General features: G+C 61.7%; 51 protein-coding genes and 3 pseudogenes (1 of these 54 running past the window's edge). 34 read left to right on the forward strand and 20 right to left on the reverse strand.

Going from position 1 to position 57,335, the window contains the following annotated elements; genetic code table 11:
• Nucleotides 1-596: 596 nt before the first annotated feature.
• Nucleotides 597-3,149 (forward strand): tetratricopeptide repeat protein, encoded by a 2,553-nt coding sequence (locus tag P3T16_RS14960; RefSeq protein WP_429342861.1) that lies wholly within the window; start codon nt 597-599, stop codon nt 3,147-3,149.
• Nucleotides 3,150-3,939: 790 nt separating this feature from the next.
• Here P3T16_RS14960 and P3T16_RS14965 read toward each other — a convergent pair.
• Both P3T16_RS14965 and P3T16_RS14970 read right to left on the reverse strand, forming a co-directional pair.
• Nucleotides 3,940-4,587 carry a DUF4760 domain-containing protein gene (locus P3T16_RS14965; protein WP_429342862.1) on the reverse strand — a complete coding sequence of 216 codons (648 nt, stop codon included), beginning with the start codon at nt 4,585-4,587 and terminating at the stop codon, nt 3,940-3,942.
• A gap of 251 nt (nt 4,588-4,838) precedes the next feature.
• Entirely contained in the window at nt 4,839-5,468 is a 630-nt protein-coding gene (locus tag P3T16_RS14970; RefSeq protein ID WP_429342863.1) for a hypothetical protein, read from the reverse strand.
• 516 nt (nt 5,469-5,984) lie between these two features.
• Between P3T16_RS14970 and P3T16_RS14975 the strand changes: the two genes are divergently transcribed.
• From P3T16_RS14975 to P3T16_RS14985, 3 genes are read left to right on the forward strand one after another with little or no spacing between them, the layout of a single operon-like run.
• Nucleotides 5,985-7,457, forward strand: coding sequence for a GNAT family N-acetyltransferase (locus P3T16_RS14975; protein ID WP_429342864.1), 1,473 nt, complete (start codon nt 5,985-5,987; stop codon nt 7,455-7,457).
• Nucleotides 7,420-7,878: an ASCH domain-containing protein gene (locus P3T16_RS14980; protein WP_429342865.1), complete on the forward strand. Its 459-nt coding sequence runs from the start codon at nt 7,420-7,422 to the stop codon at nt 7,876-7,878. Before P3T16_RS14975 ends, P3T16_RS14980 begins: the two co-directional genes overlap by 38 nt.
• The gene (locus P3T16_RS14985; RefSeq protein WP_429342866.1) at nt 7,875-8,414 is read left to right on the forward strand and encodes an ATP-binding protein; all 540 of its coding nucleotides are present in this window, start codon (nt 7,875-7,877) and stop codon (nt 8,412-8,414) included. Before P3T16_RS14980 ends, P3T16_RS14985 begins: the two co-directional genes overlap by 4 nt.
• Before the next feature lie 576 nt (nt 8,415-8,990).
• Here the strand turns inward: P3T16_RS14985 and P3T16_RS14990 are convergent.
• The 7 genes and pseudogenes from P3T16_RS14990 to P3T16_RS15020 all read right to left on the reverse strand — a co-directional run bounded on the left by P3T16_RS14990 (nt 8,991) and on the right by P3T16_RS15020 (nt 13,026).
• On the reverse strand, nt 8,991-9,788 hold the full coding sequence (locus tag P3T16_RS14990) for an HAD domain-containing protein (protein WP_429342867.1): 798 nt from the start codon (nt 9,786-9,788) through the stop codon (nt 8,991-8,993).
• A 39-nt stretch (nt 9,789-9,827) separates the two neighbouring features.
• Nucleotides 9,828-10,208 (reverse strand): annotated as a pseudogene (locus P3T16_RS14995) (DUF2130 domain-containing protein); the annotation flags it as partial.
• Nucleotides 10,209-10,210: 2 nt separating this feature from the next.
• Nucleotides 10,211-10,411 (reverse strand): annotated as a pseudogene (locus P3T16_RS15000) (ATP-dependent endonuclease); the annotation flags it as partial.
• 270 nt (nt 10,412-10,681) lie between these two features.
• On the reverse strand, nt 10,682-11,161 hold the full coding sequence (locus tag P3T16_RS15005; protein ID WP_429342868.1) for a hypothetical protein: 480 nt from the start codon (nt 11,159-11,161) through the stop codon (nt 10,682-10,684).
• Between the two features lie 65 nt (nt 11,162-11,226).
• Entirely contained in the window at nt 11,227-11,748 is a 522-nt protein-coding gene (locus P3T16_RS15010) for a hypothetical protein (protein WP_429342869.1), read from the reverse strand.
• 87 nt (nt 11,749-11,835) lie between these two features.
• Nucleotides 11,836-12,621: a metallophosphoesterase gene (locus P3T16_RS15015; protein WP_429342870.1), complete on the reverse strand. Its 786-nt coding sequence runs from the start codon at nt 12,619-12,621 to the stop codon at nt 11,836-11,838.
• Between the two features lie 57 nt (nt 12,622-12,678).
• Nucleotides 12,679-13,026 carry a hypothetical protein gene (locus tag P3T16_RS15020; RefSeq protein WP_429342871.1) on the reverse strand — a complete coding sequence of 116 codons (348 nt, stop codon included), beginning with the start codon at nt 13,024-13,026 and terminating at the stop codon, nt 12,679-12,681.
• Nucleotides 13,027-13,273: 247 nt separating this feature from the next.
• On the opposite strand from P3T16_RS15020, the gene P3T16_RS15025 reads away from it, so the two are divergent.
• From P3T16_RS15025 to P3T16_RS15055, 7 genes are all read left to right on the forward strand, one after another.
• Entirely contained in the window at nt 13,274-13,654 is a 381-nt protein-coding gene (locus P3T16_RS15025) for a helix-turn-helix domain-containing protein (protein WP_429342872.1), read from the forward strand.
• Nucleotides 13,655-14,091: 437 nt separating this feature from the next.
• Nucleotides 14,092-15,069, forward strand: a complete 978-nt coding sequence (locus P3T16_RS15030; protein WP_429342873.1) for a DNA-binding protein — start codon at nt 14,092-14,094, stop codon at nt 15,067-15,069.
• On the forward strand, nt 15,066-16,643 hold the full coding sequence (locus P3T16_RS15035) for a tyrosine-type recombinase/integrase (protein WP_429342874.1): 1,578 nt from the start codon (nt 15,066-15,068) through the stop codon (nt 16,641-16,643). Before P3T16_RS15030 ends, P3T16_RS15035 begins: the two co-directional genes overlap by 4 nt.
• Nucleotides 16,644-16,874: 231 nt before the next feature.
• Entirely contained in the window at nt 16,875-17,051 is a 177-nt protein-coding gene (locus tag P3T16_RS15040; protein WP_429343017.1) for a DUF6538 domain-containing protein, read from the forward strand.
• Between the two features lie 819 nt (nt 17,052-17,870).
• Nucleotides 17,871-18,587, forward strand: coding sequence for a PadR family transcriptional regulator (locus tag P3T16_RS15045; protein WP_429255760.1), 717 nt, complete (start codon nt 17,871-17,873; stop codon nt 18,585-18,587).
• 27 nt (nt 18,588-18,614) lie between these two features.
• Complete coding sequence (locus tag P3T16_RS15050) at nt 18,615-19,451, forward strand: siderophore-interacting protein (protein WP_429342875.1); 837 nt, start codon at nt 18,615-18,617, stop codon at nt 19,449-19,451.
• A 75-nt stretch (nt 19,452-19,526) separates the two neighbouring features.
• Nucleotides 19,527-20,783, forward strand: a complete 1,257-nt coding sequence (locus tag P3T16_RS15055; protein WP_429342876.1) for an MFS transporter — start codon at nt 19,527-19,529, stop codon at nt 20,781-20,783.
• 79 nt (nt 20,784-20,862) lie between these two features.
• Here the strand turns inward: P3T16_RS15055 and mmsB are convergent, their stop codons facing one another.
• The 4 genes from mmsB to P3T16_RS15075 form a co-directional block, all read right to left on the reverse strand.
• Nucleotides 20,863-21,756 carry a 3-hydroxyisobutyrate dehydrogenase gene (mmsB, locus tag P3T16_RS15060; protein ID WP_429342877.1) on the reverse strand — a complete coding sequence of 298 codons (894 nt, stop codon included), beginning with the start codon at nt 21,754-21,756 and terminating at the stop codon, nt 20,863-20,865.
• Between the two features lie 26 nt (nt 21,757-21,782).
• Nucleotides 21,783-23,318: a CoA-acylating methylmalonate-semialdehyde dehydrogenase gene (locus P3T16_RS15065; RefSeq protein WP_429342878.1), complete on the reverse strand. Its 1,536-nt coding sequence runs from the start codon at nt 23,316-23,318 to the stop codon at nt 21,783-21,785.
• A 107-nt stretch (nt 23,319-23,425) separates the two neighbouring features.
• Nucleotides 23,426-25,117, reverse strand: a complete 1,692-nt coding sequence (locus tag P3T16_RS15070; RefSeq protein ID WP_429342879.1) for an AMP-binding protein — start codon at nt 25,115-25,117, stop codon at nt 23,426-23,428.
• A 50-nt stretch (nt 25,118-25,167) separates the two neighbouring features.
• Nucleotides 25,168-26,301 carry an acyl-CoA dehydrogenase family protein gene (locus P3T16_RS15075; protein ID WP_429342880.1) on the reverse strand — a complete coding sequence of 378 codons (1,134 nt, stop codon included), beginning with the start codon at nt 26,299-26,301 and terminating at the stop codon, nt 25,168-25,170.
• A 241-nt stretch (nt 26,302-26,542) separates the two neighbouring features.
• Here P3T16_RS15075 and P3T16_RS15080 point away from each other — a divergent pair, with 241 nt between their 5' ends.
• The 6 genes from P3T16_RS15080 to P3T16_RS15105 all read left to right on the forward strand — a co-directional run bounded on the left by P3T16_RS15080 (nt 26,543) and on the right by P3T16_RS15105 (nt 32,450).
• The gene (locus tag P3T16_RS15080) at nt 26,543-27,574 is read left to right on the forward strand and encodes an AraC family transcriptional regulator (protein WP_429342881.1); all 1,032 of its coding nucleotides are present in this window, start codon (nt 26,543-26,545) and stop codon (nt 27,572-27,574) included.
• Nucleotides 27,575-27,639: 65 nt separating this feature from the next.
• Nucleotides 27,640-29,181: an NfeD family protein gene (locus P3T16_RS15085; protein ID WP_429342882.1), complete on the forward strand. Its 1,542-nt coding sequence runs from the start codon at nt 27,640-27,642 to the stop codon at nt 29,179-29,181.
• Nucleotides 29,178-29,951 carry a slipin family protein gene (locus P3T16_RS15090; RefSeq protein ID WP_429255769.1) on the forward strand — a complete coding sequence of 258 codons (774 nt, stop codon included), beginning with the start codon at nt 29,178-29,180 and terminating at the stop codon, nt 29,949-29,951. The genes P3T16_RS15085 and P3T16_RS15090 overlap by 4 nt, the downstream gene beginning before the upstream one ends.
• Before the next feature lie 138 nt (nt 29,952-30,089).
• On the forward strand, nt 30,090-30,350 hold the full coding sequence (locus P3T16_RS15095) for a DUF4148 domain-containing protein (protein WP_429342883.1): 261 nt from the start codon (nt 30,090-30,092) through the stop codon (nt 30,348-30,350).
• 76 nt (nt 30,351-30,426) lie between these two features.
• Nucleotides 30,427-30,948, forward strand: a complete 522-nt coding sequence (locus P3T16_RS15100) for a YaiI/YqxD family protein (RefSeq protein ID WP_429342884.1) — start codon at nt 30,427-30,429, stop codon at nt 30,946-30,948.
• Between the two features lie 200 nt (nt 30,949-31,148).
• Nucleotides 31,149-32,450 carry an NCS2 family permease gene (locus P3T16_RS15105; RefSeq protein WP_429342885.1) on the forward strand — a complete coding sequence of 434 codons (1,302 nt, stop codon included), beginning with the start codon at nt 31,149-31,151 and terminating at the stop codon, nt 32,448-32,450.
• Between the two features lie 44 nt (nt 32,451-32,494).
• Here the strand turns inward: P3T16_RS15105 and P3T16_RS15110 are convergent, their stop codons facing one another.
• The gene (locus P3T16_RS15110) at nt 32,495-32,785 is read right to left on the reverse strand and encodes a DUF1488 domain-containing protein (protein WP_429255773.1); all 291 of its coding nucleotides are present in this window, start codon (nt 32,783-32,785) and stop codon (nt 32,495-32,497) included.
• Between the two features lie 393 nt (nt 32,786-33,178).
• On the opposite strand from P3T16_RS15110, the gene P3T16_RS15115 reads away from it, so the two are divergent.
• A complete protein-coding gene (locus P3T16_RS15115) occupies nt 33,179-35,146 on the forward strand; it encodes a sigma-54-dependent Fis family transcriptional regulator (protein WP_429342886.1) in 1,968 nt (655 codons plus the stop codon).
• A gap of 214 nt (nt 35,147-35,360) precedes the next feature.
• Nucleotides 35,361-35,669, forward strand: a complete 309-nt coding sequence (locus P3T16_RS15120; RefSeq protein WP_429342887.1) for a 2Fe-2S iron-sulfur cluster-binding protein — start codon at nt 35,361-35,363, stop codon at nt 35,667-35,669.
• A gap of 8 nt (nt 35,670-35,677) precedes the next feature.
• Here the strand turns inward: P3T16_RS15120 and P3T16_RS15125 are convergent, their stop codons facing one another.
• Genes P3T16_RS15125 through P3T16_RS15140 form a run of 4 tightly spaced genes read right to left on the reverse strand, consistent with a single transcriptional unit; the run spans nt 35,678 to nt 37,880 of the window.
• Nucleotides 35,678-35,872, reverse strand: coding sequence for a YqaE/Pmp3 family membrane protein (locus P3T16_RS15125; protein WP_429255776.1), 195 nt, complete (start codon nt 35,870-35,872; stop codon nt 35,678-35,680).
• A 47-nt stretch (nt 35,873-35,919) separates the two neighbouring features.
• A complete protein-coding gene (locus P3T16_RS15130) occupies nt 35,920-36,111 on the reverse strand; it encodes a DUF1653 domain-containing protein (RefSeq protein WP_429255777.1) in 192 nt (63 codons plus the stop codon).
• A gap of 50 nt (nt 36,112-36,161) precedes the next feature.
• Complete coding sequence (locus P3T16_RS15135; protein ID WP_429255778.1) at nt 36,162-36,848, reverse strand: helix-turn-helix transcriptional regulator; 687 nt, start codon at nt 36,846-36,848, stop codon at nt 36,162-36,164.
• A gap of 54 nt (nt 36,849-36,902) precedes the next feature.
• On the reverse strand, nt 36,903-37,880 hold the full coding sequence (locus P3T16_RS15140) for an ornithine cyclodeaminase family protein (RefSeq protein ID WP_429342888.1): 978 nt from the start codon (nt 37,878-37,880) through the stop codon (nt 36,903-36,905).
• A 203-nt stretch (nt 37,881-38,083) separates the two neighbouring features.
• Between P3T16_RS15140 and P3T16_RS15145 the strand changes: the two genes are divergently transcribed.
• The 5 genes from P3T16_RS15145 (at nt 38,084) to infA (ending at nt 41,848) form a co-directional block, all read left to right on the forward strand.
• Complete coding sequence (locus tag P3T16_RS15145; RefSeq protein ID WP_429342889.1) at nt 38,084-38,860, forward strand: ABC transporter substrate-binding protein; 777 nt, start codon at nt 38,084-38,086, stop codon at nt 38,858-38,860.
• 143 nt (nt 38,861-39,003) lie between these two features.
• Nucleotides 39,004-40,245, forward strand: coding sequence for an NAD(P)/FAD-dependent oxidoreductase (locus P3T16_RS15150; protein WP_429342890.1), 1,242 nt, complete (start codon nt 39,004-39,006; stop codon nt 40,243-40,245).
• Between the two features lie 170 nt (nt 40,246-40,415).
• A complete protein-coding gene (locus P3T16_RS15155; protein WP_429255782.1) occupies nt 40,416-40,634 on the forward strand; it encodes a hypothetical protein in 219 nt (72 codons plus the stop codon).
• Nucleotides 40,635-41,161: 527 nt separating this feature from the next.
• Nucleotides 41,162-41,443: a hypothetical protein gene (locus P3T16_RS15160; RefSeq protein WP_429255783.1), complete on the forward strand. Its 282-nt coding sequence runs from the start codon at nt 41,162-41,164 to the stop codon at nt 41,441-41,443.
• Between the two features lie 129 nt (nt 41,444-41,572).
• Nucleotides 41,573-41,848: a translation initiation factor IF-1 gene (infA, locus tag P3T16_RS15165; protein ID WP_228883456.1), complete on the forward strand. Its 276-nt coding sequence runs from the start codon at nt 41,573-41,575 to the stop codon at nt 41,846-41,848.
• Nucleotides 41,849-41,915: 67 nt separating this feature from the next.
• Here the strand turns inward: infA and P3T16_RS15170 are convergent, their stop codons facing one another.
• Nucleotides 41,916-42,656: a GntR family transcriptional regulator gene (locus P3T16_RS15170; protein ID WP_429342891.1), complete on the reverse strand. Its 741-nt coding sequence runs from the start codon at nt 42,654-42,656 to the stop codon at nt 41,916-41,918.
• Between the two features lie 306 nt (nt 42,657-42,962).
• Between P3T16_RS15170 and P3T16_RS15175 the strand changes: the two genes are divergently transcribed.
• From P3T16_RS15175 to P3T16_RS15210, 8 genes are all read left to right on the forward strand, one after another.
• Nucleotides 42,963-44,171, forward strand: a complete 1,209-nt coding sequence (locus tag P3T16_RS15175; RefSeq protein ID WP_429342892.1) for a cyanate transporter — start codon at nt 42,963-42,965, stop codon at nt 44,169-44,171.
• Nucleotides 44,172-44,292: 121 nt separating this feature from the next.
• Nucleotides 44,293-45,522: a Fic family protein gene (locus P3T16_RS15180; protein WP_429342893.1), complete on the forward strand. Its 1,230-nt coding sequence runs from the start codon at nt 44,293-44,295 to the stop codon at nt 45,520-45,522.
• Nucleotides 45,523-45,877: 355 nt separating this feature from the next.
• The gene (locus P3T16_RS15185; RefSeq protein WP_429255787.1) at nt 45,878-47,080 is read left to right on the forward strand and encodes a nitrate/nitrite transporter; all 1,203 of its coding nucleotides are present in this window, start codon (nt 45,878-45,880) and stop codon (nt 47,078-47,080) included.
• A gap of 16 nt (nt 47,081-47,096) precedes the next feature.
• Nucleotides 47,097-49,529, forward strand: a complete 2,433-nt coding sequence (gene nirB / locus P3T16_RS15190) for a nitrite reductase large subunit NirB (RefSeq protein ID WP_429255788.1) — start codon at nt 47,097-47,099, stop codon at nt 49,527-49,529.
• Nucleotides 49,530-49,545: 16 nt separating this feature from the next.
• The gene (gene nirD, locus P3T16_RS15195) at nt 49,546-49,869 is read left to right on the forward strand and encodes a nitrite reductase small subunit NirD (RefSeq protein WP_429255789.1); all 324 of its coding nucleotides are present in this window, start codon (nt 49,546-49,548) and stop codon (nt 49,867-49,869) included.
• Between the two features lie 17 nt (nt 49,870-49,886).
• Nucleotides 49,887-52,571: a molybdopterin-dependent oxidoreductase gene (locus tag P3T16_RS15200; RefSeq protein ID WP_429342894.1), complete on the forward strand. Its 2,685-nt coding sequence runs from the start codon at nt 49,887-49,889 to the stop codon at nt 52,569-52,571.
• Nucleotides 52,572-52,605: 34 nt separating this feature from the next.
• A complete protein-coding gene (locus P3T16_RS15205) occupies nt 52,606-53,181 on the forward strand; it encodes an ANTAR domain-containing response regulator (RefSeq protein ID WP_429255932.1) in 576 nt (191 codons plus the stop codon).
• 10 nt (nt 53,182-53,191) lie between these two features.
• Nucleotides 53,192-54,334 carry a CmpA/NrtA family ABC transporter substrate-binding protein gene (locus tag P3T16_RS15210; RefSeq protein WP_429342895.1) on the forward strand — a complete coding sequence of 381 codons (1,143 nt, stop codon included), beginning with the start codon at nt 53,192-53,194 and terminating at the stop codon, nt 54,332-54,334.
• Nucleotides 54,335-54,390: 56 nt separating this feature from the next.
• Here P3T16_RS15210 and P3T16_RS15215 read toward each other — a convergent pair.
• Nucleotides 54,391-54,576: pseudogene (locus tag P3T16_RS15215) on the reverse strand (ATP-binding protein); the annotation flags it as partial.
• A gap of 121 nt (nt 54,577-54,697) precedes the next feature.
• Here P3T16_RS15215 and P3T16_RS15220 point away from each other — a divergent pair.
• Both P3T16_RS15220 and P3T16_RS15225 read left to right on the forward strand, forming a co-directional pair.
• Nucleotides 54,698-56,410 carry an IlvD/Edd family dehydratase gene (locus P3T16_RS15220; RefSeq protein ID WP_429342896.1) on the forward strand — a complete coding sequence of 571 codons (1,713 nt, stop codon included), beginning with the start codon at nt 54,698-54,700 and terminating at the stop codon, nt 56,408-56,410.
• A gap of 25 nt (nt 56,411-56,435) precedes the next feature.
• Nucleotides 56,436-57,335, forward strand: the 5' portion of a protein-coding gene (locus P3T16_RS15225) for a dihydrodipicolinate synthase family protein (protein WP_429342897.1). 9 nt of this gene lie beyond the right edge of the window; the window shows 900 of its 909 coding nt (coding positions 1-900); its start codon is at nt 56,436-56,438; its stop codon lies beyond the right edge, outside the window.

The following is a 57,335-nucleotide window of genomic DNA, read 5'->3' on the forward strand; positions in this document are numbered from 1 at the left end:
TACGTCAAGAATGTATTGTCGAACACGGTTTACTACGCGGCGCTGTTTGATGGCCACCCGCAATCGCTGACGGAGCGGCTTGGCCAAATCGAGCCTCGATGATATCGTCCGCAACGCTGATCCGCGGATCGCTCGGGTGCAGTAAGTGCGGCTGCATACGCGACACTGTATAACGATCCTTCTATCTCTGGATGACCTCTCAACACGGAACCGAGAAGGTGAAGCTGAATTTCGCCAGCCGCGATTTAGCGACACGATACACATACTGAAGTCATGCATGTATGTCATGTCAACGTTCGCCAACGGTTTTTATATCAAACGGGCCACACCCGACTCGCCCTCCTGCCCCGCCCGTGATGCCCGCTGATCGGCCATAGCTGCCGTTGGCGCACCCATCGACCAACGGCGGCTATGGTCAGCGTTGCTGACGCCAGTCCCGCGGGTAGTTTGAACGGCAGAGTTGCCAAAACGCGAAAGGCCGTGCCTACATGAAATTCAGGCGCCGAGTATTTCCCAAGTTATGTCGGAGCGATAGGTAAACTACTCGGCGTCAGATAGCGGTTATGCTATATCGAGTGAAACTCTGTAAGTAAAAAATGGACTGGGAAAAGTGGCGAACGCTGAATCCACGGCGATTTGTGGAAAAACTTGACAAGAAGCTTCGACAAGGCCTGACGAATAACGACCTCATCGGACTATACAACGCGCTCATGGTCAGCGTGCCCGACGATCCGAAATACTACGCAACACTATCCGACCACATCCGCCTATTCTTCCGGCGAAAGAAACTTCCGACACAAGCGGTCCTTTTTGACGAGCTTAGTGCCAGGGCATACTTTTCAGCTGGCGACCCGGAGAAGCTATTTGCCTGCCTGCACGCAATGCTGGACATTAGCGACAGCGCCGAAAGCATCACTGAGGTGCTTGAGATAACAAAAGGCGCGTTAGACGACATAGACGGCATGGGTGCCAGCATTGACCATCGTCCAAAGGTGATGGCTGCCGCCACGTCAATTTATGAACGACTAGATCGAAAGCGCGATATCGCACTCGTTCATATTAAGGCAGCGATGCACTACTCGACGTACGGCGCCGGGGCAGCTGCGTACCGGAGCATCACGGAAGCGGGAGAAATAGCAGAGGAACTGCAAGATATCGACCTTCTCTGCTCGGTTCTCGAAACCATGCAATCTACGGCCGCGGACTTATATGCACACGAGGAAGCAATCAAGATTGCCGATCGAGCGTTTGAACTCTTTGAGTCGAGAGACGAAGCTCCTCCTCCGTCATTTTTGAGCAATTCCGCCGTTGTCCGGATGCGGATCGGCGACTATGAAGGCGCATCTAGGGACCTGCGTATGGCGCTCCAAACATGCCCAGCCGACTCGCCGGCTCGCTACCACTTGACGCTTAATCTTGGAACTTGCCTGCGCAACCTGAACGACCTGCCTAGGGCGGCAGAGATGTTGACCGCGGCGCGAGAATTGATTGGGGACGATACAGGACCAGAAGCTCTGGTCGAGCTCGGCCTCAGCAGCTCGAGGCTGGCCAACTTAATGCCCGAATTTGGTAGCAGCGCTGCGTTTCTCGCCGACGCAGCAAAGGGGCTTGATTCGGCATTAAGACCTGTGCTCCGCTTACACCATCGACGCGGGCTACGTGAACGCTACATTCCCCGATTTGAGACAGCTATGCGAGAACTTCCTTCGGAAGGCGACTCTGATGCGCTCATAGATGTCGTGGCTGCTTTAAGGGGAAACGGGCTGGGGGATTGGCTTTCGGTTCTTGCCTGGAAAGCCTTGCTCAATGAGCGGGAGGACATTCCGCAGGCCCTAAAAGCCGAGATATCAAGAATTGTTGAAGTATTGCGCAACTTCGGCGTTCCGCATCTACATGGATATCGTGAGAAGTACGACGATGCATGGTCGGTCATAAACAAAGGTGCGACGTGGGACGATCTTTCTAGGGTAGTAGCGCAGTTGGCGACATATGAGTCGCCACCGCCACACTTCGCAGCCAGCTTGGCATCCACTTCCGCCTTACTTCGAAAACGCCTCGCGCATGGCGATGTCTTAGTAACCTTGACCTACTCGGGCCCGAACCCGCTGCTTTGGACCTTTTTTGGCAATCGCTATTCCCGCGTAGAGCTGTCATCGACCAACTACATGGAGTGGAAAGTCGCGGAGTTTTCTTATGGATTGAAGGAACTGACGCGGAGCGAATTCGCTCGCAAACTTCAGGATCTTGTGGCTGCATGTAAATTTCATTTGGAGCCAGTGCTTGAGGAGGTGGCGCGTATCAATCCAGGCTCCATACTCTTCCTGCTTGACTTTGGCGGTGCATTCCCCATAACGCCTGTCGTTCAAACTCATCCCCTCCTGCTGACGCGGATGCAATCGGGCGCGCTCGAAGTACGCCTCGTTCCCGCGCTGCATGCAGCCAACGATACAGTTGCCGGACCTTTGCACGGCGTGGCGGCGCTTAGCGACTCTGACGAAGACCTTCTCCTTCCGCCGTTCGAAGGACGCGCATTGGCGGATGCTTCCGGACTTGAGTTGGTGACATCGGATATCTCTGATGAAGACATTGAACTCGCAGAATTCGCAGCCAAGGCGGACGTATTGCTGGTATCTACGCATGGGCTTCCTGTCAGCCTTTACAAAGACCCGATCGTAGCTGCCATGAATGATGGCCACCCAATCAGCGTTGACGGCATGCAGCGGTTTGCGGCAGATCTTCCGCTGAAGCTAGTCCTCCTCAACACATGTCATTCCGCGGTGGGTGGGGCATCAAACTTCTTCAAACAATTTCGGACCAGTGACGCAGTGTCGTACCCCGCACTTTTTCTGCTCAACGGTCAGGCGGTGGCGACCGCCGCTCAGTGGCCTATTACCGATACTGTAAGCTTTGTGTTCACATGCCTAGTCGGCGATGCTCTACGCGAAGGGCTTGCTCCGCCTTATGCGGTCTCCAAAGCGAATGCAACTCTCCGTCGGCTATCAAAGGAACAAGTGCTGAAGTTGCTCGAGCGCATTCCAGACCCCGGAGCGCGAGAAAGGGCAGCGTTGCGCATGACAAATGCCCCTGAGGAAGGAATGTACTCTCACCCATACTTGTCGGCACCGATAGCGCTATTCGGGTTGCTTTGAACCGGTGATAATTGGAGCTTACTCGCGATGCATTTTTCACATGCTAATCCGAATAACTGTAGATGACTCCGTCCAATCGTGTCCCTGATCCGATTTCCGACCCAAACTGCAGACAACCATCCGAGAATGATGAACAGCATGGGGACGGCTTGCGGTTCATAAAGTTTTTGCCACTCGCTCGCATCCAGCCTGGACTGAGACGAGTTCGACTCTGGATGAGCATGCCAGTCTCCTAAATAATCGACGATTCCAGAGCCTTCCTCCCAGCGTGCGAGGGCAATATCCTGATGCGGCCGTTTCGCACGCGTGAAACGGAATCGCGAACGACGATCTCCGGCTTGTGGAAGCGTCGCGTCGATAACGTGCAAATACTCGCCACGTCTGTAACCGAGAAGGATTCCCCAGCTTCGGGAGCCGCCATGTCTCTTTGTCGATGTGGCATGATCATTTGCCGCACCTGTCGTTCAATCAGGATCTTTCCCTCGCCGATTAAACGATTGCTGCCTAAAAACTCTGGCAAGCCGGACATTTCTTTAACGGGAAGAGATCTTGATTTGGAAACTGCGTGAGGTCCGCATTCTCAATGCGGCGCGTCCGGAAGCGAGGTGTCGGACGTCCTCTTAGCCAGTCGATTACGACGTCGGTTGCCAGAGCAGCAGCGGAAAGCGGGCTTGATACAGCGTAGGGGGCAAACGATGCGCATCGCAACATCAGCCCGGCGGGTTTGATAGCGCGTTCGCTCGCATAGACGAGTTGTCGCAGTCGGCCGGCATTTTGTCAGGGCAAGCGCTCACTCGTTACAGTGAGCCTCGGAATCAACGAACGTTCGCAATTCCGCCGGCGTTGGCGCACGAGCGGAACCGCGAGCTGCGCGTTCTTGTGCATTCGTGACCTGCGAGTATAGGTATTCAACGTCAGCCCAAATCGTGCTGTCATTCTCAGCAACGGCAGCGCGGTACTTTGCGGTAAGGTGGTAGTAGTGAAAAAAACACTCGTAAAACTCGTGCCACGCGAACTCTGCATCGACAACCCCTCGACGGACCAATAATCCGAGCTGTTCGAAGTAGTCAATGACGGCATCAATCGAAGGGTGCGATTTACTTTGGTCTTGCTTCAGACTCTCAGCTGCAGTGGCCCTCGCCTTGCGCATCTGTTGACTGTCGAAGTACTCGCTGAGTTTGAGAAGAACGTCGACGCCAAGCGCGATACTGTTTTGCCGGACCTGTGCGCGAAAGCTAAACGCGGCGACAAAGAGGCCAGACACGGCGATCAGCGAACCAACGCACGTACCGAGCGAACCCACCATTGTCCAAAATTGAGTCGGGTCGGACAACATCAATGCCTTAACCGAAAGGTACGAGGCGAGGATGAAGCCGCCTAGCGCGAGGCCAGCGACGAACGACAGAGCGCACGGCAAAAGTGTCTTTTTCGTTTGCATTGATTTCCCCGTGTTTGCACCATACCGCGGCGGCGCGGCTGGAACTGCGTTTCGAACGACTATTGACCTGCTGTCTGCACCGACGCAGGAAGACACATTCGCGGAACTACGTGTCACGAGTGAACGAATTGACGCCAAGTGGCCGGGAAACTAAGCGTCGGTGAAACGATAGAGTTTGGACAGCTCGATTGTTTCACTTCCGTTGAATGTTTCATGGAGCGAGCGACGGGACGTCCCGTTAGGATAGGTCGTCATTCTTGCATGACGTTGTCGTCCCTGTCCTCAAGTAGCGCATCCAGAACCTGATCGAGCCAATCGCGCATGTAGTGCGCCATTGCCCGCGGCGGCACATTCGGGTCGAGCCTTACTGGCTCGGCGGATGCGAGCGGAACGGGATATCGTCCCCGCCATAACACCACTTCGGCCAAATCCCGGCAGATGTTTCGCATCGCGCTCTTGTCGTCTTCGGTGCGGAGAACCGATTGAAACTCCGCTCCAAAGAGTTCTGCTGCCTCGGCTAGGGCTAGCAGGTTGTGACCGTTCGAAATGGAAACGCCTACCGCTCTTAGCTCGGCGTGGGTGGCCTGCCCCGTTCCGTCCATCGCAACCCGAACTTCGATCTTGGATGGGTAGCGTTCGACGACCCGTGCTTTAAGCGCAGTCTCGAGCGCGAGACCATACAGGAGCTTTGTCGTTTCCAAAGCCTCAAGCGCTGCCTCCAAATCCGGCTCTGCGTTATTGTTCCGGGCTTCCGCGACGGCTTCGACGAGTAGCTTGGAGAACTCGTCCCAAAGTAAGTTGGCTGATCGTCGCAATGCGCGGGCGTGCTTTCTCCACGCGCCGGGGTTTCTCGATTTATCGAGGAAAGCGGATGCAAGCAAGACGAACCTCCTGTTGGTTGACAGTGAAGCACGGGAGTACGCCGGCGACATTGTAGAACGCACAGTCAAGCGAAGGGAGCCTGGAAGGGGCGGGTACTCGCCCAATGAATGACTCAAATGCGTTTTGCATGCAAATAGCATAATTTGTAGAGATCGGCGATGAACCGCTATTCGACGAACGCGCGCCAAGGTGCTCGTTCGAGAGTGGCCGTGCCGCTGGATTTCGTCACCCATGCCACCTGATCCAGCGCTTGTCCACTACCGAGGCTTGGCTGGAGGGCGAGCGAGCGCGCTGATTTACGGCGCGTCTACCGCGGCGAGAGTTTCGGTGACGGAGTCGCCCATGCTAGCGAGCCGCACAACTGTGCTAGGGTACCGCCTGTTGATGCCCCGCTCACATCGATCGAGAGCGGCTCTCATGCCTTTCATCGCATCGGGGAGCCATCGCCGGCAGAGGGCACGAAAGGATCGAATTTAATCCGGTTACTCGTTCTAACAAGAAGAAGCTGAGAACTGATGCGCTTCCTGCTCGACACCAACGTACTGATTCCACTTGAGGACTCTGCGTTGCCTCTGCAATCCAATCTGGCGAACTTCGTCAGGCTGGCAAACGCGCACGGCCATTCGCTGGTCTACCACCCGGCATCCGAAGAGGACATTGACGAGGACAGAAATGAAGTGCGCCGTGGACAAACGCTCCAGAGATTGAAGCAGTACTCTCGGCTCGAGCATCGCCCACAGTGTCCGTGGAACGATGCTAGCACTCGGCGAAACGATGCCGTCGATAACGAAATCCTATATGCCCTGTCACTACACGCCGCGGCAGCATTAGTCACCGAGGACCGTGGAATCCACGACAAGGCGAAGGCGCGTGGGCTTGTTGATCGCGTATATACGATCCAAACTGCAGAGGATCTTCTGCTGCGCTTGCACGAGAGCGTCAGCGTCCGCCTGCCAAACATCGATGATGTACCCCTCTACGGTCTCACACCGATCTTGGGAAGTCCGTTTTTCGACAGCTTAAGGGAGGGCTATGCTCCATTCAACCAATGGTTCCAGGATAAGGCCGAGGAAGGGCGGAAAGCTTGGGTTCACTGGCATCGTCCGGGTGAACTCGGTGGCATTTGCATATACGCACGACAGGATAATGAAAGGATTGCCGAGCGGTTCACAATTGAAGGGACGGGCCTCAAACTAGCAACGTTCAAGGTGGGAGAGACCAGCCGAGGCCGTAAGGTAGGTGAACTCTTTCTCAAGGCCGCGTTCCAATACGCGTCGACGAATCGGCTTCAGAACATTTTCATCCACGGAGACGAGGACCGACACTACTTTCTGTTTGAACTGCTCGTCGACTTTGGCTTCGAACATGTCGGCTTCCATCCCGGGAGCAATGGTCGCGACGCCGTCTATCTTAAAAGGCATCCATCAGTCGCGCCAGATGAAGCGCGGCCGCCTTTCGACTATCTGCGCTCTTACTTTCCACACTTCCGCTCGGATGTGACTATCGGCAAATATGTCGTGCCAATCCAACCGCAGTACCACGAGATTTTGTTCCCAGACTTTCAGGGTACATCGAACACTCAGGCGAATTTGTTTGGGCAAGACAATCAGGCCGGAAACGCCATCAAGATGGCATATCTATGTCGCGCACAGACGAAGTCGATCAAGCCCGGTGACATTTTGTTGTTCTATCGCTCCGTGGATGAGCGCGGGCTGACGAGTATCGGAGTCGTGGAGAGTTATGAAACGCTTCACGACCCTGTGTCGATAGTCGCACGCGTAAAGCGCCGGACCGTCTACACGCTTGGCGAAATCGAGGAAATGGCGACAAAGCCAACCAAGGTCATTCTGTTCAGGTTCGTGAGACACCTCCCCCGGACGTTAGGGCTAGACGCACTCTTGAAGAACCACGTGCTCAATGGGCAACCACAGAGCATTACAAAGATCGAACATGAAAAGTTTGAAACCATCATTTCGCTTTGCGGATGACATAGCCCTTATCTCAATTCATCCTGAATATGTCGAGAAAATCATCGCGGGAGAGAAGAACGTCGAGTTCCGTCGGCGCTGGCCAAATCGAGTCATCAGCACTTTGGTCATCTATGCCACTTCGCCGGTGAAGCGCCTTGCCGCTGTTGTCGAGATCACCGAGGTCATAAGGGCTAGCAAGTCTTCCCTATGGCGAATTTCATCGGACGAGGGCGGCGGTATTACTAGACAGCGCCTCTTTGACTACTTGGATGGCAAGACGCTGGGGATAGCATTGAAGCTCGGCAAGCGGTTACCGCTCGACGACGGCCTCTTGCCGCACGAAGTCTTCGGCGCCCCGTTCCATGCTCCCCAATCGTACCGGTATCTGACCGAGGACGAAAAGAACGCATTGCGTCGATGCATGGAGGCAACGAGATGAACGTAGTGTTTGTCGGGGGTGTTCACGGTGTCGGTAAGAGCACGACTTGCGAATGTGTGGCGAGAACACATGGGTATGCACACATTTCCGCAAGCGACCTCATTCGTCGCGAGCGTGCTGACGCGGTCACGGCGAACGGAAAGCTTGTCACCGACGTCGAGGGAAACCAAGATCTATTGATACGTGGCTTTCGACGCTTCTGCGACTCAGGAAGCCGCAGCCGGTGTATCCTTCTAGACGGGCACTTCGTGCTGCGAGATGGTGAGGGCGATATTCAGCGCTTGCCTTTGAGTGTGTTTCGAGCCTTGGCACCCAGCCGCCTAGTTTGCTTAGAGGATGATCCTGTGGCGATCGCCTTACGACTGCAGCAACGTGACCTAAATGAGATGGGGCTCAATCAAGTTTCATCGCTCCAAGATCAAGAGCTCTCACATGCGCGTGATGTCGCGTTAGACCTTCGAGTTCCACTGACGGTGCTGCGCGCATTCGATATTGCTGGTCTCCAGAAACTTCTATCAATGCCGTCGCAGTTGTAACTGCGTTCCTCTGCTTACCCATGCATCCCTCGGTCTGCTCCGTGTGGGTGGAAGACGGCATTCGCCAAAGAGGTTTCGTTGCCGTCAGCGCATCCTTGTGCCGTGCCGATGGCGCAGCGTCGTGTTCGGTCGAGTGTCAACTTTCGGTCCGCGGTGTGAGTTCGCGCTGCAGGAAACCTGCCGACCGGTGGCTCGACGCCTCCACCGTCGGGAATCCGTCACATTGCTGACGTAGAACCCGGCCCGCGTCAATGTCGGCAATGGCCGAAAAGCCCACGGGTCGCTGGCTGGCAGACGACGATGACAGGCAAAGAGCGTCAAGACGTTACGCCGGGAGGATCATGAGCCGATCTGCCCTGCTCTCCACCGTGTTCGACGCCCGTTTGCCGCGATAACGGTTGCATCACCGTGCCGACAATCATGGCGAAGGTTACGAAAGAGCTGCTGGCGAACGGGATTCTCCGGACGATTGATATGTCCATGAGGCGCCTTTGCTGAACCATGTTTGAAGCCCCGTGCCGGTCGACGCTGACAGCCGACACCATGCGGCCTGTGTGACCGTGCTGCATTGCTGCCTCATGACGGGGCGTGGCCCGAGCAAATATCGGCGAGCTTGCCCGCCAGTTGGGACGCGACGGCCTCGTCGCCGAGCCCCATACCAGGCCGGCATTTCACGAGATGCTCTTCGGCGCCATCAAAGCCGTCGTCCCTGTCGTCGAGCGCGACCCAGCGCTGCAAACGGTGACGGGCAACGTAACGCCGCACCTGAATACCTCGCGCCGTTTGTTCCCACACGTGAGCAACCATATGCCTGGAGTGATACGTGGCGCCAACGACCCGGTCACGCAATGACTTTATCGGCAGTCTGTCGCGCGCCCGGTCGAAGCCAAGGACTTCGACCCAGGAGGTGGACAGCACGATCCGAAGCTCCGGGAACGGCGAAAGCAGGTCTTCCAGCAGCGGCGCGAACTGGAACAGGCTCGCATCAGGATCAGATGGCCGGATTCCTCGCCGCGTACGAAACGCGTCGCAGGGATGCAAGACGTTGTCATAGTCCAGGAACAGCACGGGCACCTTTCCCTCCGGGACGGCTGCAATGCCCGCATCAACAGCTGTTGTCGCGGACGCGTCAGGTCTGGCCAGCGCGTTCATCTGATGGCCCAAACCGCACGCTGCGCGAGACCAGACAATGCACTCATTCGCGAAATCATCGGCATATTCTGTGGCGCGCGCCGCAACGGTGCTCCCGCAATGGGCGGCAAGCGCATTGATTCGAGCGTCCAGTGACGGCGCCACCGGGTTATCGCCCAGGACGCTGCGGTGGTGCATTCCGGGTGAGCGATCTGAATCAGCCTGAAGGCGCACGCGGGGCATGCTTCATCGACAGGCCGCATGGTCGGCGTCTACCCACACGAGCCTCACCTCGGCTAGCTTAGAAGCGGCCTGCTTGTCATTCTTCTCTTGCTCCAGTTTGTTCGCGAGCACGTCACGCTCCTTTTACACGGCGCTTAGGGCCTCGGTCACGGCGAGCTTCCGCGCGACCTCACCGGCATCGAGCTTGGACTTCAGTTCCTGGATCTCGGCTTCCTTAGCTGCGGCAGCCTTCTGCAATTCGCTGGTGACCTTAGTCTGGGCGAGTTCGACGGCGTTCCGCTTGTCCTGCTCGGCCAGTTCAAGCCGCTCGTGCAACTGCTTCTCAAACTCCTTGTCGCGAACCTGCTTCAGGATGTCCGCGTACCCGGCCTCGTCGATCTTAAATGCCTTCCCACAGTGCGGGCAGATGATTTCATGCACGACTACTTACCCTCCACCTTGGCCAGGATCTGCATGAGCATCTCTGGCACCGCGCCCTCGGCCTTAAGTGTTGCCGTCCGATATGCGAGTTGATTTTTTGCGAGACTGATACCTGCCGCTGCCTCGACGTTTTTGCAGGCCGCGATCCATTCGGTCCAGTTCGCCGACAGGAACGATTCAAGGTGATCCTGAAAGATCGCTACCTCATCAGCAACGATCCAGGAGCGTTCCTTCGCTCCGAATTCACGGTCGTGCCCGTCCTGGTTTTGGCAGTCCACTGGCAATTGCCTGTCCAATAATTCCGTGCGTCCACGGCGCGCGGACGCCTGGAAAAATTGGACACTGAGCGCCTCGGATAAAAAATCGAAAAGTAGTCTCTTCGTGACAGATCGCCGCACCGTGCACGTCAACGGTGTCTTGCCGCGCTACCCCCATCCAGCGCCCCGCAGCGGGCGATCGCCGGCCCGGACGACTCAGGTACCAACGAACAATGCTGAAAAGGTTGGCGTCGACGTCAACTGCTCAACCTCTTTACTGTCTGGGAATCCGGCCGCGTTCGCGAAATGCAGAAATCCGATCTGCTGGGTATTGCGAAGGCCATCAAACACGATTGAGGGGTTCTGAAAACCGAGCTGGTAGGTGCCGCGCATATTCATGTTTCGCGCAGCGGGCGCGCCCAGGATCGGGGTGTTATTGACGGCGCCGGTCAATTGAACGGGTCGGAGTTCGTTAATGCCGTAGTGGACATCGAACAGTCGGAAATGCTCTGCAGCGAGTTTGTCTACGGGTGCGCCCGTCATATCCGTGACGACAACGGAGATGGCTCCGCCAAAGGTGCCATCGGGAGAAACCGAATACGTCAATACGGCCGCGCTCATCATGTACGGGACAGACCTGCTCTTCACCGGTATCGCAACAGGGTCCAGTGTTCCAGTTCCAACTTTCGTCGCCATGGTTGTATCTCCTCGTCGCGTCCTGGCGGCGCCCCGTGTCGCCAGGTGCGCTCACGAGCAACCGGTCATGAAGGACCCTGTCCGGCGTTGAGCTCGCGCATGGCCAGTTCGATCACCGGCCGCACGCTGAGGTTCGTGTCGACGACAACTTCCGCCGGCGACCTGCCATCCAGTACGTCACGTTCGCGGATCATGAAGGCGTGCAGCACCCACACATTTGTCCCGGCGCTGATGAACAGCCGCAGCACGGCGCCCAAGCGACTGGGCTCAGCGTCAAATTGCCACTTCGGATACCGGCGCTCCTGCGCCTTTTCAGGGTCGGGGAGCGCGTACAGGCCGCCCTCCTCGTGCCGTCGCAATATTGCCGCCGCGTCCAGCCTGGCGTAGTCGCTGGCGCGGACAAGCGTCAGGGTATCGGCGTGCGCGTAAGCATCCTGTGCGAAACGCCTTCCGCGCATACGTGCGCGCGTCAGTGGATCATCCACCAATCCATCCGTGCGGTCTTCGAGCACGCGCAACGAGGCGTCTTTCAGCCGACGCGCGATGCGACCTGATGTGCGCCGTCGTATCGCGAAAACGTTGCCCATCCCGACTCCATTCAATCCAACGTTCGGCGGCCGGCCCGGCCAGAGCCGCGTCCGAAGACGTTGCGCATTGCTGCCAGCTTCGCAGACCTATACCTCGATGACCAGCGCCGGATCAAACGCGGGGTTTTCCCACTTCAGGGCGGCGGGCGTGCCGGCCACGTTCAGGTTGCGCGCGTAGCCTCGCGGGTTCGCGATCACGCGGGCGGCGCCCACACAATAATCGAACGAGTCATGCACATGTCCGTGAATCCACACATCGGCCAGGTCGAGGATATGACGAAGATCGCTCACGAAGCCGGCGTTCACAAGTTCACCCCGGTAGCGCGGGTGCACAGACGCGGGCGCCACACCATGATGGGTCACCACGATGGTCGTCCCGTCAAACGGCGTGACGAGCTGTTCCTGAAGCCAGGCGAACGACATCCGATGTTCGGCGAGGGCATGCTCCGGCAGGAAGAAGCCGCCATCGGCCGCACGGATCACCGTGTGATCGTGCATGAAACGGCGGGCACTCTCCATGCTGCGCGCCTTCGTGCGGTCCAGTTCGTAGTCGGTCCAGAGACAGCAGCCGAGAAAGCGCACATCGCCGATCACCAGCGCGTCACGCTCGAGATACTGGACCTGGGTACCCGCCGCCCGGGCGCGGATCGCGCCCGCCAGTTCGTCGTAGCGCTCGCCGTACGCCTCGTGATTGCCATGCACATAGATGACCGGCACCGGCCAGTCGGCAAACAGTGGCACTGCGTCCTCGCGCGATCCGATGTCGCCCGCCAGCACCAGCACATCGGCGTCCGCCTGGTGCACGGGCAAATAGTCGGGAAACCGCTCTCGCAGCATTTCAAGGTGGAGGTCGGAGGCGATCTGGATCCGCACGACGTATCTCTCCGCAAGTCGGTGGCCACAGCCGCACTGCGCCCGTTGGGGGGCGCGTCAACCGGCGTCACCCGGCCCGTCGAACGTCAGCGCGCACTCGAGCTCAGCCTCGCTCCCGGCGGTGAACTGGAAGCGGGAACAGGGTCTGAATTCGCCCTCGCGGGTCCGGTACCAGAACCACGCCGGACGGCCTGCGGGGCCGCGCTCGCGCCAGATCCCGGTGACCTGGCAAAGACCCGCCGGGCGGCCGTCCGCCGCACTGTCCAGCACGTACACCGAAAAGGCCAGCGGGGCGAGCTTGGGCGCAATCTCGAGCAGCGCTTCCGGGCCGCCCACCAGCCATCCGTCCGGCAGATGTTTGCCGGCCTGCTGCCCGCGCGCGGCGACCACCCAGAAATTCAGCATCTCACTGGTCCATCCGACACACCGCCACGCCTGATAGGGCTCAACAAGGCATCGTCTCACCGGATGGGACTCGGCCCAGGTGGTATCGGTCACTAGCATCGGAGGTTCCTCGCGATCGTGGTTCAACGCCTCGATGACTGCACCCTTACTCAACATGGCGTGTTGACTATCAACATATCATGATGTTACGCGAACCACCAGGTCCGGCCACGATTCATGTTGATAAACAACATGAGGTGTTGACCCGGTGGCGTTACCCCCAGAACAGAAGATCGCGTTGCAACTCGGCCGGGCGCTCGCCCGGGAGCGCACCGGTACCGGGCAGACCCAGGAACAGGTCGCGGAAATCCTCGGCGTCAACACGGAGACGATCAGCCGGATTGAGCGCGGCGCCACGCTGCCGACGCTGCCCCGCCTGCTCGCGCTGGCGGACCTGTACGACGTGCCCGTGGAACAGCTGTTTCGCCGCAGCTCGTCGCGCGTGCCCGACGTCGGGGCGGAGCTGGCCGATCTGCTTGGCCGCCTGAGCGACGCAGACCGGATCTGGGTCGGGCAGTGGCTGACGGAGCTGTGCCAGCGCCTCGCCGACCGCGCGCCGGAGCGTGCGGCTCGCCGGCGTGCCCGCTGAGCGGTCCGCAGCGCCGTATCGGCCCGGTATCTCTGCCAGCACGCGCCCCACGGCCCACCCACGGTCGGCCGCCCCGACCCGGGCGCATCGCCCTGATTGCCCTGCCTAAGCTGCTTGCCCCGGTTACACGCCGTATCGTTCGCTGGGCGGGACGGTTCGATCGCCGGGCCGGTGGCGGGCACGTCAGTCGCCCCCGCACCGTCAGAATGGCCGCCGCGCCGACGCACTGGATGCCGGATTTCACAGGAAGGCAGCCCGGCGCCGGTTGGCCGCGATAAGGCGGTTTATCGCGGCCAGCCCCTGCATTCCCGGCGCAAAAACGGTTTTCTGGCGTCAGGCCTGTGCGTAATCTAGACTGGAAATTCCCGCCTGCGCCCGCCCTGAACCCGCCTGTCCTATCTCGGGTGCGCTGGCGTTGCCGCCGCTGGAGTCCTGCCATGGCCCGCCCCGCCGCCGTCTCCCCCGACCAGATCCGCACCACCGTGCTCGCGATGCTCGCCGAGGCGGAGGTCAATTCCGACCACCCGCCGCCCACGCCTGAGCGCTTCCGCAAGGTGGTCTCAGTCCGCAAACTGCGCGCGCGACTCGGCGCCGGCGACCCGACGATGCTGTCGCGCGTGCTGAACACAATCGAAGCCGAGGTGGTACACGCCGGTCTCGCGCAGGTCGCGATTCCCGGGCTGCCCGATCCGATCGCCGAACAGATGCGCGCGCTGTGGCAGGCGGCCGTGGCCGTCCAGCTCGATGATGTGGCGCGCCTCAGGGATGAAGCGACGAAGGCCGCGGAAGCCTCGGACGCCTCGCGGCGGGACGCCGATCTGCGGACCGAGATGCTGAGGGTCGAACTCGCTGAACTGCGGGCGCAGCTGAGCGCACGCGACGGCGATCTGGCCAACCTGCGCGCGGACTGCCGCAGCCTGACCGAGCGGGCGGAGACGCTCAGGGCTTCTGCAGCAGGCCTGCAGGCGGAACTGGACACTGTCACCTCAACGCTCGCCCAGACCAGACAAATGCATGCAGACGAGTTCGCCGCGGTTCACGCCCGCTACGAAGGCCTGTCCCGGCAGTTGCTGCAGGAAACGGAACACCAGCGGCATGCGCTGCAGGCCGAGCGCGAGCGCCTGTCCGGCCAGATCGCGCAGGCCCAGGAGCGGGTGGCCGCACTTGAGGGGTTACGTGACCGGTTGCTGACCGAACTCGCCGGCGAGCGCGACGCCCACCAGCGCGCCGCCGCCGAAGCGGCCGCCCTGACGACGGTCGTCGCCGAACAACGCGCGCTGCTGCAGACGATGCAGGAAGGGGCGCGCCGGCTGGTCAGCGCCACTCCGGGTCGACACCGGAGGACCCCGGCCGCTTCGACCCCGACGGCGACGCCCTCCCCGGATGGCGCGTCAGCGCGGAGAAAGGCGCGATGAACCCGGCCCACTGGATCGATACCGCCGCGTCGCCACCGCAACCGCTGCCGGATTCCATTGAGGCGGCGCTCGACTACCTCGTCGGTGCGACCGGCCACCCGGTCTACATGCACTGGACGCTGTCGCGGCTGAAGCGCGGCTGTCCGTCACTCGCGGACGCGAAACGCGAGCACCCCACCGTGTTCGCGCTGCTGCTCGAGCACGATGCCGCCGTCGAGTACTGGGATCGCGGGCGCCTGCGGATTGTCGCGGCGGACGATGCGCCCCCACCCGAGACCATCCTCGAACGGGTGTTGCACCAGCACCGGCGACGCTTCCACGAGGTCGCCGACGCAGACACCCTGCTCCCCGCGAACGACGCAGCGGCACCCGCCGCAACCGGCGTCTGGTTAATGACACTCGAACCGCCGCACACTGGCGCCCCCAATGTCACTTGTGCTGCCAGCACCACTGGCGGATGGCTCGCGCGGGCCGGCCGTTTCGTCAATCCCTCGATGGTCACGAACACGCTGGGCGTGACGGACGACGCCCAGGCGGTGATCCTCTTCCTGCGCGATCGCGCGGGCCGTTCGCCGCACACGCGGCGCGCGTACCTCGCTGACCTGCGGCGCCTGATCACCTGGTGCGAGCGCGAGCGGCTCGGGCCGCTGTCGGACCTGACGCGGCACGACCTGCTCGCGTACCGCCGCGCCCTCGAACTCCAACCCGGTCACGGTCCGGTCATCGGCGAAGAGACGCCCCCCGGCACCCGTCAACGTGCCCGTCACGGTCATCCAGTTACCCCTCGCGAGCGGTCCGCGGCGGTACCGTCCCGCGCACTCGCGGTGGTCTCGAGCCTGTTCCGCTACTGGCTCAAAACCGGCTACCTGACCGCGAATCCGGCCGCCGATCTGTCCGGCGGCGGTGCCGCACGCGCGGCCTGGACACCGACCCGCATCATGCCGGCCAGCGTGGTCGCGCTGTGCGACGCGGTCGTCGCGGACCTTGTACCGACCGGCCTCACCCCGCCCGTCTGGACACGTCGCTACGCAATCTGGTCGCTGTACCGGTATGCGGGTGTGCGGCTCGCGGAACTGGTGTGGTCCGACTCCACAGGGTTACCGCGGCTTGATGTCGACGCCGACGGCAACTGGACGCTGCACGTGCACGGCAAGGGCAATAAGCTGCGGGCCATTCCGCTCCCCTCCGTCTGCGTGCCGCCGCTGCGCGCATACCGGCTCGCCCGCGGGCTAACGCCCGAGCCGGGTGCCTTCGAACGGCTGCCGGTCATTCACAGCGAGAAGCGCGATGCGCTCGGCGCGAGCGGCCTCTATGACGAGGTCAAGGCGGTCTTCCGTGCGGCGGAAGCACTCGTCGCAGCCGGCGACGGCGTAACGCTCGCCCTGCTGCGCGCAGCATCGACGCACTGGCTCCGGCACGGCTACGCACACACGCTGGTGGTCGACCACGCGGTGCCGCTGCCGGTCGCGCAGCAGTTACTTGGGCACGCGTCTGTGCAGACGACCGCGGCGTACGCGAAGAGCGATCTCGCGCAGGCGCGTGCGTTTGTGGAGGGGAGTTTTCCGGCATCATAATCCGCAGGTCCGGCGTTCGAATCCCTGATTCGTCACCAGTTGTAGGAAAGGCCGCTGTTCCGCAAGGACCAGCGGCCTTTTGCTTTCCGAAGCCTTGATTTATAAGGCTTTCACGACTGCTGGGGCTAAATATTTTCGCCTGTCGACCGTAACAATGGAGCGTACCAATCCGCGTACGAATCAGTCCACTAACGGTCACCACTGGGCGAAGGCAAAGAGATGTCACAGTACATGTACAAACGGCCCGACAGCGAAAACTGGCAGTTCCGCCGTCCCGTCCCGCTGCACCTTCAGGAATCTATCGGCAAGCCCTTCATCACTGAATCTTTGCGTACGCCCACCCGATGCCTAAAAGGATGCACTACCTTCGCAGCTCGACTCCATCTTACTACACAATACCTAGTATGAAATGTCATTTTTTTACAACCTATAGTTGAGCCCCAATTCTAAAAACCGGACGGCAACCTCCAGTTCCGATAATTCGTAGAAAGCGAACAAAGTTCGACTCACAGGCCCTCACCGATGCTCCGGGTTAAGGCGCTGATTGAGCGCCCGCAAGTCAGCAATCAGCACTGGCGGTTGGACCAGCTGCATCTCCTCGCTATCCACGGTCCACAGCACGCGGAAGCTACACCCCCGCCGTTTCGACTGCTCGAAACCTTCCGTCGACTTCGGCCAAGGGCATCCGCGTCACTCGGCGCCGGGTTGAAAGCAGAACCGGTGTTGGCTGCAACTGAACTGATAGCTACCTGCGCCTACGCCGCGCGCGAGACAGAATGAGTGCCCTTAGGGCGCTCCTAACAATTTTGCCGGGGACAGCTGTGCAACCGGGTTTCGGCGAGGCGATGCGTCGCTCAATGAAACTGCTGGCAACGGAATGGCCAAAGGAATACCCGGGCGGCGCACTGGAGTGGCTGCTTGTCGAGCGATGTTTGAAAACGGATGGGGTCTCGGGCGCGGCCGAGGCTCGCGAATAAGCCCTCTACTCTTCGGCACGAAGAGTTCCATGCAGGCTATCAAATACAGCTATCGATAGACAAGATGGCGTCGAACTTGTGCATTGCAAAACAGATTTTTCCGAACCTGCGGACTTTGTTGTTTCCGAAAGGCGTTTTCAGCGTTGCCGCAGACTTTGTTGTGCCCCGATACTTTCTCAAATTTGAGCTTGACACTCTATCTTTCGATATATATCTTACGATATGTTTTACGACAAACGGAGTGTCGACCATGCGTCATCACCACCCGCATCATCACGATCATTCGTCCTGGCACGACCGCTGGGCCTACGCTGAGCGCTTTTCACTGTCTTCGCTTCACTCGCTGTGGCATGCGATCGGGCGTCACCCTCACCGGCGCGGCGGCGGGCCGTTCGGTGGCGGTCCTTTTGGCGGCGGCCCCGGTGGCTTCAGCGGCGAAGGCGATGGGTTTCCGCGCGGCCGCCGGTTCACGTCCGAGGACCTGCAGCTGCTTCTGCTCGCGCTGCTCGCCGAACGGCCGAGCCACGGCTACGAACTCATTCGCGCGCTCGACGCGCGCTCGAACGGTTTCTACTCGCCGAGCCCGGGCATGGTGTATCCGGCGCTGACGTATCTCGAAGAAGTCGGGCACGTCACGGTCGAAGTCGAAGGCAACCGCAAGCGTTACGCGCTTTCGGAAAGCGGTCAGCAGTACCTCGCGGCCAATCGCGAGCGCGTCGATCTGATGCTCGCGAAGCTCATCCATATCGGGCGCAAGATGGATTCGGTGCGCCGCGCGTTCGCCGGCGAAGAACCGGCTGATCCGAGCGAAGGCGGCTGGGTGCCTGAACTGATCGAAGCGCGTCGGGCGCTGAAAAACGCGCTGGTTCTGCGCACCAGTGCATCGCCTGACGAGCAGCGTCGCATCGCCGCGATCCTCGCGCGCGCCACGGCCGAGATCGAAGGCAAAACCGGCGATGCGCCCTGAACCCCTCGTTTATCTGGAGAACACCGCATGCTGAATACGCGTTCTGATCTGGCGGTGGTGCGCGTGCGCCATCCGCTGAAATTCCGTCTGCTTCAGGTGTCGCGCGTCGAACCCCTGACGCCGCATCTGGTGCGCGTTACGCTGACCGGCGACGATCTGCGCGACTTTACGTCTGCTTCGTTCGACGATCACATCAAGGTGTTTTTCCCCGCCCCCGGCGAAGACAAACCCGTGCTGCCGGTCGCGGGTCCGGACGGCCCGGTGTTCGCCGAAGGCCAGCCGCGCCCGGTCGCGCGGGATTACACGCCGCGGCGCTTTGATCGTGAAACGGGCGAACTCGTCATCGATTTCGTGATTCACGCGGTAGGGCCGGCTTCTACGTGGGCCGCAGAGGCACGCGTCGGGCAGTATCTCGGCGTCGGCGGCCCGCGCGGTTCGTTCGTCATCCCGCAAGGGTACGACTGGCATCTGCTGATCGGCGATGAAACGGCGTTGCCCGCCATCAGCCGTCGTCTGGAAGAACTGCCGGCCGGCACGCGCGTCGCGGCCGTGCTCGAAGTGCGCGATCCGTCGGCGCGCATCGAGTTCAATACAAAGGCCGATCTGTACGCGGTCTGGTGTTATCAGAACGAGCAGGCCGGGCAGGCCGAAAGCAGCGCGAACGAAAGCGGTCTGTTGAAAGCCGTGCGCGAAACGTTCCTGCCGGAAGGCGACGGTTACGTCTGGGCAGCCGGCGAATCCGCGACGATTCGCGCGGTGCGCCAGTACCTCACCGCTGAGTGCGGCATCGAAAAATCGCGTATCCGTGCGGCCAGTTACTGGAAGCGCGGCGCGGCAGCCGTGCACGAATCGATCGACGATTAATGTGTCCAGCCACTCTCAGGAAAGACACGATGGCGACGTCCGTCGCTATCGAAAAGAACATCCAGGATGCTATCGATGTACGCCTTGAATCCGACCCGTGAACGCAATCTGCTGTGGCTTCTGGCGTTGACGCAGTTCACCGTCATCATGGACTTCATGGTGATGATGCCACTCGGCCCGCAGATCATGCATGCGTTCACCATCACGCCAGCCGCATTCGCGACTGCCGTATCGGCGTATTCGTGGTGTTCGGGATTGTCCGGCCTGTTCGCCGCGACGTATATCGATCGCTTCGACCGGCGTCGTCTGTTGCTGGCTGTCTATGCGCTGTTCGCGCTGTCGAATATGGGGTGTGCACTGGCCGGCAGCTTTTCGCTGCTGCTGGTCGCGCGTGCCTTTGCGGGTCTGACGGGCGGCGTGCTGGGCTCCGTGATCATGGCCATCGTCACCGACGTGATCCCGCCCGCGCGACGCGGCGCTGCGACCGGCACGATCATGACCGCGTTCTCGCTGGCCGCGATCGCCGGCGTACCCGCAGGCGTGATGCTCGGTGCGCACTTCAGCTGGGCCGCGCCGTTTGTGCTGCTGGTCGCGCTGTCGCTCGCGATCTGGTTTGCGTGCATGCGCATCGTGCCTTCGCTCTCCGAACATCTGGCGCGTCAGGCGCCACCGCTGAAAGAAGTGCTGCCCGATCTCGGCCGGCTGCTCGTTTTTCCGCGACACCTGAACGCCTTCGCGCTGACGTTCGTCATGATGGTCTCGCAGATGCTCGTGATCCCGTTTATTTCGCCGATGCTGGTCGCGAACCACGGCGTCGAGCCTCAGCAGCTGTCGTGGATCTATATGGCGGGCGGCGCGGCGACGTTCTTCACGTCGCGGGCAATCGGCCGCTTCGCGGACCGTTATGGCCGACGCCGGGTATTTCGAATTTTTGCCGTGCTCTCTGTGCTGCCCGTGCTGTTCGTGACGCATCTGCCAGCGATGCCATTCCTGCTAGTTGTGCTCTTCTTCCCTTTCTTCATGGTTGCGGTATCGGGCCGCATGATACCGATGCAGGCACTGATGACGACCGTTCCCGCGCCCGGGCATCGCGGCGCATTTCTCAGCGCCAACAGCGCCGTGCTGGCGCTCGGCACGGGCTGCGGTGCATGGCTTGGCGGATTGATGCTGTCGGTCACGCCGGCGGGGCATATCGATGGTTACGGCATGAACGGCTGGGTGGCGGTCGCGCTCGTGCTGGTGGCGCTTGTGTGGATCAACCGTGTGAAAGCCGCGGACGAGCCGGCTTCGACTCTGGATCTGGGCAGCGCGGAGGTGCCAGCGAGCCGGTAGAAAGCGCGCAGGCGCAGCGGGACGCCTGCTGAGATCATCGATCAATGCACCGGTGCAACGTGCCAGCCGACGCCCTTCGTCACGCGTCCTTGTCCTGACGATAAAGCTTGATCACCGCCGAGAAGTCGAGCCGGCCCGCGCCTTTCGTACTCATCGTCTGATACAGCTGTTGCGCGAGCGCGCCGAGATAGACGGGCTGGCGCGCGAACTTCGCGGCATCGGTGGCAAGGCCCAGGTCTTTCAGCATCAGGTCCGTGCCGAAGCCGCCCGTATAGCCGCGCGATGAAGGCGCCGTTTCGATCACGCCAGGAAACGGGTTATACGTGTCTGAACTCCAGCAGCGCCCCGTCGACGTATTGATGATGCCGCCCAGCACGTTCGGGTCGATGCCTAGCGCAACGCCTAGCGACATTGCTTCCGCCACGCCAGCCATCGTGATACCAAGCAGGAGGTTATTACAGATCTTCGCGACCTGCCCCGTGCCCGTATCGCCGCAATGGACGATGTTTTTCCCCATCGCCAGGAGTACCGGTTTCACCTGCTCATACGCCACGACGCTGCCGCCGACCATGAACGTCAGCGTGCCCGCTGCCGCGCCGCCCGTGCCGCCCGACACGGGTGCATCGACGAACGTGTTGCCGTGCTTCGCGGCAAGCTCAGCGCACGTCTTGACGGTCGCCGGATCGATCGTGCTCGAATCGATGATCGTCACGCCTTTCGTGATGCCGGCGAGCACGCCGTCTTCGGCGGTGAGTACGCTCTGCACATGGGCCGCGGCAGGCAGCATCGTCACCACGCATTCGACGTCAGTCACGGCTGCTTTCGCCGAACCGGCCGCCTTCGCGCCTGCGTCGACCAGCGTCTGCACGGCCTGCGCGTTCAGGTCGAATACGTTGACCGTATGCCCCGCCTTCAGCAGATTGAGCGCCATCGGCGCGCCCATATTGCCGAGTCCGATAAAACCGATTTTCATGGTGCTGTCTCCGGAAAGATCGTGGTTTAGCGCAGGCTGATCGTCGTGTTGACGCCATCGTTCACGGTCGCGTCATCGAACCAGCGCGCGGTAACGGTTTTCGTCTGCGTGTAGAACTGCACCACCTGTTTGCCGTAAGGGCCGAGATCGCCAAGCTTCGAGCCGCGTGAACCTGTGAAGCTAAACGAAGGCACGGGCACTGGAATCGGAATGTTGATACCGACCTGGCCAATATCGATGTCGCTCTGGAACTTGCGCGCCGCCGCGCCGCTCTGCGTGAAGAGACCCACGCCGTTGCCAAACGGATTGCGGTTGACGAGTTGGATCGCTTCATCGAGCGTCGCCACACTCAGGACGACCAGCACGGGTCCAAAGATTTCGGTGCGGTAGATTTCCATGTCGGTTGTGACGTCGGTGAAGATCGTCGGGCCGATAAAGTTGCCGTCCTCGTAGCCGGGCACCTCAATGCCGCGGCCGTCGAGCGCCAGCGTCGCGCCCTCCTTCACACCTGCTTCGATCAACCCGAGAATGCGCTGCTTCGCTGCGCGCGAGACGACCGGACCGATATCCGTGTTCGCTTCGCTGCCTGCGTTGACCTTCAGCGTCTTCGCTTTTTCTACGAGATCCGGCAACCATTGCTGTGACGCGCCCACCAGCACGACAGCCGACGTCGCCATGCAACGCTGCCCCGCCGCGCCAAACCCTGCGCCAGCCAGTGCGTTGAGGGTCTGCTCGCGGTTCGCGTCGGGCAACACGACTGCGTGATTCTTCGCGCCCATCATCGACTGGACGCGCTTGCCATGCTCGCTGCCGAGGCGATACACATGCGTGCCGACGGCTGTCGAGCCGACGAACGAAATCGCCTTGACCAGCTCATGCGTACACAGCGCATCGACGACTTCCTTGCCACCATGCACGACGTTCAGCACGCCCTTCGGCACACCGGCTTCGAGTGCGAGTTCGACGAGTTCCATCGTCGACATCGGATCCTGTTCGGAAGGCTTCAGCACAAACGTATTGCCGCAGACGATCGCCATCGGAAACATCCACAGCGGAATCATCGCCGGAAAGTTGAACGGCGTGATACCCGCGCAGACGCCGACCGGTTGACGCAGCGTATACGTATCGACGCTGCCCGCGACATTCTCCGCGAATTCGCCCTGCTGCAAGGTGCCGATCGAACATGCATGCTCGACGACTTCGAGACCGCGGAAGATATCGCCTTCGGCATCGGGAATCGTCTTGCCCTGCTCTCTGCTCAACGTCTTCGCGATGCGCGGCATATGCTCGCGAATCAGCGCCTGATACTTCAACATGATGCGCATGCGCGCGCCGATCGGCGTGTTCTTCCACGTCTTGAACGCGTCATGCGCTGCGCGGATCGCCGCGTCGACTTCATCGGCAGTCGCAAACGGCACGCGTGCGAGCACGTCCTGCGTCGCCGGGTTGACGATGTCGCGCCATTCGCTGGATTTCGATTCGACGAATTCGCCGTTGATCAGCAGTTTGACAGTGGCCACGTTTGCCGGTTTGCTGGCGATGGTCGAAGAAATTGCGCTCATGCTGGATCTCCTGTGCGATGGCTGCAAACGCAGCCGGACAGCAATGCAAAAAATGACGGGCGGCGGTCAAGCCGCGAAAAGTATCCTGTTTAGCGGGCTAAACGTGTCTAGCGCAGATCGGGAAAATCCTCTTCCCAGTATTCGTCGGGTAGACGCGCGGGTTCGGCCTCGCGCTCCAGCTCGCGACGCCGCAGTTCAACGCGGCGGATCTTGCCCGAGATGGTCTTCGGCAATTCGCTGAACTGGAGCCGGCGAATCCGTTTGTATGGCGCGAGTTTTTCGCGTGAGAACGCGAACACGGCGCGCGCCAGTTCGGGGCCAGCTTCGTAGCCCTGACGCACGGTTACGAACGCCTTCGGCACCGACAGTCGCAGCGCATCGGCACTCGGCACGACCGCCGCTTCGGCAATCGCCTCGTGTTCGATCAGTACGCTTTCCAGCTCGAAAGGGCTCAGCCGGTAATCGGAGGACTTGAACACGTCATCCGCGCGGCCGACATAGACGTAGTAGCCATCGTCGCGCCGCATCGCGACATCGGACGTGTGATAGAAACCGTTGCGCATCGCCTGCGCGGTGGCCTTTTCGTTGTTCGCGTAGCCGGTCATCAGGCCGAGCGGACGTTGTGCGAGCGGCAATGCGATTTCGCCTTCGGTAGCGGGCTGATCGTCTGCATCGACGAGTTCGATCCGGTAGCCCGGCAGTGGTCTTCCCATTGACCCCGGCACGACCGGTTGACCCGGCGAGTTGCCGATCTGGCAGGTCGATTCCGTCTGACCGAATCCATCGCGAATCGTCACGCCCCACGCGTGACGCACCCGCTCGATGACCTCGGGATTGAGCGGCTCGCCCGCGCCGACAATCTCGCGCAGCTTCACGGGATACGACGCAAGCGGCTCCTGCACGAGCATGCGCCAGACAGTCGGCGGTGCGCATAGCGTCGTGACGTTGAAACGCACCAGTGCATCGAGCGCTTCCTTCGGCACGAAGCGCGGATTGTTGAAAATGAACACGCAGGCCTGCGCAGTCCAGGGCGCAAAGAAGCAGCTCCACGCGTGCTTCGCCCAGCCCGGCGAACTGATGTTCCAGTGAATGTCGCCCGGTTGCAGGCCGATCCAGTACATCGTCGACAGATGGCCTACCGGGTAGCTCTGATGCGTATGCTCGACGAGCTTCGGCTTCGACGTCGTGCCGGAGGTGAAATAGAGGAGCATCGGATCGCTGGCGTGTGTCGGGCCATCGGGCTCGAATGACGGCGACGCATCATAGGCAGCGCCGAGATCGATCCAGCCTTCGCGCGGCGTGCCGACAGAAATGCGCTTGACACCCGCATCGATGGTGTCGAATTTGGCAAGCTCGCCGCTATCGACCACCACGTACCGCGCGCCGCCGATCTGCACGCGATCGCGCACGTCATCGGGCGATAGCTGCGTGGCAGCGGGCAGGACGATCGCGCCGAGCTTCATCGCCGCGAGCATCACGTCCCAGAGTTCGATGCGATTCGGCAGCATCAGCAACAGACGGTCGCCGCGCCCAACGCCGATGCCACGCAGAAAGTTCGCCATCCGCGCCGAGCGCTCCGACATCTGCGCATACGAGTAACGCGTGCCCTCGCTCCCCGCGCCATCGACGATCATCAGCGCCGGGTTGTCGTTCCCACGCGCGATCAAGTCGAAATAGTCGAGCGCCCAGTTGAACTCGCCGAGCACGGGCCACGCGAACTCGCGATACGCGCTGTCATAGTCCGTGCGATGGCGAAACAACAGGTCGCGCGCCGCCAGAAAGCTTTTCGCTGCAGTCATCGTCGTCTCCTGATTGGCGCGCAGGCGCTCTATGTCGGGTCATTCTGCACTTAAACGTGTCGCGCGATCACCATTCTTTGTACTTCGCTGGTTCCTTCGTAAATCTGGGTAATGCGGGCGTCCCGATAGTGGCGCTCGACCGCATAGTCTTCGAGGTAGCCGTAACCACCGTGAATCTGGATCGCCTTCGAGCACACCTCTTCGGCGAGTTCGGACGCGTAGAGTTTCGCCTGAGACGCTTCCGACAGACACGGCAGCCCTTCGCTGCGCAGCCGCGCAGCGTGATGCACGAGCAGGCGTGCGGCGTTCAGACGTGTCGCCATGTCGGCAAGCATGTTTGCGATGGTCTGATGGTCCTTCAGCGCCTTGCCGAACTGGATGCGCTCGTTCGCGTAGGCGCGCGCCGCGTCGAAGGCCGCGCGCGCGATACCGATTGCCTGCGCCGCAATGCCGATACGCCCGCCTTCCAGGTTCGACAGCGCGATCCGCAGGCCTTCTCCCGGTGCGCCCAGCAGATTCGCTTCAGGCACGGCGCAGTCGTCGAGCGAGATCGGGCACGTATCCGACGCGCGGATGCCGAGTTTGCTTTCCGGCTTGCCGACGTTGAAACCCGGCGTCCCAGTCGGCACGATAAAGGCCGAGAGTCCACGCTTGCCGCGATCCGGATCGGTGACGGCGAATACGATCGCAACATCGGCGCGCGAGCCATTCGTCACGAACTGCTTGCTGCCGTTAATGGTCCACTGGCCGTCGCTCAACATGGCGCGCGTGCGCAGGTTATTCGCCTCAGAGCCGGCCTGCGGTTCGGTCAGACAGAACGCGCCGATGCGTCGTCCGGTTGCGAGGTCGTGCAGATAACGGTCTTTCTGCGCGTCGGTGCCGAAGTTCAGGATCGGACCGCAGCCGACGGAGTTATGCACGCTCATCAGCGTCGCGCACGCCGCGCAGCCCGCGGCAATTTCTTCGAGCGCGAGCGCATAAGCCACATAATCGGTGTAGGAGCCGCCCCATTCGGCGGGCACGATCATGCCGAGAAAGCCGAGCTCGCCCATCTGCGTGACGACTTCCGGTGGCAGTGCGCCGACGCGGTCCCACTCGCCCGCATGCGGCGCGAGACTGTGGACCGCGAAGTCGCGTGCTGCATCGCGGATCATCCGTTGTTCGTCGGTGTAGAAATCGTGCATCGGATCCGCCTTGCGTGGTGCGCTAATGTTGCGTGTGTGTTGCATCCGGCGTATTCGATGCCCGGCCGTTTCGCTGTGCATGACGCGCCGCGAAGGGTTGGCCTGCACGGTGTCGTCTTGTTGCGCTGCAGCGGCGCAACGTGCGAACAACGCCATCCGCCGGGAAAAGTGTAGGTAGTCCGGCGCCCGGGTTCGATGCTCAGCCCGCTCAATCTCGGTGAGCGCATTTACCATAGTCAGAATGAAAAACGAAAAGGGCACCATCTCCGTCAGCCTCGTCGAAGAAACGCTCGCGCTGGCGCGCTCGCGCGGGCTCGACGTGCAACCTGTGATCGAAGCGGCCGGCATCGCGCCACAGGTGCTCGCGTCGCCAAAAAGCCGCGTGACGTCGGCGCAATACGGCGCGTTGTGGGCCGGCATCGCCCGCGCGCTCGACGATGAGTTCTTCGGCCAGGATTCGCATCCGATGAAAAGCGGCAGTTTCATCGCGATGACACAGGCAGCGCTGACGGCGCGCACCGGTGCGCACGCACTCGCGCGCGCCGTCGGCTTCATGCGGCTGGTGCTGGACGATCTCCACGTACGGATCGTGCCGGATGCCACGCGCGTACGACTCGAATTCACGCATCGTGAAGGCACACCGGCACCCACCATGTTCGCCTGTGCGACGTATTTCATCCTGGTCTACGGCCTCGTTTGCTGGCTTGTCGGGCGACGCATTCCGCTGCTACAGGCACGCTTTCGCTGCGCCGAACCACCGGCCGCGCACGAATACCGGCTGATGTTCTGCGACGACATGGCGTTCGATCAGGACGCATCCTTCGTCGATCTCGCACCGGATTTTCTGGACCTGCCGGTGGTACAGACCACACAATCGGTGAAGGCCTTCCTGCGCGATGCGCCCGGGAGCTTCGTCGTGAAGTACCGCAACCCCGGCTCGCTTGCGGCGCGCGTGCGCAGGCTGCTGCGTGCGCTGCCGATGTCCGCATGGCCCGGCTCCGACGAGATGGCGTTGCGCCTGCATGTTGCAGAAGCAACGATGCGGCGCCGGCTCCGGCAGGAAGGCTATACGTACCAGTCGATCAAGGACGACCTGCGGCGCGACATCGCAATCGGCGAACTGCAGGACACGGACCGCACGATCGCCGACATCGCGACGAGCGTGGGTTTTGCCGAACCCAGCGCGTTCTACCGCGCTTTTCGCAAATGGACGGGCATGCGTCCGACCGATTACCGCATCAGCTCGCTCACGCAGCCAGCGGTTCCGGACTAAGCTATAGGTATCAGGCCAGTCCTTTTGGGCCGGCGCTTGCCGACAAGGTGCGCCGGCTGTCCGCGATGAGAACGTACCCGCTTCTCCTGTTCCGGCAGTCTGGTCCGCACCGTCCATCGACCCGCGACGGCTTTGCGGCCCGGTGTTTCCGGTTTCTGCGCGATGCAGCCGCGTCGGGATTCCTGCTGGTTTTCGCGGCGTTACTTCAGCATTCGGCCTCATTTGCGGCCGCCGGAGCGGCACGCGTCGTCGTGATTCCAGTCAACGGGGCGATTGGCCCCGCCACCGCTGACTTTATCGTTCGCGGGCTCGCCCACGCTGCACAGGATCACGCGCAGCTCGCCGTGATCCAGCTCGACACCCCCGGCGGCCTCGATACGTCGATGCGGCAGATCATCAAGGCGATCCTGTCCTCGCCGGTACCCGTCGCTTCGTATATCGCACCTGGCGGCGCGCGGGCCGCGAGCGCCGGCACATACATCGTGTACGCAAGCCACATCGCGGCGATGGCGCCCGGCACCAATCTCGGCGCGGCAACGCCCGTTCAGCTCGGCCTCGGTAGCGCTGCGCCGCAACAACCAGGCACACCGCTCTCACCCCCTGCCTCCGGCGAAAAGAAAGCAGGTGCGCCTTCGGATGCAGCGTCCGCTTCGACCGCACTCGACGCGCAGTCAACCGAAATCCGCAAGCAGGTACACGATGCCGCCGCCTATATCCGCGGACTCGCGCAGCTACGCGGACGCAATCAGGACTGGGCCGAGCGTGCGGTGCGCGAAGCCGTCAGCCTGTCGGCACGTGAGGCGCTCGACCAGCATGTGGTCGATCTGAACGCGCGCGATGTACCCGACCTGCTGCGTCAACTCGACGGCCGCACCATCAACACCGCCACCGGCGACCAGCATCTCTCGACGACCGGCGCACCGATCGTGTCGCTCGAACCCGACTGGCGCAGCCATTTCCTTGCGGTCATCACCGACCCGAACGTCGCGCTGATCCTGATGATGATCGGCATGTACGGGCTCTTCTTCGAATTCGCCAACCCGGGTTTCGTGTTGCCGGGCGTCGCGGGCGCGATCAGTCTGCTCATCGGTCTCTTTGCGTTGCAGTTGCTGCCGGTGAACTTCGTCGGTCTCGGTTTGATCTTTCTGGGCATCGCATTCCTGATCGCAGAAGCCTTTCTGCCGACGTTCGGCACGCTCGGTTTCGGCGGGATCATCGCGTTCGTGATCGGCGCGCTGATGCTGATCGATACCGACGTGCCCGGCTATGGCGTGCCGATTCCACTGATCGCAGCGCTCACGATCTTCAGCGCGCTCTTTATCTTCGCGGTATCCAGCGTAGCGTTACGCGCGCGTCAAAGGCCAGTCGTTACGGGTTCGGAAGCGATGCTGGGCAGCATCGGCATCGTGCTGGACGAAGTCGTTGTGCCATCCAGTGGGGAATTCACGAATGAAGGCTGGGCGCGCGTACGCGGGGAGCGCTGGCGCGTGATGAGCGCGCAACCGCTGGCCGCCGGCCGCGAAGTACGCGTCACCGGCCGACGCGGCCTGCTGCTCACGGTCGTCCCGCTCGCCGGTAATCCATCACAACAGGGAGAACCCTCATGATCGGTTTCACCTTCGGCTTTGGCAGCATCCTGATTCTGCTGGTCGTCGTGCTGATTGCTTCATCGGTGCGCATTTTCCGCGAGTACGAACGCGGCGTCGTGTTCATGCTCGGGCGGTTCTGGAAGGTCAAGGGACCGGGACTCGTGCTGATCATCCCGATCGTGCAACAGGTGGTGCGCATGGATCTGCGCACAGTCGTGTTCGATGTGCCGCCGCAGGACGTCATCACGCGCGACAACGTGTCGGTGAAGGTCAACGCGGTGATCTATTTTCGCGTCGTCGATCCCGAACGCGCGGTGATTCAGGTCGCGCGCTTCTTCGAAGCTACGAGCCAGCTTTCGCAGACGACACTGCGCGCCGTACTCGGTAAGCACGAACTCGACGACCTGCTCGCCGAACGCGAACAACTTAACGCTGACATCCAGAAAGTCCTCGATGCGCAGACCGACGCGTGGGGCATCAAGGTGTCGAACGTCGAGATCAAGCATGTCGATATCAACGAAACGATGATCCGCGCGATCGCGCGGCAGGCGGAAGCCGAGCGCGAACGGCGCGCGAAGGTGATTCATGCGCAGGGCGAGCTGCAGGCGTCGGCGCATCTGCTGGAGGCCGCGCAGATGCTCGCGCGCCAGCCGCAGGCGATGCAGCTGCGTTACCTGCAGACGCTCACCACCATCGCCGCCGACAAGAACTCGACGATCGTTTTCCCGCTGCCGATCGACCTGCTAAGCGCGGTGATCGACAGGATGAACAAGCCTTCAAACGCCTGAAATGAAAGCGTTATGAAGGCAATCGGACCGTGCTTTCACATCGGCGCGCGCAACAATCAATTGCTGAATGCTGCCTTACCGCTCGCTTGACCTCCCACTAGAATTCGAGGGTTATCCCTTATAAATACAACCGCTACCATGAACCTCATCTCCCGTATCGCAGCCGGCGCCCTGCTCGGTGCGTTGCTCGCGCCTTCCGTATTCGCGCAGACCGCCGCACAGACTTACGATCCTTCGGCACCGAAAACCCGCGCCGAAGTGAAAGCCGATCTCAAGGCCTGGCGCGCGGCTGGCTACGATCCGCTCGACTGGATCAACTATCCAGCGAACGCTCAACGGGCTGGCAGCATCGTTGCCGCGCAGCGCGCGCAGGCAATGCCGGCCACCACGCAGCAATAAACCACGCCACGTAGCATCGGTCGCGCTATCCTGAGTCGGGTATCATCACGCCCCTTCGACTCCGAAAGCCGACACGATGCAAATCTGGGTAGACGCGGACGCCTGTCCGGTCGTCATCAAGGACATGCTGTTCCGCGCCGCGCGGCGCGTCGGTGTGACCGTCACGCTGGTCGCGAACCAGTTCCTGCGCGTCCCGCCTTCCCCGTTGATCCGCACGATCCAGGTGCCAGCCGGCTTCGATGCAGCCGATGATCTGATCGCCGAACGCGTCGTCGCGGGCGACCTCGTCATCACCGCGGATATCCCGCTCGCCGCCGCTGTGCTGCAGAAAAACGCGCACGCGCTGGATCCGCGCGGCAACTGGTACAGCCCCGGCACCATCGAAGAACGTCTGCGCATGCGCGCGATGCTCGACCAGTTGCGCAGCAGCGGCGTCGATACCGGCGGTCCGTCCGCATTCAGCGCACGCGATACGAAGACCTTTGCCGGCGAACTCGACCGCTGGCTTGCGCGTCACGCGCCTCGCGCTGTTCCTTTGCCCGCTACATCTCCGGAAGTTTCCACACCGAAGGATCCGCCGGACGCGCACGACGGATGAGGCCCGTCAACCGGTGTTGCAACGTCTCCACGGCGTGCGCGACGATCCGGTACTTCGTGATCAATCGTGTTTACAATCCGCCCGTGGCCCCACGGTAGCGGCTGATCGGCCTTCTTTTGCCCTTCATCTGCTATTACGTCACAGCGACGCCGGCCCGTCATCACAAGAAAACCATCAGGAAACAACGAGGGACGCGACTCATGAACTCGGCAAACCGCTATTTCGGCTTCGACGAAGCCGGCACCAATCTGCGCACGGAAGTGCTGGCAGGCGTGACCACCTTCCTCACGATGGCCTATATCATCTTCGTGAATCCGGCGATTCTCGGCGATGCAGGCATGCCGAAAGATGCAGTGTTCGTCGCGACGTGTCTGGTCGCCGCGCTCGCCACGCTGATCATGGGGCTGTACGCGAACTATCCGATCGCCTGCGCACCGGGCATGGGACTCAACGCGTATTTCGCGTACACGGTTGTGAAGGGCATGGGTTTTACATGGCAGGCCGCGCTTGGCGCGGTGTTCATCTCCGGATGCCTGTTCATGATCGTCACGCTGTTCCGCGTGCGTGAGGTCATCGTGAACGGCATTCCACATTCGATCCGTATTGCAATCACAGGCGGCATTGGCCTCTTTCTCGCAATCATTTCGCTGAAGTCGGCCGGTGTGGTGGTCGGCAATCCTGCAACGCTCGTCACGCTCGGCAATCTGCATGAACCGCATGTGATTCTCGCGATCATCGGCTTTTTCACGATCGTGACGCTCGACTTTCTGCGCGTGCGCGGTGCGATCCTGATCGGTATCGTCGGCGTGACGGTGCTCAGCTTTTTCTTTGGCGGCAATCACTTCAACGGCATCGTGTCGGTGCCGCCGTCGATCGACCTGACGCTCTTTCACCTCGATATCCGCGCTGCGCTCTCGGGCGGCGTACTCAATGTGATCCTCGTGTTCTTCCTCGTCGAACTGTTCGACGCAACCGGTACGTTGATGGGCGTCGCGAACCGCGCGGGGCTGCTGGTCAAAGGCAAGATGCATCGTCTGAACAGGGCGCTGCTCGCCGATAGCACGGCGATTCTCGCGGGCTCGCTGCTGGGCACGTCATCGACTACGGCGTATATCGAAAGCGCGTCCGGCGTGCAGGCAGGTGGCCGCACGGGCGTGACGGCGATTACCGTCGGCGTGCTGTTTCTTGCGGCACTGTTTTTCGCGCCGCTCGCGGGTGTCGTGCCGGGCTACGCGACTGCGCCCGCGCTGCTCTACGTTTCGTGCCTGATGCTGCGCGAAATGGCCGACCTGCCGTGGGACGACGCCACCGAAGTCGTGCCGGCGGCATTGACCGCACTGCTGATGCCGTTTACCTACTCGATCGCGAACGGCGTTGCGTTCGGCTTTATCTCGTACGCGGGCCTGAAGCTGCTGACTGGACAGGCGCGCGAGGTGAAGCTCGTCGTCTGGATCATCGCGGCCGTGTTCCTGTTCCGCTACTTCTATCTCGGCGCGGAATAAGCCACCTTGTCCCGACCGGCTGGTCGCCCGATCGCGACCTCAGTTCAGGTGCGCCAGTTCGCCTCGTAAAAGCGCACGTAACCGCTGCGCAGCACGACGCACTGGGCGCGCGTCTCCGACAGCAGCCGCCGGGTCGCGGCTTCGATACGTTCACGATGCGTGGAGAATGCACCGACCATATCTTCGATGCGCGTCGACGCAGCCCCGTAGTGATCTTCGAGCGTTTCGGCGGTAATCATGCACTCCACCCTCTCCCCATCGACCATTGCCGGGAATGCCAGGGTAAGTTCTTGTCCCGAGTATTCAGGGGTTTCGTTCAGGAAAATGATCTGCATGGGAATCGCCTTTCGGGTGACGAACAATCAATGGGGGCCACACATGTCTGCTAAAAGCGCCTCCTGACCGGGTTGCATGCGTGGATGACAGCCGTACGATCACGGAACGTGACACGCCGCGCGGCTGATTTTATTCACTGTAGACGACTTCTGCCGGGCTGCAAGTTTTCCCTGCTCCGCACACCGCTGTGGTGCATCTTGCCGATCGGCTCCGACCCAGGCCCGTCGTGGGCTTCGCGAAAATACCCCGTTTTCCCCGCATGTCGCGACTGGAATGCATCTTGTATGATGGGGATCTCATCCGCTGTCATGCTGCGGTGCGCCATGACAGCCGCGGCGACCGGCGAGGCTACGTACCTCCTTAGCGCATGCGAGACGAACCGGAGACACGCAGTGACGCAACGTTTTTCGACGACGCCCGTAACGGCTCTGCCGGACGTGATCGCAACGGCGCACGCGCGCTCGTTAGGCGTGGGCCTGCGCGAATCGGAGACGCCCGATTTCCATCCGTTGCATCGCCCCGCGTTGCGCGAACTCGTCGAACGCAATCATTCGCTGTACACGCACGCGTTGCCCGTGATGCAGACGCTACACACGCAGATCGTCAATACGGAGAGCATGGTGCTGCTCACCGATAGCGACGGCGTCATCCTGCACAGTTTCGGCGACAGCGATTTCATCGAGAAAGCGAATCGCGTTGCGCTGTGCGCGGGTGTCTCATGGGCCGAATCGGAGCGCGGCACGAATGCCATCGGCACGGCGCTGGTCGACGGCCAGCCGACGGTCGTTCATGCCGGCGAACATTTTCTCCACGCCAATCACATCCTCACCTGCTCGTGCGCGCCGATCGCCGATCCGTTCGGGCGCATAATCGGCGCGCTCGATGTGAGCGGCGATACGCGCGGCTTTCATAAGCACACGCTGGCGCTCGTGCGCATGTCCGCACAGATGATCGAAAATCATCTGTTCACGAACCAGTTTGCGGACGCCATCCGCATTCACTTCCATGCTCACGCCGAATTCATCGGCACGCTGTTCGAAGGACTCGCCGCGTTTGGGCCGGATGGCCGGTTTCTGTCAGCGAATCGCAGCGCGCTGTTCCAGTTCGGACGTCCGCTCGCGACGCTGCAAGCGCAGACGTTTCCCGAGCTGTTCGGCATGGCGTTGCCGGCGCTTCTGCAACACACGACGTACAAGCCTGGCGAATGCGTGACGCTGACGTTGCCGAGCGGCGTGCGGGTCGTCGCGCGTAGTGAATATGCAGCGGGCGCACGACCCGTGTTCCGCTCTTCGTCCGATGACGGTTTCGACGGTGGCGCGCGACCCGCGCGGTCGACACGTTCAGCGCCCTCTCCGTCGCATGACGTCACCTTCGCGACGCTCGATACCGGCGATGCGCAGATGTCGGCGGTACTTCGGCGCGTCGAAAAAGTGCGCGGCCGGGACATCCCGATTCTGGTGCTCGGGCATACGGGCACCGGCAAGGAGTGGCTTGCGCGAGCTATTCACAACGACTCGCCGCGTCGCGACGCGCCGTTCGTCGCGGTGAACTGCGCGTCACTTCCCGACACGCTGATCGAAGCCGAGCTGTTCGGCTATGAAGATGGCGCGTTCACAGGCGCGAAGAAGCGCGGCAGCGCCGGAAAGATTGTGCAGGCCGACGGCGGCACGCTGTTTCTCGACGAAATCGGCGACATGCCGCTCGCCCAGCAGGTCCGGCTGATGCGCGTCCTGCAGGAGCGGACCGTGGTACCGCTCGGCGGGACACGCGCGATTCCGGTCGACCTGCGCGTTATCTGCGCGACGCATCGCAACCTCCGCGCGATGATCGAAGCGGGCACGTTCCGCGACGATCTGTACTACCGGATCAACGGGCTGGTCGTAACCTTGCCCGCGCTTGGGGAACGGTCCGATCTCGCCGCGCTGATTGCGCGGATGCTCGAACTCCAGCGTGACAGCGACGCCGCCGTTCCTGCGCGCGTCTCGGATGCCGTTCTCGGACGCCTCGAGCGTTGCCGCTGGCCGGGGAATCTGCGGCAAATGGCGAACGTTTTGCGTACAGCGGCCATCATGGCTGAAGGCGAGGAAGAGATCGGGCTCGAGCATCTGCCGGACGATTTTCTGCAGGACTGCGACGCCGCGCCGAACGAAAGGCGTATATCACCGTCGACCCGGGCGGTTCAGCCCATGAACGTTGAAAGCGTCGAGAACGTGGCATCCGGGAAGATGCAGGACTGGCAGGCCGCGTTGATCGAACAGACGCTCGCGCGCCATTCCGGCAACGTGTCTGCGACGGCGCGTGAACTCGGACTCGCACGAAACACGGTCTACCGGTATCTGCGGCAGCGGCGCGCGCAGTGAGGGCGGCCACGCCGCGATGTGTCTTCGAGTGATGCAGCCCGTCGGGTTAAGCTAAGCTTCTGCGTTTGTGCTTTCCGCGTGATTGCGAGCGAACCCATCATGGCCTGCCGACACCATTTCGAATGCGATTTGAGCGATGACGTTCGCAGGAAAGCGTACGTTGTTTTGTCCGGTGCTTTGGCATGGCAACAGATGACTTCGCGCGGGCCAGGCCGTGTCTGAGCCCACGCAACCGTTCTTCGTTCGCGTCGAACCGCTCGGACAGACGTTCGAAGCGCCCGACTCGCTGACGGTTCTGGAAGCTGCCGGCTTCGCCGGTTTACGGCTACCGAGATCGTGCCGCAACGGCACGTGCAGGACCTGCATGTGCCAGATGAAGGAAGGCCACGTGCGATACACGATCGAGTGGCCTGGACTCACCAGGGAGGAAAAGGCCGAAGGTCTGATCCTGCCCTGCGTGGCAATCGCGACGTCGGATCTGGTGATCGAGGTGCCGGGGGCCATCGAACTCCAGAAATCCTGAGGTTCACCTCACATCCGCGAACCCAGCGCCCGCTCGATCTTGCGATCGGTTTTGTACTGGCTGAGCGCATACACCGACCAGATTGCAGCCGGAATCCAGCCAATCAGCGTGACCTGCAGGATCAGACAGACGATCCCGGCAAACGGACGCCCAATCGTGAAAAACTGGAACCACGGCAAGATGATGGCGAGCAATAAACGCATATCTGTTTTCTCTTCCGACAAGGCGCGCGCATTCGGCGCGCAGGTAATCAATCGATCGGCGTAAACCGCGACACGGTTATGCCGTCGTGTTCGACAGGCTCGAAAAATACCGAGGCCGGACGGGTCCAGATCGTACCATTCGCCGCGCGGTAGACGATCATCGTGACGCCCGGGTCCGACTCCAGCGTCGCCTCGCAGACCAGTTCGTAAATACCACCCTTGTAATGCCGGTATCGCACCGAGTCACTCCTTTTCAACGTGATGCACGCGCTGAGGCTGCCCGCGACGTTCAACTTGCGCTTTCTTTCATCTGCTTCAGATGCTTGTAGACCGTCGCGCGCCCCATGCCGAGCACGGCAGCCACATAGTTCGCCGAACTCTTGCCGCGGAACGCGCCCTCGGCATACAGCGCTTCAACCAGTTCGCGCCGGTGATCGCGTGTCAGTGAATTCAGACCAATCTGCCGTTCACGCAACCAGCCGTGCAGAAACGTGTTGATGCGGTCCTGCCAGTCGTCGCGAAAGAGTTCGTCCGGCTGCGCGACGATGCCCGCTCCCTTGATGAACAGGTCGAGCGTTGAACGGACGTCCTCGAACACCGCGATATTGAAGTTGATGCACATCATGCCCGCGGGTTTGCCCTCGTCGTCGAACAGGACGTTGCTCACGCAACGCATGCGGCGACCGTCCCAGTTCAGTTTTTCGTACGGGCCGATCACGCGTTCGCGCACCGAATGATCGATTTCTTCGAGCGCCGAGTCGTCGCCGATTTCGCGCTTCGACAGATTATTCGCGAGATACAGCACGGTCTGGTCGCGCAGATCGTGGATCACCACTTCGGCGTAGGGGAAAAAGAGCGTCGCAATGCTGTCCGCGAGCGGTGCATAGCGGGTAAGCAGCAGGTCTTTGACGGGAGACGACTTTTTCTTGCGCATGGGTTCTGTAAGCACGTGGGCGGATTCGGGGCGCACTGCCATTCTTCGGCAGTGCTGGCAGGCGCGGAGGAATCGTCGCCACCCGGACGGTTTCTGTCAAGCTTCTTCACGCGGCGGCATTTGCAGGTGCCGCAGCAACCCGTACGCGATCGCGACATCCTCCAGCCCAAGGCCGATCGAGCGGAAAAAAACGTGCTTCCTGTACGACGGTTTTTTGCACGTGCCGCAGACCAGTTCCGGCAGATCGCCCGCCACGCTTTCCGCGGACCATCCACGCCGCTCAGCCGCCAGCTTCATTTCACCCGCGCTGCCGGGCGTCGTGCGCCGGTAGTCGCAATAGACATCCATATCCGGCAGCCACGCAGGTGGGATCTCGTGCGCGTTCGCGACGTTCGTGCTGATCGACGTGATCAACGCGGGCTTTGTCAGCGCGCCGTCGGGCAGCACCGGCGTCCCCGACGACGTGCACAGCATCACGACATCCGCATCGCGCACGCAGTCTTCGACACTCGCGCTGAACGTCGCACGCGCGTCGATTCCGGCGATAGCAGCCTGTTTCGCTGTGTCGCGCTGCAGGTCCAGCGAAAACACCCGAATCGACTCCCACGGCCGCAACGGCGCGACGTGCCGCAGGTGCGCCTGCGCGACCGCGCCGGAACCGATGATCGCGAGATGTCGCGCATCAGCGCCGGCGAGATGCTCGACGGCGAGCGCCGTCGTCCCGGCGGTGCGTTCGGTGGTCAGCAGGCCAGCGTCGCACCACATCAGCGGTTGCCCGGTTTCCATCGACATCAGTGCAGTCCACGCCGTCACGATCGGCCGGCCGCCGGTCACGATATACGGCGACAGCTTCGCACCGAACACCTTCGCCTCGGCCATCGCGCCAAGGTATGTGATGAAGTCGCCAGCGCCAGCGGGAAAAAGCGTGAGCGTCTGCGGCGGCTGCGCGGCGTTTTCATGGCCCAGTGCGCGAAACATGGCTGCCAGCGCGCCCCGTACGTCCAGCGCCGGCAATGCGCGCCGCACGGTTTCTTCGTCGACGATCAGAGGACCTGCCGGTTCATTCCTGCTCATATGCGTATTTCTCCAGATCGGGCGCGCCTGCGAAATGCAGGTTGCACGGTTTAAATTGTAGACATAGAGTCTACTCTAGACTATTTAAACCAGATTTGCTCGTATTCCCTATAGTCTACGATAGACATTTAGTCTATATTTGATCCACGTCATTTGTCGTTTCCGCTCTCTCACGCAGTTCCAACCCACGCCAGGAACCGTTCATGAAACTCAAGCTTTCTGTCTGCCTCGCCGCCGCTCTCGTCAGTCTCGCTAGCACCGTCCACGCTGCTGATACGTTGCGTTTCGGCGTTGAAGCTGCCTATCCTCCGTTCGAAAGCAAAAGCCCGTCGGGCGAGCTGCAGGGCTTCGACATCGATGTCGGCAATGCCGTCTGCAAGAAGATGAATGTGAAGTGCGTGTGGGTCGAAAATTCGTTCGACGGCCTGATTCCTGCCCTGCAGGCGCGCAAATTCGACGTGATCAACTCGGCGATGAACATCACCGGCAAGCGCAAGCAGAGCATCGATTTCACGCCGCCCGTCTATATCGTGCCGATCGTGATGGTGGCGAAGCGTGATTCGAAACTGCTGCCCGACGCGAAGAGCCTGCAGGGCAAGCGGGTGGGCGTGTTGCAGGGTTCGTCGCAGGAAGATTTCCTGAAGGCGCACTGGGCGACCGCCGGCGTTTCAATCGTCTCGTATCAGGACCAGGACCAGGTGTATGCGGATCTCGTCGCGGGCCGGCTGGACGCATGCGTACAGGAAGCCCAGACCGTGCAGGACGGCTTTCTCGGCAAGCCCGAGGCCCGCGACTACGCGATTCTCGGCGCACCGCTGAGCGATCCCGCGACGCTCGGTGAAGGCACGGGTCTTGGTCTGCGCAAGGGCGATCAGGCGCTGAAGACGAAGGTCGTCGCCGCACTGGATTCGCTGAAAAAAGACGGCACGCTGAGCGCGCTCTCGCAGAAGTACTTCAAGCGCGACATCATTGCGAAATAAGCCGCTCCTGATTTAGAGTCGACTGCTTCGAGCCGCGTTGGTGCGGCTCGAATCCGGGTTATGCAGTGTGTGCGCGCACGCGCGTACATGCGCATCGCGCCCGTTACTCAGGCATTGAAGCACTCAAGCGGAAAAGCGGGTCTATGGATTTCGACGTCATCGTACTGGGTGCCGGCATTGTCGGCGTGTCTTCCGCACTCCATCTGCAGGATCGCGGGCGGCGTGTCGCACTGGTCGACCGGCGCGGCCCCGGCGAGGAAACCAGCTTCGGCAACGCCGGGCTGATCGAGCGGTCGTCGATCGTGCCGTATGGTTTTCCGCGACGCTTCGGCACGTTGCTGCGCTACGCGCGCAACGCGTCGACCGATCTCTATTGGGACTACAAGGCGATTCCGTCGTACGCGTCGTGGCTGGCGCGATTCTGGTGGGAGTCGTCGCCGGAACGGCTGGCTGGCGCCGCGCGCGACATGCTGCCGCTGATCCAGCGCTGCGTGACGGAACACGATGCGCTGATCGCGCGCGCGGATCTCGGCGCGCTCGTACACGACGGCGGCTGGATCGAGGCATTTCGCACTCAGGCGGCATTCGACGACGAGGCGCCCGCGGCCGAAGTCTCTGCCCGCGAAAGCGGTCTTCGCGTAGTTCCGCTCGACGCAGCCGCGCTGCGCGCGCGCGAACCCGGTCTCGCGGAAGGTTTTTGTGGCGCACTCCACTGGCTGGACCCGAAGAGCGTCGCTAATCCCGGCGCGCTGACGAAAGGCTATGCACGCCTCTTCGAAGCGGGCGGCGGCACGCTGCTGACCGGCGACGCAACCACCCTGCTCGCCGAAGACGACGCGTGGACCGTACAGACGACAGCCGGCAGGATCAGCGCAAAAGAAGTCGTCGTCGCGCTCGGCCCCTGGTCGGATACGGTGTTCGGCCCACTCGGCTACCGTATTCCGCTGCGCACGAAGCGTGGCTATCACATGCACTACGAGCCGGCACGGCAGATCCTGTCGGTGCCGGTCGTCGATACCGAAAAAGGCTATGTGATCGCGCCGATGCAAGGCCGGTTGCGGCTCACGACGGGCGTCGAAATCGCCCGACGCGGCGCCCCGCCGACGAGCGTCCAGCTCGAACGCGCGGAACGCATCGCGAAGCCCGTGTTTGGCCTCGGTGCACGCGCGGATGCAGCGCCCTGGCTCGGCATGCGGCCGTGCACGCCGGACATGCGGCCTGTTATCGGCCCCGCGTCGCGCCATCGCGGCCTGTGGTTCGCGTTCGGCCACAACCATCATGGGTTGACGCTCGGGCCGGTTACCGGCCGCCTCCTCGCGGAAATGATGACCGGCATGACGCCTTTCACCGATCCGCGGCCGTACCGGGCAGAACGGTTCAGGTGAGGTGAGGTGAGCCAGTGCCGGAGTCCTGGATAATCCGCTCCGCCCGCACCGCCCGCACCGCCCGCGCGACTCACGTCTCGCGTACATCACCCGCGCCCGACGATTTTTGTCCGGTTGGCGGCGCACTATTGGCGTGTGATAAGTGCGTATCCATTTTCCGGAGCGACACGATGGCCACGCTAGAAGCGTTTCGTGCCGTGCTCGACGATACAGGCACGCCCGAGATCATCCGCAATCACATCATCGATTCGCTGCAGTACGCGCTGCGCAATCATGGACAGATTTTCACTGCGAAAGAAGTCGAGTGGCTCGCCGCATGGGACGACGCGCGCATTCCGCTCGCCGCATCCCGCGAGCTGAAAAAACGCGAGCCGGCAAAAATGAACTGAAGCGGTTTTCCCGCGCGCCGCCTGCGCTGCACGCGGCGCCCGTCAACATCTGGAGATCGCGCTTCCGAACGATCGCGCGAAGGCCTGCAGTAGAATGTCTTTCCGCCGCAACCCGCCGGCGCGGAAAACTTTTTGCTATCCAATCGTTCTCATTTAGTGCATCATATTGGAATAGCTGTACCCTGAATCTGCAGTACAGGCAGTATCGATCGGCACCAACCGGCGTCTCCGCAATACCCCCGACAGTTCGACCGCCTCCCGTAGGCGATCCCGTCACTCCGGCAATGCGCTGCGCGCATTCGCTGTCGCGAGTTGTGCATTTTCATGCGCCCAGTGCCCACGCGGCATCGGCGTGTTTCTTCTCCATCGAATCCGCGAATCGACGCGGTTGAGCGCAAGTCTCGTTGAAGCGGGCTGGCGCCATTCTTTTTTCGTGCGGCGCGCCGTATGGCTGCGCCGCCAGGCTGGCCGTTCCCGTGCGTCACGCGCTGGACATGCTGGCCACGTATTACAGGACATATAGTTTTATGACTCAAGCTGTCAGAACCTACAAGGGCTACGAAATTCACCCGCTCGTGTACCCGCGCCGTCATTCCGATGAGCAGACGCGACGCAACCCCGACGCCGGCTACGAAGCGTCGGTGCGCATCTGCCGCGTGGGCGCGAACCCGTCGGCCGATGGCCGCGTGTTCCGTCTGCCGCATCTGTGGCCGTTCGAAGGCACGGGCAAGGCGCGTCTCGCGTGCATGGCGCACGCCGAGCAACTGATCGACGGCCGTGTGGATGGCCAGTCGGTCGCCGATCTTTGAGCGGCATCGTTTCGATCGGCGCTGTTTCAAATCGTTTTACAGGCGCGCCACGGCGCTGCCTTTTACCGCACCACACGCTTCGCCGGCATCCGGTCGAAGCGACCCAAACTCATTGACCAGGAGCTATGCATGGCGAAAGAAGAACTGCTTGAACTGGACGGTATCGTCGACGAAGTACTTCCGGATAGCCGTTACCGCGTGACGCTCGACAATGGCGTCGTGGTAGGCGCATATGCGTCCGGACGCATGCGCAAGAATCACATCCGCATTCTCGCGGGCGACCGCGTGACGCTTGAACTGTCGGTCTACGACCTGACGAAGGGCCGTATCAACTTCCGCCACAAGGACGAACGTGCTGGCGGCGGTGGCGGCGGCGCACGCAGCTCGCAATTCCGTCGGCGCTAAGCCGACCGTAGCGGCCGGATTGACATAGCCGCTGCACTATCGTTCGTGGGTCCGTCGGGCGCGTCTTCTATTCGCTGAACAGTGCGCCAAGACCGCTGCCGGATTGCAGGCGGACCTGCTGAACGACACGCTCCTCGAGTTCTTCGAGGTGAACGCGCATCACGTCCAGCGCGGCGTGCAGGTTACCTGCATCGAGCGCTTCGATGATCTGCGCGTGCTCGTCCGCGGAACAGGTCGATCCCTTCGACGGATCGTACAGCGCCTTATACAGCTCGGTCTTCCCGACCAGTTGCACCACCAGCCCCAGCAATTCCGTGCCACCGGCCAGTTCGGTCAGAAGCACGTGAAACTGCCCCGCAAGGCGCACTGCGTCATCGATACGGCCAGCCTGCTGCGCCGCCTCTTCCTGACGCACATGCGCGCTCAACCGGCGCTTCTGCTGCGACGACAACGCCCCGCATAACGCGGCGACGATCCCCGCCTCCACAATCTGCCTTGCGCGATACACCTGCCGGATGTCCTCTTCGGACGGCGCAGGGACGAACGCGCCGCGATGCGCTTCCAGCACCAGCTTCCCCTCGAAACCGAGCCGCGTCAGGACCTTGCGCAACGCGCCGCGCGTGCAGCCGAACGCCGCCGCCAGATCGCGTTCGACAAGTTGCGCGCCCGGTCGCAGCTTGCCCTGCAGCAACGCGGAAGTGATCGATGCGTAAATGCGCTCCTCGACGGTAATCGACGCGTTCGCGGACCCGGCAGCGGGCGGCGCGTCTTCGGCGATCGAGGATGAATGTCGGGCGTGTGAGGTCATGAACGGGTGATGAAAACGGGCTGTGTTGCGATGTCGAGCGGCATTGTAGCGAGACGGTCCGGTAACGGCCAGGGATCCGCCAACGCGCAACGCCGGCAATACCGGGCATAGCCGTCTGGTTAACCATTTTATGCCAGAATGGTTAACCATAACGAGGTAGAAATGCGCTCGTGCAGGCTGCACAACCTGCAGCGGCTTCAGCGCTTCCGTCTTCATCCCCGTTCGACGAAGGTCTCCATGAGTCAAAATTCCAGCTCCGCCCACCCTTGCGCGGACGCGTCCGGCACCTCACATGCAACGCGCGCCATGACATGGCATGACGGCGTGTGGCTGTGCGCAATCGTCGTTGTCGGCATCAACCTGCGTCCGCTCCTGACGTCGCTCAGCCCGCTGATGGCGACGATCCGCGAGGCGACCGGTCTCAGCTTCTACGGCGCGTCACTGTTGACAAGTCTGCCGGTCGTTGCGATGGGGCTCGGCGCGTTCGGCGCGGGTGCGCTCACGCGGACGGTCGGCGAAACGCGCGGCGTGGCACTCGGTCTTCTGGCGATTGCGCTCGCGTGCGCCGCGCGCTGGCCGGCCGACAGCGGCGCCACCCTGCTATTTACGGCGGCGCTGGCGGGCATTGGCGTCGCGTCGATCCAGACGCTACTGCCTGGCCTGATCAAACAGCGTTTCGGTGCGCGCGTGCCGCTGGCGATGGGCATGTTCTCGGCGTCGATCATGGGCGGCGGCGGTCTCGGCGCAGGGCTGAGTCCGTGGATCGCGCAGCTTGCCGATTCGTGGCACGCGGCGCTCGCTGTCTGGGCCGTGCCGGCACTTGCCGCGCTCATTTACTGGCTTCGTTTGAACCGTCGCGCGACGCGCGCTTCGCCGGCTGCGAGCGTCCCGCCCACGCAACAGGCACCCGCCATCAACCTCTGGCGCAACCGCCGCGCCTGGGCGCTTGGACTGCACTTCGGGCTCGTCAACGGCGGCTATACGAGCCTTGTCGCCTGGTTGCCCGCGTATTACCAGCAGCATGGCGCCGACGTTGCCACGAGCGGCTCGCTGCTCGCCGGCATGACCGTGTTTCAGGCCGCCGCCGCATTATTGCTGCCACTCGCCGCCGCGCCATTTCGCGACCGGCGTCCGTGGCTTGTCGCAGGTCTTGGTGCGCAGCTGGCGGGCATCGTCGGGCTGATCGCATGGCCGGAGTCGGCGCCGGTGCTGTGGGTCGCGCTTGCAGGCGCGGGCCTCGGCGGCACGTTCTCCGTCACGCTGGTTACGACGCTCGACCACTCCGCCGACCATCGGCTCGCCGCCCGGCTTGTCGCGTTCGTACAGGGTGCCGGTTTTGTCGTCGCGGCGGCAGCGCCCATGCTGGCGGGCTTCGTGCGCGACCTGACCGGCACCTTTACCGCCGCGTGGATCATGCTCGCAGTGAACATCTCCGCGATGATTGCACTGACGTTTGCTTTTTCTCCGCATAGCTACGGGCGAGCGCTGGATACCGCACGGAAGCCCTTCGCATAAATGCGCCAAAAGATTCGCCACATGATTCGCCAATAACATCTTAAACCTATGTAAATAAACAACTTTTTTACATCATAAAACGGTGTTAAGATTCGCCACGCGATCCGCCAAAATCACCGCCATGGCAACCCCCCACTCGAAGTATCCGTACTACGCCGTCCATCAGATGCATCCGCTTCTGCCCTCGGACCCGAAGCTGGACAGCCTGCGCCCGCTTGCCGCCGAAGTCATCAGCGACGCCAAGGACCTCGCAGCGCACGGCATGCCGCATCTGCGCGATCTGCTGCGTGAAGCGCTGCGCCCGATGAACTCGTACTACACCAACAAGATTGAAGGCCAGCATACGGAGCCGCTTCTGATCGAGCAGGCAATGCAGCAGGACTTTTCGAGCAAACCCGCGGAAGCCCGCAAACAGCGCATCGCAGTGGCACATATCGCTACCGAGGAATGGGGCGAGCAGGCATTCCCGTCCTTCGATTCGAACACCTTTTTTGAAGGCTCGGTGGCGCAGGCCATCCATCGACATCTGCACGACCAGCTTTCGCCCGACGATCTGACCCAGATCGATGACGACGGCCGCGAAGAAACCATCGTCCCCGGCGCCTGGCGCGATCGCGGCGTGAAGGTCGGCGCGCATATCCCGCCTGATCCCGCCACGGTGCCGGCGTTTATGGATGAATGGCACCGTGGATACCGTCACGCCCGGGCGGGCGAAACCGCAGTCATCGCGCTGATGGCCGCGCACCATCGGCTCGCCTGGATTCACCCGTTTCTGGATGGCAACGGCCGCACGGCACGTCTGCACACGCATCTCGGGCTCTCGGCGCTGGGTTTGACGCAGGGCCTGTGGTCGCCAATGCGCGGGCTCGCGCGCGAGCAGACACGCTATTACAACCATCTGATCGAAGCCGACCAGCCGCGTCAAGGCGACTACGACGGTCGCGGCGTGCTGTCGGAAAAAGGCCTTGTCGACTTTATCGAATTCGGCATGAACATCTGTCTCGACCAGGTGCGCTTTATGGACGGCATGCTGGATATGCGCGCTTTCGAAGCCCGGCTCGCCCAGATGCTCGCCGCGGAGGGCACCCGCGAGACCACCCGATATCTGCGGGTCGAAGCTGCGCAGCCGCTCGCATGGCTCGGCACGGTTGCTTCGATGGAACGCGCGCGCTTCAAGGGCATGATGGGGCTCGCCGCCCGCACCGCCGACCGCGTGCTCGCCGATCTGCTCAAACTCGGCATCGTTCAGTCCAGAACGCCCAAAGGTCCGGTCGAACTGGCGCTGCCGCTCAGTCTTTTTCGCTATCTGTTTCCACGTTTATGGCCTGAAGCCGAGTCGAACACGGCATGAGTGCCGGACGCGTCCAGAAGGGCGCATCGCGCGCCACGAACGCGCCCGCTCGCGCTAACTCTGTGCGACGCCGCGGCCCGCGCACTGCTGCGGTGCAATACGCCTTCCGCGTCCCAGACCGTCAAACCCAGGTCCGACAAGGCTTTCCGCCGATGCGGCAACATGGCATAGCTGTTGCTAAATAGCTATCGCACCTTGCAACGGCGCATGGATGCATGACTCGGGTGCCGCGCGACAGACAGTCCGCGGACCAGTAGCGAAACGGCACACCGTGCCGTTCACCGGTCGGGCAATGGCGTTCGACGTTTGTCGTATCCGGTACATCACCCGGGTGCGATCCGACGACGGAACTATCATGGACCGCAGCTTCTGGCGCAATGGCCACACCCCCACGCTGTTTTCTGCATTCCTCTATTTCGATCTGAGCTTCATGGTCTGGTATCTCCTCGGACCGCTGCAGATCCAGATCGCACACACACTGTCGCTCAGCACCCAGCAACGCGGGTTGATGGTCGCGACGCCGATTCTTGCTGGCGCCATCCTGCGTGTGTTCATGGGCATGCTCGCCGATCGTATCGGCGCGAAGCGCGCGGGTCTGATCGGCCAGGTTCTCGTGATCGCGAGCCTGCTGGTTGCGTGGCGCACCGGAGTGCATTCGATGGCACAGGTGCTGCTGTTCGGCGCATCGCTGGGCGTTGCGGGCGCGTCTTTCGCAGTCGCGCTACCGCTCGCCTCGCGCTGGTATCCGCCACATCAGCAAGGCACCGCGATGGGCATCGCCGGCGCAGGCAATTCCGGCACCGTGCTCGCCGCGCTGTTCGCGCCGGTGCTGGCCGTTGCGTTCGGCTGGCAGAACGTGTTCGGCATCGCGTGCATTCCGCTCGTCGCCGTGCTGGTGTTCTATACGATCAGTGCAAAGGATGCGCCGGGCGTCACCACGCACAAGCATCTGCGCGACTACGCACGCATGCTCGCCAATCGCGACGCATGGTGGTTCATGTTCTTCTACTCGCTGACGTTCGGCGGCTTCTCAGGCTTCGCGAGCGCCCTGCCCGGCTACTTCCATGACCAGTTCGGTTTCGATCCGAAGCTGGCCGGCTGGGCCACGGCCGCATGCGTGTTCGCAGGCTCGGTGATGCGTCCGTTCGGCGGCTTGATGGCCGATCGCGTCGGCGGTACGCGTTCATTGCTGAATGTGTTCGCTGCTGTCGCTGTACTGATCGGCATCGCAGGCTTTGGGGCAGGCGGTCCGTTCGTCACGCTGACGCTCTTTATCGGGGCGATGCTGTGTCTGGGTGCCGGCAATGGCGCAGTGTTCCAGCTCGTGCCGCAGCGCTTCGCAAAAGACATCGGCGTGATGACGGGCCTGATCGGCATGGCGGGCGGCATCGGTGGCTTTGCGCTTGCTGCGAGTCTCGGTTCGATCAAGCAGGCGACCGGTGACTATTCGATGGGTCTCTGGCTCTTTGCTGCCCTGGCCGCACTCGGCTGGGCGGGCATGAGCAACGTGAAGCGCCGCTGGCGCAGTGCGTGGTCGGTTGCAGCCGCACGCGTCTGAACGGGAAGACACCATCATGAACAAACCTCGTCTCGTTGTTATCGGCAACGGCATGGCCGGCATCCGCACGATCGAAGAACTGCTGACGATCGCGCCCGGTCACTATGACATCACCGTGTTCGGCTCGGAACCGCATCCGAACTACAACCGCATCCTGCTTTCGCCGGTGCTCGCCGGTGAACAGGCATTCGGCGACATCATCCTCAACACGGTCGAGTGGTATCAGGAAAACGACATCACATTGCATCTCGGCAAAACGATCGAACGGATCGATCGCGTGAAACGCGTGGTCGTGGCCGATGACGGCACCGAAGCAGCCTATGATCGTCTACTGATCGCAACCGGCTCAACGCCGTTTATCCTGCCTGTGCCCGGCAAGGACCTGAACGGCGTGATCACGTATCGCGACATCCGCGATACGCAGGCGATGATCGATACCGCCGCGGTGAAGCGTCACGCGGTAGTGATCGGCGGCGGTCTGCTCGGCCTCGAAGCGGCGAACGGTCTGAAGCTGCGCGGCATGGACGTTACCGTCGTGCATCTGGGCGACACGCTGCTTGAACGTCAGCTCGATTCGACTGCGGGCAAGCTGCTGCAACGTTCGCTTGAAGAACGTGGCCTCGCGTTTCTGCTGGGCAAATCGACGTCGGAAATTGTCGGCAATGACGCCGGCGAAGTGTGTGCAGTCCGCTTCAAGGATGGCGAGACCGTGCCTGCCGATCTCGTCGTGATGGCGGCCGGCATCCGCCCGAATACGACGCTTGCCGAAGCCGCAGGCCTTTACTGCGATCGCGGCATCGTGGTGAGCGATTCGCTGCAGACGTACGATCCGCGTGTCTATGCAGTGGGCGAATGCGTGAGCCATCGTGGCATTGCGTATGGCCTCGTTGCGCCGCTCTTCGAGCAGGCGAAAGTCTGCGCGAACCATCTCGCGCTGCTGGGCATCGGCAGCTACAAGGGCTCGGTGCTGTCGACGAAACTCAAGGTCACCGGTATCGATCTTTTCTCCGCCGGCGATTTCATGGGCAGTGAAGGCACCGAGGAAATCGTACTCTCCGACCCTTCCGGAGGCGTCTACAAGAAGCTCGTGATCAAGGACGATCAGCTCGTCGGCGCGTGCCTGTATGGCGATACCGCCGACGGCGCATGGTATTTCAAGCTGCTGCGCGAAGGCCGCAAGCTCGGCGAGCTGCGCGATCACATCATGTTCGGCGAATCGAATGTCGGTGATTCGGGTGTGCAGGGTCAGAGCCGCGCCGCCGCGATGGCGGACAGCGACGAAGTCTGCGGCTGCAACGGCGTATGCAAAGGCACAATCGTCAAGGCGATCACGGAAAAAGGCCTCTTCACACTCGATGAAGTGCGCAAGCACACCAAGGCTTCGAGCTCATGCGGCTCGTGCACGGGTCTTGTCGAGCAGATCCTGATGAGCACGGTCGGCTCCGACTTTCAGGAAACGCCGAAGACGAAGGCGATCTGCCATTGCACCGATCATAGCCACGGCGACGTGCGCAAGACGATCCGCGATCATCATCTGGTGACGCATCGCGAGGTGTACGACTTCCTCGAATGGCGCACGCCGAATGGTTGTGCAACCTGCCGCCCGGCCATCAACTACTACCTGCTGTCGACGTGGCCACGCGAAGCCGTCGACGATCCGCAAAGCCGTTTCGTCAATGAGCGCGTGCACGCGAACATCCAGAAAGACAACACGTTCTCGGTGATTCCGCAGATGAAGGGCGGCGTGACGAACGCGGCCGAACTGCGCCGAATCGCGGACGTCGCCGATAAATACAACGTGCCGATGGTTAAGGTCACCGGCGGTCAGCGGATCGATCTGCTGGGAATCAGGAAAGAAGATCTGCCGAATGTGTGGAAAGACCTCGGCATGCAGTCGGGTCACGCGTATGGCAAATCGATTCGCACGGTTAAAACATGCGTGGGCAGCGAGTTCTGCCGCTTCGGCACGCAGAACAGCACGCAGATGGGTATCGACCTTGAAACGATGCTCGCGAACATGTGGTCACCGCACAAGGTGAAGCTCGCCGTTTCTGGTTGTCCGCGCAACTGTGCGGAAGCCGGTATCAAGGACGTCGGCGTAATCGCGGTGGACAGCGGCTGGGAACTGTATGTGGGTGGCAATGGCGGCATCAAGACCGAAGTCGCACAGTTCCTCGTCAAGGTGAAGACGTCCGATGAGGTCAAGGAATTCTCCGGCGCGTTCCTGCAGCTTTATCGCGAGGAAGCGTGGTATCTCGATCGCACTGTGCATTACATCGAACGCGTGGGCCTCGATTACATCAAGAAGAAAGTGGTCGACGATGCCGCAAATCGCAAGGCGTTGTATGAACGCCTGCTGTATTCGCTCGAAGGACTGCCTGACCCGTGGGAAGCGCGCATCGGCGGCAAGCAGAAGCACGAATACATCCCGCTGAAAGTCGTGGCCTGAGGACGACACCATGGACATGAAAGTGACTCAACAATGGACCCGCATCTGCGACGTCGCAGATATTCCGCCGCTCGGCAGCCGCGTACTCGAACGTGAAGCCGGCAACGTCGCGATCTTCCGCACCGCGCAGGACAAGGTGTTTGCGCTGCTCGACCGTTGCCCGCACAAGGGCGGCTCGCTGTCGCTCGGTATCGTGCATGGTGAAAGCGTGACGTGCCCGCTGCACGCCTGGAATATCGATCTCGCAAGCGGTCAGGCGCGCGCCCCCGATGAAGGCTGTGCGCGGCATTTTCCGGTTCGTGTGGACGAAGACGGTTCGATTTATCTCAGCCTCACCTGAACACGCGTGGAGATACGATGAAGACCGTCACCCGTTCCACCTGCTGCTACTGTGGCGTCGGCTGCGGCGTGCTCATCGAAGCGGAGAATGGCCGCATCACGGGTGTTCAGGGCGATCCTGATCACCCGGCGAATTTCGGCAGGCTCTGCACGAAAGGGATGTCGCTTGCGCTAACGGCGCAAAGCGAAACGGGTCGTGCAAAGGTGCCGGAAATGCGTCTGCGACGCGATGCGCCGCGCCAACAGGTCGAATGGTCGGTCGCACTCGATACAGTCGCGGCGCGTTTTACCGATGTCATCCAGCAGCATGGCCCGGATGCGGTCGCGTTCTATGTGTCCGGCCAGTTGCTGACGGAAGACTATTACGTCTTCAACAAGCTCGCTAAAGGTCTGATCGGCACCAATAACATCGATACGAATTCGCGACTGTGCATGTCGAGCGCGGTCACCGCCTACAAGATGGCGCTCGGCGCGGATGGTCCACCTACCTGCTACGACGATCTGGATAGCGCGAAAACCGTACTGTTCGCGGGCAGCAATATGGCGTGGGCGCATCCCGTGCTGTTCCGTCGTCTGGAAGAAGCGAAAGCGGCCGATCCGTCAATTCGCTGGATCGTGATCGATCCGCGTCGCACCGATACCGCTGCGATGGCCGATCTGCATCTGGCGATCCAGCCGGGAACCGATGTCGCGCTCTTTAACGGCATGCTGCATCACCTGATCTGGGAAGGCCGGGTCAATCGCGATTTCGTCGAGCAACATACGGCCGGTTTCGACGCGCTCAAGGCACTGGTGCGCGATTTCACGCCGCGCATGGTCGCGGGTCTGTGCGGCATCACTGAACGCGAAGTCATGCAGGCCGCCGAATGGTTTGGCGAAAGCGATGCCGCGCTGTCGCTGTACTGCATGGGACTCAATCAGTCGAGCCACGGCACCGACAAGAATCTCGCGCTGATCAACCTGCATCTTGCAACCGCGCAGATCGGACGCGCCGGCGCGGGTCCGTTCTCGCTGACAGGCCAGCCGAATGCAATGGGCGGCCGTGAAGTCGGTGGCATGGCGACGATGCTCGCAGCGCATCGCGATATCGGCAATCCCGCGCATCGTGAAGAAGTCGCGCGACTGTGGGGCGTATCCGAACTTTCCGACCGGCCCGGCCTGCCCGCTATCGATATGTTCGAAGCGCTGCATGCCGGCAAGATCAAGGCGATCTGGATCGCGTGCACGAACCCCGCACATTCGATGCCGGATATCGTGCGCGTTCGCGAAGCGCTGGCGAAAGCGGAATTCGTCGTCGTGCAGGACGCGTATATGCAAACGGACACCGTGCCTTTCGCTGATGTCGTACTGCCCGCTGCGACATGGGGCGAAAAATCCGGCACGGTCACCAACTCGGAGCGCCGTATTTCACGCGTACGTGCCGCCGTCCAGGCGCCTGGCGAGGCGAAGGCCGACTGGTGGATCGTCAACGAAGTCGCGAAGCGGATCGAAGCGCGCAATGCGGTTTCTACTACGACGCTATTTGCGTTCGATACGCCCGAAGACGTGTTCAACGAGCATCGCATGCTGACCGAGGGACGCGACCTCGACATCGGCGGTCTGAGCTATACGACGCTGGAAGAACGCGGTCCGCAGCAATGGCCGTTTCCCGCGAAGACCATGCAAGGCGAGGCGCGCCGCTATACCGACGGTATCTTCGCGACACAGGACGGTCGCGCGCGTTTCCACGCAACCGCGTACCGGCCCGTTGCGGAAGCAACCAGTGCGCGCTTTCCGTTCCGTCTGCTGACCGGCCGTCTGCGTGATCAATGGCATGGCATGAGCCGCACGGGCCGCGTCGGCAAACTGTTCTCGCATGCACCTGCACCTGCGCTCAGCATTCAACGAGGCGATGCAGCACGACGCGGCTTCAACGAAGGCGACCTCGTACGCGTATCGAGCCGGCGCGGCAATCTCGTGCTCCCCGTGCAACTGTCGGACGACGTGCAATCCGGCACGGTATTCGCGCCCATGCACTGGAGCGGCCAGTTTCTCGCGAGCGGTGGCATCAACGAAACGACCGTACCCGCTGTTGATCCTTCGTCGTTTCAACCCGAGTTGAAGCACGCAGCGGTGCGCATCGAGCCGGTGGAACTCCCGTGGCGCCTGGTCGCGGCACGACGCGGCGACGTGCTCGCGCTGCAGGCCGCCGTGCAGCCATTGTTGAAGGAATGCAGCTACGCCGCGATCAGCATCGAAGACGACGATCTCATCGTATTGCGCGCTGCCCACGCCAATGCGCCGGAGGACTGGCTGTCACGGCTTTACGAAGCGCTCGATCTGCCGACAGGCGAGAACACACTCGAATACCGCGACGCACGACGCGGTCTTGACAAGCGCGTCGTGTGGCGCGACAACGTCATCGACGGCTTCGTTTTCGCCGGCGATGTCGCGAACGCCGATGCCCTGCTCGCGCGCTTACGCGACGCCGCACCGTGGTCTGGACCGCGCTTCGCGGTATTCTCTACACAAAAGCAGGCAAACGTTGCGCGTGACCGCGTGGTGTGCAACTGCATGCAGGTTAGCGAATCGCGCATCCACGAAGCGATTGCAGGCGGCGCGACCCTGCCGGAACTGAAAACGAAGCTCGGCTGCGGCACCGTCTGCGGCTCGTGCGTCCCCGAATTAAAACGGATGTGCGAGGCGACTGCCGTTGCAACCTGAACACACTGGAACGGCCGATATCAACAGACGAAAGATGCTGCGCGTACTGCTCGTCACCGACACGGACAAGCCTATCGGCGATCTGCGCGACGCCCTGGCACGGCTCGGCTATGACATGCTGACCGGCACGGCGACGCCGGAAGCGCTGCATCGCGTCGTCGAGAGCGAGCGGCCCGATGTCATCATCATCGATACCGAATCACCCTCTCGCGATACCCTCGAACAGCTCGCCGTGATGAACGCGACCGCGCCGCGCCCCGTCCTGATGTTCAGCCCCGACGCAAACCAGCAGCTGATTCGCGACGCGGTTGGCGCAGGCGTAACGGCTTATCTGGTCGAAGGTCTCGCGACCGAGCGCCTTGCGCCGATTCTTGAAGTGGCGCTAGCACGTTTCGCGCAGGAATCGCAATTGCGCGAGCGTCTCGCGCAGGCTGAAAACGAACTCGCTGAACGAAAGCTGATCGACCGTGCCAAACGCCTGCTGATGGATCAGCAGAAAATGACTGAAAATGCCGCCTACGCGACGTTGCGCAAGCGCGCGATGAACCAGGGCGTCAAACTCGCCGAGGTTGCGCGCCAGTTGATCGCGTCGGCGGAATCGCCTGAATGATGGCCCGCTCATGAACGCACTCACTCATCACGTCCAGCCGGACGCCACGGAACGGCTCGAGAAAACGCATCTGCGGCTGGGTTTTGTCGCGCTGAGCGATGCCGCGCCGCTGGTGGCGGCCAAGCTGCTCGAGTTCGGCCATGCACATGGCCTGACGCTTGAATTGTGTCGGCAGCCATCATGGGCGGCTGTGCGCGACAAGCTCCTGTCCGGTGATCTGGACGCGGCGCACGCGCTCTATGGACTCGTCTACGGCGTGCAACTCGGGCTCGGTGGTCCGCAAACGGATATGGCGGTGCTGATGGTGCTCAACCGCAATGGCCAGGCGATCACGGTATCGAACCGCCTTGCCGACGCGATAAGCGAGCACAAAACGCTGCCCAGGGCACTCGCCACGCTTGGGAGAAAACCAGTTTTCGCGCAGACGTTCCCAACGGGCACACACGCGATGTGGCTGTATTACTGGCTCGCCGCGCAAGGCGTCCATCCGCTGCGCGATATCGAAAGCGTGGTGATTCCGCCGCCGCAGATGGTCGGCGCGCTGGCGGAAGAACGACTCGACGGTCTTTGCGTGGGAGAACCCTGGAATGCCGTTGCCGAAGCGCGAGGCGTAGGCAAAACCGTGGCTTACAGCAGCGAAGTCTGGCCGGACCATCCGGAGAAAGTACTCGCGTGCAGGCGCGATTTCGTCGGCGCTCACCCAAACACCGCCCGCGCGCTCGTGCAGACGATGCTTGAAGCATGCCGCTGGCTGGACGATTCCGGACATCGCGTTGAAATCGCGCGACGGCTGGCGCAGCCCGAGTTTCTAGGTGTGCCCGAGGAACTGATTGCATCGAGATTGCGAAACGAAGCAGCCAATACCGTCCGGTTGCCCGTTCGCTTTTTTGAAGGTGGTGCGGTGAACTATCCGCGACCGTCCGACGGCGTCTGGTTCATGACGCAATATCGGCGATGGGGCATGATCGACCGCATCGATGACTACGCAACCATCGCCGCGGCGATCAACGCGACGGATCTGTATCGCGAGGCGGCGCAGAATATGGGCATTCCTGTGCCCGCAGAAAGCGCGCCGCAGGTATTGATCGACGGCCGGGTATGGGATGGCACTCATCCCGATGCGTACGTAGACGGCTTCGCGATACGTGCGTGACCTGCGTACCCGTCTGTCGCAATGGCTCGCTATCGGAAAATCGGGTACTCAGACAGTCATGCGCTGCGGACCGCCGGGAAACGCACGCTGACAACGAGGCTGCCGCCCACCGCATCGCCGGGCGCGACCTGTGCATCGTGTACGCGTGCAATCTCCCGCACGATCGACAACCCTAGCCCACTGCCCTCCACCGCCAGCGTCGCTGCGCCCCGGTAGAACCGCTCGAACACCGCGTCACGTTCCCCTTCATTGACTACCATTAAGCAACGGCCAATGAAGCGCAGAATATAAACTTAACTCGCGCCAGGACGATTCCAATAGATACGGTATAACCTCATCACGAAGGTTTCCAGGAGACAGGACATGCGCAAGCTCCGTTCGCAAAGCTGGTTCGGCAGGAACGACAAGGATGGATTCATCCACCGCTCGTGGATGAAAAACCAGGGCATTCCGCACGACGAATTTGATGGACGTCCGGTGATCGGCATCTGCAACACGTGGTCGGAACTCACACCGTGTAACGCGCACTTTCGTGAACTCGCTGAGTACGTGAAGAAAGGCGTGCGTGAAGCGGGCGGTTTGCCGCTGGAGTTTCCGGTAATGTCACTTGGCGAATCCAATCTTCGCCCAACTGCCATGCTGTTTCGCAATCTCGCTTCGATGGATGTCGAAGAATCGATTCGCGGCAATCCGATGGATGGCGTGATTCTGCTCGTGGGTTGCGACAAGACCACGCCTGCGTTGCTGATGGGCGCGGCGTCGTGCAATCTGCCGGCGCTGGCGGTTTCCGGTGGCCCGATGCTGAATGGCCGGTTTCGCGGCAAGCATATCGGCTCGGGCACGGGCGTCTGGCAGATGTCGGAGGAAGTGCGTGCCGGCACGATGACGCAGGAAGAATTCACCGAAGCCGAATCGTGCATGAACCGCTCGCGGGGTCACTGCATGACGATGGGCACGGCGTCGACGATGGCCTCGATGGTTGAATCGCTCGGTATGGGTTTGCCGCATAACGCGGCGATTCCGGCTGTGGATGCGCGGCGTCAGGTGCTCGCGCATCTGGCCGGGCGCCGCATCGTCGATATGGTCCGCGAAGACCTGACGATGGACAGGATCCTCACGCGTCAAGCCTTCGAGAACGCAATCCGCACGAATGCGGCGATTGGTGGGTCGACCAATGCGGTGGTTCACCTGATCGCGCTCGCGAAGCGGATCGGCGTGGAGCTTTCGCTGGAAGACTGGGAACTGGGTTCGAACGTGCCGTGCCTGGTGAACCTGCAACCGTCGGGCGAATACCTGATGGAGGACTTTTACTACGCGGGCGGATTGCCGGCGGTGCTGAAGCAGCTCGGCGAGCAAGGCCTGCTGCATCGCGACGCGCTGACTGTCAACGGCAAGACGATCTGGGACAACGTGCAAAACGCGCCCAATTACGACGAGAAGGTCATCACGACGTTCGCCGAGCCGTTCAAGCCGAAGGCCGGCATTGCCGTGCTCAAGGGCAATCTCGCGCCGAATGGCGCGGTGATCAAGCCGTCGGCGGCCACACCTTCTTTACTCAAACATCGCGGTCGCGCGGTGGTATTCGAGAACGTCGAAGAGTTGCACGCGAAGGTCGACGACGATTCGCTCGATATCGACGAGCACTGCATCATGGTGCTCAAGGGCGCAGGGCCGAAGGGTTATCCGGGCTTCGCTGAAGTCGGCAACATGCCGCTGCCGAAGAAGGTGCTGGAAAAGGGCATCACCGACATGGTCCGCATTTCGGATGGCCGCATGAGCGGCACCGCGTACGGCGCGGTCGTGCTGCACGTATCGCCGGAAGCGGCGGCAGGCGGCCCGCTCGCGCTCGTTAAAACCGGCGACATGATCGAACTCGATGTCGAAGCGCGCCGTCTGCATCTCGAAGTTTCCGACGAAGAACTCGCACGCCGTCGCGCGGAATGGCAGGCGCCGGAACTGCCGAAGCGCGGTTACTACAAGCTCTATGTCGAGCACGTCTTGCAGGCAGACCAGGGCGCGGATCTGGACTTTCTGGTCGGATCGAGCGGCGCGCCGGTGCCGCGCGATTCTCACTAACGCCCACTGACAAGGAAACAGGCGAATGACGGCGATCGATGCGCTTCCTCCCGGCGGAATCTGGCCCGTTTTGTACGCGTACTTCGACCAGCACAATCAGCTCGATCGAAACGCGATGCGCACGCAGGTTGATACCACGATCCACGCAGGCGCACCCGGCATTGTGATCCTGGGGCTTGCGACCGAAGTGCATCGCATGTCGCTCGAAGAGAAGCATCAGGTGATCGACTGGGCCAGTGCAGACATCGATGCGCGCGTGCCGCTCGCCGTCACGATCACGGGCGACACGGTTGACGCCCAGGCCGCGCTTGCCGATTACGCCGTAGCGCGTGGTGCGTCATGGCTCATCCTGCAGCCGCCTTCCGCGCGTAATCAGCCCGAATCGTTCTATTTCGATTTTTTCGCCGACGTGATGCTGCGCGTGCGTGCCCCGGTTGGAATTCAAAACGCGCCTGAGTATCTCGGCGTCGGACTGTCAGCAGAATCGATCGTTGAACTTGCGCGCCAACGCGACAGTTTTCGATGGCTCAAAGGCGAAGGACCCGCGCTTACGATCCGTAACACCATCGACCAGTTGCGCGCGCTTGGGACGCCACTGCCCGTATTCAACGGACGCGGCGGTCAGGAAATCATCGACAATCTGCGCGCGGGTTGCGCCGGCCTGATCGTTGCACCGGATACCTTCGACAGGCAGGTCGCCATCCAGCGAGCTTTTGTTGCAGGAGACGAGGCACGCGCGGAGGCGCTGTATGCAGAAGTGCTGCCATCCATTGTGTTTGTGATGCAGTCGCTCGATTCGTTGACCTGCTATGGCAAACGGATAGCTGGGTGGAGAATGGGCTTTGATGTGCAACACGATCGCGGCATCGCGCCGACGGCATTCGGACTTGAATGCGCGCGGCGCTTTGCCAGACAGCTGGGGGCT

Source organism: Paraburkholderia sp. GAS42 (assembly GCF_050436565.1).
In the GTDB taxonomy this organism is placed as follows: Bacteria; Pseudomonadota; Gammaproteobacteria; order Burkholderiales; family Burkholderiaceae; genus Paraburkholderia.

What these genes read in the sequence shown, in the direction of transcription:
- P3T16_RS15065 (WP_429342878.1), bottom strand. Translation starts at nt 23,318, where the DNA reads ATGAGCGCAATTTCTTCGACCATCGCCAGCAAACCGGCAAACGTGGCC.
- P3T16_RS15140 (WP_429342888.1), bottom strand. Translation starts at nt 37,880, where the DNA reads ATGAGCAGGAATGAACCGGCAGGTCCTCTGATCGTCGACGAAGAAACC.
- nirB (WP_429255788.1), top strand. Translation starts at nt 47,097, where the DNA reads ATGAACAAACCTCGTCTCGTTGTTATCGGCAACGGCATGGCCGGCATC.
- P3T16_RS15125 (WP_429255776.1), bottom strand. Translation starts at nt 35,872, where the DNA reads ATGCGTTTATTGCTCGCCATCATCTTGCCGTGGTTCCAGTTTTTCACG.
- P3T16_RS15080 (WP_429342881.1), top strand. Translation starts at nt 26,543, where the DNA reads ATGAAAAACGAAAAGGGCACCATCTCCGTCAGCCTCGTCGAAGAAACG.
- P3T16_RS15135 (WP_429255778.1), bottom strand. Translation starts at nt 36,848, where the DNA reads ATGGCAGTGCGCCCCGAATCCGCCCACGTGCTTACAGAACCCATGCGC.
- P3T16_RS15070 (WP_429342879.1), bottom strand. Translation starts at nt 25,117, where the DNA reads ATGACTGCAGCGAAAAGCTTTCTGGCGGCGCGCGACCTGTTGTTTCGC.
- P3T16_RS14975 (WP_429342864.1), top strand. Translation starts at nt 5,985, where the DNA reads ATGCGCTTCCTGCTCGACACCAACGTACTGATTCCACTTGAGGACTCT.
- P3T16_RS15050 (WP_429342875.1), top strand. Translation starts at nt 18,615, where the DNA reads ATGCTGAATACGCGTTCTGATCTGGCGGTGGTGCGCGTGCGCCATCCG.
- P3T16_RS15030 (WP_429342873.1), top strand. Translation starts at nt 14,092, where the DNA reads ATGGCCCGCCCCGCCGCCGTCTCCCCCGACCAGATCCGCACCACCGTG.
- P3T16_RS15045 (WP_429255760.1), top strand. Translation starts at nt 17,871, where the DNA reads ATGCGTCATCACCACCCGCATCATCACGATCATTCGTCCTGGCACGAC.
- infA (WP_228883456.1), top strand. Translation starts at nt 41,573, where the DNA reads ATGGCGAAAGAAGAACTGCTTGAACTGGACGGTATCGTCGACGAAGTA.
- P3T16_RS14960 (WP_429342861.1), top strand. Translation starts at nt 597, where the DNA reads ATGGACTGGGAAAAGTGGCGAACGCTGAATCCACGGCGATTTGTGGAA.
- P3T16_RS15145 (WP_429342889.1), top strand. Translation starts at nt 38,084, where the DNA reads ATGAAACTCAAGCTTTCTGTCTGCCTCGCCGCCGCTCTCGTCAGTCTC.
- P3T16_RS15200 (WP_429342894.1), top strand. Translation starts at nt 49,887, where the DNA reads ATGAAGACCGTCACCCGTTCCACCTGCTGCTACTGTGGCGTCGGCTGC.
- P3T16_RS15185 (WP_429255787.1), top strand. Translation starts at nt 45,878, where the DNA reads ATGGACCGCAGCTTCTGGCGCAATGGCCACACCCCCACGCTGTTTTCT.
- P3T16_RS15180 (WP_429342893.1), top strand. Translation starts at nt 44,293, where the DNA reads ATGGCAACCCCCCACTCGAAGTATCCGTACTACGCCGTCCATCAGATG.
- P3T16_RS15110 (WP_429255773.1), bottom strand. Translation starts at nt 32,785, where the DNA reads ATGCAGATCATTTTCCTGAACGAAACCCCTGAATACTCGGGACAAGAA.
- P3T16_RS15150 (WP_429342890.1), top strand. Translation starts at nt 39,004, where the DNA reads ATGGATTTCGACGTCATCGTACTGGGTGCCGGCATTGTCGGCGTGTCT.
- P3T16_RS15170 (WP_429342891.1), bottom strand. Translation starts at nt 42,656, where the DNA reads ATGACCTCACACGCCCGACATTCATCCTCGATCGCCGAAGACGCGCCG.
- mmsB (WP_429342877.1), bottom strand. Translation starts at nt 21,756, where the DNA reads ATGAAAATCGGTTTTATCGGACTCGGCAATATGGGCGCGCCGATGGCG.
- P3T16_RS15040 (WP_429343017.1), top strand. Translation starts at nt 16,875, where the DNA reads ATGTACAAACGGCCCGACAGCGAAAACTGGCAGTTCCGCCGTCCCGTC.
- P3T16_RS15075 (WP_429342880.1), bottom strand. Translation starts at nt 26,301, where the DNA reads ATGCACGATTTCTACACCGACGAACAACGGATGATCCGCGATGCAGCA.
- P3T16_RS14965 (WP_429342862.1), bottom strand. Translation starts at nt 4,587, where the DNA reads ATGCAAACGAAAAAGACACTTTTGCCGTGCGCTCTGTCGTTCGTCGCT.
- P3T16_RS15085 (WP_429342882.1), top strand. Translation starts at nt 27,640, where the DNA reads ATGAGAACGTACCCGCTTCTCCTGTTCCGGCAGTCTGGTCCGCACCGT.
- P3T16_RS15020 (WP_429342871.1), bottom strand. Translation starts at nt 13,026, where the DNA reads ATGCTGAATTTCTGGGTGGTCGCCGCGCGCGGGCAGCAGGCCGGCAAA.
- P3T16_RS15035 (WP_429342874.1), top strand. Translation starts at nt 15,066, where the DNA reads ATGAACCCGGCCCACTGGATCGATACCGCCGCGTCGCCACCGCAACCG.
- P3T16_RS15095 (WP_429342883.1), top strand. Translation starts at nt 30,090, where the DNA reads ATGAACCTCATCTCCCGTATCGCAGCCGGCGCCCTGCTCGGTGCGTTG.
- P3T16_RS15205 (WP_429255932.1), top strand. Translation starts at nt 52,606, where the DNA reads ATGCTGCGCGTACTGCTCGTCACCGACACGGACAAGCCTATCGGCGAT.
- P3T16_RS15220 (WP_429342896.1), top strand. Translation starts at nt 54,698, where the DNA reads ATGCGCAAGCTCCGTTCGCAAAGCTGGTTCGGCAGGAACGACAAGGAT.
- P3T16_RS15100 (WP_429342884.1), top strand. Translation starts at nt 30,427, where the DNA reads ATGCAAATCTGGGTAGACGCGGACGCCTGTCCGGTCGTCATCAAGGAC.
- nirD (WP_429255789.1), top strand. Translation starts at nt 49,546, where the DNA reads ATGAAAGTGACTCAACAATGGACCCGCATCTGCGACGTCGCAGATATT.
- P3T16_RS15010 (WP_429342869.1), bottom strand. Translation starts at nt 11,748, where the DNA reads ATGGGCAACGTTTTCGCGATACGACGGCGCACATCAGGTCGCATCGCG.
- P3T16_RS15210 (WP_429342895.1), top strand. Translation starts at nt 53,192, where the DNA reads ATGAACGCACTCACTCATCACGTCCAGCCGGACGCCACGGAACGGCTC.
- P3T16_RS14990 (WP_429342867.1), bottom strand. Translation starts at nt 9,788, where the DNA reads ATGCCCCGCGTGCGCCTTCAGGCTGATTCAGATCGCTCACCCGGAATG.
- P3T16_RS14980 (WP_429342865.1), top strand. Translation starts at nt 7,420, where the DNA reads ATGAAAAGTTTGAAACCATCATTTCGCTTTGCGGATGACATAGCCCTT.
- P3T16_RS15105 (WP_429342885.1), top strand. Translation starts at nt 31,149, where the DNA reads ATGAACTCGGCAAACCGCTATTTCGGCTTCGACGAAGCCGGCACCAAT.
- P3T16_RS14985 (WP_429342866.1), top strand. Translation starts at nt 7,875, where the DNA reads ATGAACGTAGTGTTTGTCGGGGGTGTTCACGGTGTCGGTAAGAGCACG.
- P3T16_RS15055 (WP_429342876.1), top strand. Translation starts at nt 19,527, where the DNA reads ATGTACGCCTTGAATCCGACCCGTGAACGCAATCTGCTGTGGCTTCTG.
- P3T16_RS15175 (WP_429342892.1), top strand. Translation starts at nt 42,963, where the DNA reads ATGACATGGCATGACGGCGTGTGGCTGTGCGCAATCGTCGTTGTCGGC.
- P3T16_RS15005 (WP_429342868.1), bottom strand. Translation starts at nt 11,161, where the DNA reads ATGGCGACGAAAGTTGGAACTGGAACACTGGACCCTGTTGCGATACCG.
- P3T16_RS15090 (WP_429255769.1), top strand. Translation starts at nt 29,178, where the DNA reads ATGATCGGTTTCACCTTCGGCTTTGGCAGCATCCTGATTCTGCTGGTC.
- P3T16_RS15160 (WP_429255783.1), top strand. Translation starts at nt 41,162, where the DNA reads ATGACTCAAGCTGTCAGAACCTACAAGGGCTACGAAATTCACCCGCTC.
- P3T16_RS15155 (WP_429255782.1), top strand. Translation starts at nt 40,416, where the DNA reads ATGGCCACGCTAGAAGCGTTTCGTGCCGTGCTCGACGATACAGGCACG.